The sequence below is a fragment of the Orbaceae bacterium lpD01 genome, assembly GCA_036251705.1.
Lineage (GTDB): Bacteria > Pseudomonadota > Gammaproteobacteria > Enterobacterales > Orbaceae > Utexia > Utexia brackfieldae.
Map to the genome: position 1 here is coordinate 57,672 of CP133959.1, position 57,671 is coordinate 115,342.

Sequence of the window (57,671 nt, forward strand, 5' to 3'; positions counted from 1 at the left end):
GCGCATTTTCATGACACCGGCTGAACGTGAAAAAATTGATGGTAAGCGTAAACCGCCGTTCTGGATACGTATTATGTTGATCTTATCAGCAGCCGGAGTGAGCTTCTCACATGGTGCGAATGATGGTCAAAAAGGGATTGGTCTGTTAATGCTGGTACTACTCGGTGTCGCACCGGCAGGCTTTATCGTGAATATGAATGCTTCTACTTACGAAATTACCCAAACACGTGACTCAATTAATCACATTGAAGAGTACTTTGTCACCCATCATAATGCCCTTAATCATATTATTGGTAAACAGCCCGCGATCGATCAATCCGTACCGGTGACGGATTTAAATCAGTATCATTGTGATTATACCAAATCATTTATCACGCTCAATATTGCTAAATCACTGTTTGATACGCTTCACGCTTATGATGAGCTTACCGTTGATCAGCGTACGCAAACACGTCGTATTTTACTGTGTTTATCTGATACCGTCGGGACGATTGCCAAACTCCCGGAAACACCGGCAAAAGATAAACGTTATTTAAATGAACTAAAAGACAACATCTTAGATACGGTTGAGTATGCACCACTGTGGATCATTATTGCCATTGCCACTGCGCTGGCTGTAGGGACCATGATTGGCTGGCGCCGCGTTGCTATCACGATTGGCGAAAAAATTGGTAAAAAAGGCATGACCTATGCACAAGGTTTTTCTGCCCAATTAACTACCGCATTGTCTATTGGTATTGCCAGCTATACCGGCATGCCAGTATCAACAACGCAAGTACTCTCTTCTTCGGTTGCCGGTACCATGATTGTTGATGGGAGTGGCGTACAAAGTAAGACGATTAAAAATATTGCCCTAACTTGGATACTGACCTTACCCATGGCAATTTTATTGTCTGCCTCACTGTTTTGGCTTGCACACTTTTTTATTTAGTAGTACAAAGGAATAGATAAATTTAACTTTTTAGGTTCAAAAAGGAGCGTATTATGGCTTACAAACATATTTTAGTCGCAGTCGATCTATCCCCTGAAAGTAATATTCTTGTGGAAAAAGCGGTTTCTATGGCCAAGCCATATAATGCAGAAGTTTCTCTTATCCATGTGGGTATCAATTATTCGGATCTTTATACGGGTCTGATTGATATCAATATGAATGATATGAAGGAACGCATCACTGAAGATGCACACATTGCATTAAATAAGCTAGCTGAAGAGTCTGGCTACACGATTGCACATACGCTCTCTGGTAACGGTGAATTTGGTCAGGTACTGATTGAAGCTATTCAACAATATACCGTGGATTTAGTGGTCTGTGGCCATCATCAGGATTTTTGGAGCAAGTTAATGTCTTCCGCGCGTCAGCTGATTAATACCAGTCATATCGATACGCTGATTGTACCGCTAAAAGACGATGAAGTGGATGAATAAGCCCCATAAAAAAACCAGCTGATGCTGGTTTTTTATTTAAACTGGTGAAGCACCTAAGCTACCGTTTCACTATCAACAGACAGCCCCGATCCCCTTACTCGGCCATCTTATCTCATCTCGATAATTAAGCCGTTGTTTCAAACCCGTGAGGCACATACCGCTGAGCTATGTGAGCGATTTTGCGAGACAATCGCACACTCATTGGCCAGCAGAGCAGTTATTATGCAATATATGCAATGCCGGTAAGTCTCATCGTTACTGTGAGATGATAACGATAAGACGGATCGGTTACTGTTCCGATAGTAACTGTTTCTGCAACGTCGAGGCATTTTCAATATCTTCAAATCGATTGAAAGCCGCTAACTTATCCTCAGCATCAGCGCCTTTGACAACCGAGGCGATAGAGAGGCCCTGATTTTTAATAACCAGTGATTGATAGAACGCAATCACCTGTTGCTGACTTAACTGTTTGAGTGCGACAATCATCTTTTCGCGCGTATCAAAGTTAAACGTTGATTTTAAGAAATCCGGTAAGTAGCGATCAACTTCTTCATCCATGGTTTGGGGGGGCTCTTGCAGCTCAGCAAGCAGACCATTTTTATACTGCGCAAATTCTACCGGACTTAAGGCCTTGAGTTTAGCTAACGCATGCGGATAAAAAGCCAGATAACGTTGATACAATTGGCTCGGCGTATATTGATTACTCTGCACTAAAAAGCCAATGCCTGACGCTTTCCCCATCGAAACTGGTAAACTGGTGACCACATAGCCAAGCTGCTCTTCACTGCGCAGCTGTTGATAGAACCAAGGCGTCAGTATTTTGGCTAATAAGACACTTTGCGTTTTGTCGATGATCTCATTATCTCCGGTCGCGATGTAGACCATCGTCAGTGCATTATCCGTACTGCTACTGGTTTGTTTAAGTAGCACTTGATGCGGCTGATTAATTTGCATTCGAGCCGTTGGCGTGAATTGATCGGTCAGTTTTAACGATGATTTCACTTCTTCATACAAATCAGCCAGTGTTTTGGCTGGCATATTCCCCAGCGCAAAGAGATAAGGCGCTGAATGGATCATTAATTGATCACGATAGGCCCGTAAATCATCAACAGAGATGGTAGATAATGCTTGTCGACGCTGCTCACGTTCAATATAGCGTGAACTGTTCAATGCCTGTATTGGCTGCAGCGCCAACGCATAACTGGTGACATTATCGGCTGAACTGAGTTGTTGTAAGTACCAAGACTTCGCGAGCGCCAAATCGTCCTCATTGATGGTCAAGTGTTGATATCTGTCTAACATTGCCATCATCATCTCCGGTAAATGTTGGCTAAAACCACTCGCCGTTAACATAATCCCGTCGTCGGTACCCGTATCGAGATCTATTCCAGCGACCCCAGCCTGAAAACGCAATTGTGACATAGCACGACTAGATAAGTAGTCGAGCAGACCAAACATCGTTTGCTGCTTAGCACTGTCTAAAATGGCATTTTGTCTTAGCGATAACACGATGACCGCTTTCGGCTCATTGGCAAAATAGTGGCTTGGGAAATATAAAATATTACCTTGTGGATTAAATGCCGAGGATTTCACTATCAAATCTGCTGCGTCGATAATACCAAAATTATCGGGAATAAAAGGATTCACCTCAGGTAAAGCAAAATGCCACTGGCTACCTTGCCCTTGCCAAAGGGCTTGCTGCTGTGGTGTAAATCCACTAATACGATAGGGAGCCTGAATAAAATAGGCCTGCTTATCGTAGACTTGATTTGGTGCAATCACCCAAATACGCGCACGTTCGCAAGTCAACTGATTGAGTCTAGCCAGCACGACCTCTTGATCAAATCTCTCAGCAACATAATCGGCATCTAAAATATGCGCGATTGGATAATCGAGCATTTGGCCGGTCAGCCACTGAACATAGTCCATATCACGTGAAATAGTCTGATATTTAAATTCGAGATTCATCACGCGCGCGATTTCATCATAATAAGCCTGATTAATACCTTGTGATTTCAGCAGTTTGATATAATCAAATACTGCAGCAATCACCTGATCTTTTTCAGCGAGGCCTCGCTCAGTCAAACTAATCGCAATGGTGAATAGACCGCTATTACCATAATGAGTTGGCGCACCACCGGCACTAATAGAATCAATTAAGCCCTGTTTTTGTAGAGTATCGGCTAAGGTATGTTGACTTTTATTCGCGATCATGTACCCAATATACTCATCGCTTTTACTGGCAAAATCGGCCAGATTATTGGCAATCGGGAACTGTAAATAGAGGACTCTTTTCGATTGTGCCGGCTCCATATAGATCATTTTCGCCATCTGTTTTTCAGTAATCGCTGGCGTGGTAAGTGGACTGATTTGAGCCTGATAATTCTTAATTTGACCAAAAGTCTCTACCGCTAAATTGGCTAATTCAGCTAATGATGGCTGACCATAGATAACACCCACCATGAGATTAGCCGAATAATAAGTGTCATAAAAATGGCTCAGCTCATTTTGTAACACGCTATTAGGCTTATCACTTAAGGTTTCCAGATTACCTCCGGTAAACTGGGCGGCAGGATGTGCTGGATTAATAGTTTCAGCATCGATTTGTTTGATTCTAAAGCCGTCACGCGAACGCGCTAATGTCAATTCGGCATTCACCGCATTACGCTCTTTATCAGCATAGTGCGGATCGAGCAGCGGAAATGCAATGGCATCGGATAATCGAGTTAAAGCCGGTTTTAGCGCCGCATTTTCGACCTCGAAATAGAAAGTGGTACGATTAAGCATAGTACTGGCATTATAGTTACCGGCATGTTTACTTAAAAACTCAGCAAAACCATCCGGTTCAGGGAAGTTTTTCGAGCCCATTAATACCATGTGTTCGGTATAATGCGCCAGTCCTTGTTGAGAGGACGGATCTTGCAAGGAACCCACCGAAACTGCCAGTCCGCCTAACGATTTGACCGCTTGTGGATCAGAAACCAGTAACACCTTCATATCATTGGCTAATTGAATCGCTTGATACTGCCGATCATCTCGTTGACTTTTTATAATCGTATCAGGCAGGATCTGATAACCCGCCTGATTGGCCATGACAGACGCTGAAAATATCAATAAGATATGTATCAGCAGGCGCGTTATAACACTGGAAAATGGCTTGAATGGCAAAAAATATCGATACATATAATCTATCCTTATGGCTATTATCCGATACACTTAATGATTGAAATGATCGTTATCATGATCACAACATACCTTATGAAGAGGATAGATTGCAATAGATAAAATAGTCTTACACTGACTTTGTAAACGCTTCGTTGATCAGATAGGTGAAATAGCAATGGAATGGAAACAATCAATAAACAATGATTCGCTTAGTCTACTTATCCTGCCGATAGCACCACACTGATATTGAGATAATTCACCGGCGCTGAATGAGCAGCAAGTAGTGAGAGAGAATAAAAAAAGAGACTAGATAAAAATGAACCGTCAGCGTTGCTGGCTGACGGCTCATGATTGAATACACAAAAATCACCTTAATGTTCGCGTGTTTTTCTAAAATCCACTTCCGGATAGCGCTCTTCGGTTAAATTTAAATTCACCATGCTTGGCGCAATATAAGAGAGATTATTGCCGCCATCGAGTGCTAGATTTTGTTCGCATTTTCGCTTAAACTCTTCGAATTTTTTGACGTCAGCACTTTCAACCCAGCGCGCCGTGGTGACATTGACGGTTTCATAGATCGCTTCAACGTTATATTCTGATTTTAATCTGGCGACAACCACATCAAACTGCAAAACACCCACCGCCCCCACAATCAAGTCATTATTCATCAGTGGACGAAACACCTGAACTGCGCCCTCTTCAGATAGCTGAACCAGACCTTTTAATAACTGCTTCTGCTTTAAGGGATCTTTTAAGCGGATACGACGGAAAAGCTCAGGGGCGAAGTTTGGAATACCAGTAAACTTCATCTCTTCACCTTGCGTAAAGGTATCACCAATTTGAATCGTGCCGTGATTATGTAAACCAATAATATCGCCGGCATAAGCCTCTTCAACTTGTTCACGATCACCGGCCATAAAAGTCAAGGCATCGGAAATCGTCATATCCTTACCGGTTCGCACATGACGCAATTTCATGCCCTTCTCATAACGTCCGGAAACGATGCGCATAAAGGCCACCCGATCACGATGCTTAGGATCCATATTGGCCTGAATTTTAAACACAAACCCGCTAAACTTCTCTTCTTGCGCGATCACTTCACGTTTATCGGTCATGCGCGGCTGTGGCGCTGGTGCCCACTGTACCAAACCATCAAGCATATGATCAACACCAAAATTACCTAACGCGGTACCAAAAAATACTGGCGTCAAATCGCCGGCTAAAAAGGCTTCCAGATCAAACTCATTGGCAGCGCCTTTGACTAACTCTAACTCTTCACGTAGCTGCTGAGCCAGATCTTCACCAATAGCCTGCTCTAAATCAGGATTGTTTAAGCCTTTCACCACTCTCACTTCTTGAATTGTATGACCTTTACCCGATTGATACAGATAAGTCTCATCTTTATAGAGGTGATAGACGCCTTTAAACAGCTTTCCACAACCAATCGGCCAAGTAATTGGCGCACACATAATATTAAGTTCACTCTCCACCTCATCCAGCACTTCCATTGGATCACGAATATCACGATCTAACTTATTCATAAAAGTCAAAATTGGCGTATCACGTAAACGCGTGACTTCCATTAATTTACGCGTTCTATCCTCAACCCCTTTCGCGGCATCAATCACCATCAAACAGCAGTCAACCGCGGTTAAAGTTCGATAGGTATCTTCAGAGAAATCCTCATGTCCTGGGGTATCGAGTAAATTGACTAAGCAATCGGCATAAGGAAACTGCATCACCGAGGTGGTAATTGAGATACCACGCTGCTTCTCCATCTCCATCCAGTCTGATTTAGCATGCTGAGCATTGGCGCCACGTCCTTTTACGGTACCGGCAGTTTGAATGGCATGACCAAACAGTAACACTTTTTCAGTAATGGTTGTTTTACCGGCATCCGGGTGAGAAATAATCGCAAAAGTGCGTCGAGTTGCAATGGCTTGCTGATAAGCTTGTTCAGTCATGTTATATCGTCTTTTGATTTGATAAAAATGGAGAGAATTTTAGCAGATTTCACTCAAAATGCGTAATAAATCTGAATGATTATTTTATACCCAATACACCGCCCTCACACCCAACTGAGCAAAGGTATTGCGCTTAAATTATTCGCAGCGAAACTTTTGTTTTTGTGTAAATTTTTTTCATTTTCTAGTTGCTTATCTCTTTTAATTCCTGATAAAGTAAAAAGACTAAAAAGGAATTTTAGGGATCAGTAGTAAAATACAATAGTATGATAAAAATAGTAGTACCCGGGGCTTTCCCAAAATAATAATTGATATAAGGAGATATCATGAAAAATAAATTAAGTATTAACAAAAGTAATCTTGTCAAAAGCGTTCTTCTAGGTTCAACCTTTCTTTTAGCTGCGCAATCAGCGCAAGCCGACTCTGTCTCAGGCACAATTGGTGTTACCATTACGTTAACCAGTTCTTGTGTTATTAATGGTGCAGCACCCGGCGCAGATTTAACTTATGGTACAATCAACTTTGGTACACGTACCACGTTTTTTAACTCAGTGGACTCTTCACTGCAACCAACGGGTGGCGGCAACACAACTATCCAATGCACACCAGGTACTACTGCATCGGCTAAATTGGTTAGTGGGGCAAATGACACCAATCAGATTGCGCCGCGCAAACATGTGATGGCCAATGGCACGAAATATGTTCCTTATGATTTGTATAAAGAAGCGGCTCGTACCACAGTCATTAATAATGGTGACACCGTTTTTACCGGTACAGCTGATGGCACACCTCAAACCTTCAATCTTTATGCGAGAGCATTTGGTACAGACGGTTTAACTGCCGGCACTTATAACGATACATTGACTGTTGAACTGACCTTCTAATCAAGTAAAGCATGCAAATGCAGCGGTGTATGCCAATTAAGCCAAAGAGTAGCCGTTTTGGGCTGCTCTTTGTTAGTTTATTATTGACGTTTCAGGCGGAAGCCGCAGCGACCAACAGCCAAACGAGTCTTGGTGCACAAAATTATTCTTTTTTAGTGCAAGCCACCATCTTTAATGGTTGTTTGATTACGAGCCAGTCGAGTAGTAGTTTATTGGGTACACTTGCCTTTGGCACCTATAAAGCGTTATCTGACCGAACCGTTTCTACATCGTTATCCTCCAATTCTCAGATCGTACTCAACTGTACGCCAAACACCACCATTTCAATGAATATTAATGGTGGATTACAGTATGATACCAATCGAAATATGATTCATAGTAGTGGTTCCAAAATAGTTTATACACTTTATAGTGACAGTGCATATTCACAACCTATCAGTGTGAATCAACTGGTATCGCTGAGGTTCACGCAACAAAGTGGCGCCATTACGCTGCCTATTTTTGCCCAAGCAAGAATTACCAAAGCGAATCCGCCAGGTAACTATTCTGATACTTTAACTGTGACATTATCATGGTAATTTGTAATATTTAATAAAGGTCTGACAATGAAAGAAATCCACAAGCAGCTGTTAAAACATTACCAACAAATGATATGCTTTATTTTGTTTAATATTATGTTACTCGGTAACGCCAGCGCTGCCATAGTGATCTCGCCAACCAATGTTTTTATTGAAAATAGTCAAAAGAGTAGTGCATTATGGTTAGAAAATCGCGGTGATAAGCCGCAGGTTATGCAAGTTAGAGTATTCAAATGGACACAAAACCAAGGTGAAAATAAATTAGAAGAGCAGAAGCAAGTTATTGCCAGCCCGCCAATGATCAATATCGCACCAGGAAAAATGCAGCTGGTCAGAGTGATTAATACTGCGCCTGTTGCACCCGATCAGTCGCTTTTTTATCGTATCGTTATTGATGAGATTCCTTCTCCACAAGCAACCAAAGCAATAGATTTAGGGGTTAATTTCAGATTCCGATATTCTGTTCCACTATTTGTTTACGGTCAAAATATTGACTTTAAAAAGCAATCTGGTGAAAAACTGATGCCCAATTTATCCTGGCAGACAGTTGTTGAAAAGAATAAATACTATCTGGAAATTTATAACAATAATAATGTACATGTTCATTTAGAACAGATTAACATTAATGATCAAAAAGCATCGTTGGCAACCCCCTATATACTGCCAAACAACCATGTTCGTTTACCGTTGCCCAATAATCTGAAATCGGTAGCAAAAGTAAATGTCACTCTGGACAGTAAGGATTATTTGGTTCGCAAACATTAGTTTATTAGTTTTCTATACTAATATGAAGGCAATATTCATGGTTGTTTTCTGCACTAATTATCTCAAAGAAAACCGAAAAAGACTATTTCGGCCATGTATTTTATTAACGCTATTTGGCCTATACAATTATCTGATTGTGCCAGTCACAAAAGCAAATGTGCCAGAAGCAAATTTACATATTACAGATAATGATATGCAGTTATATCTGGAACTGGTGATCAATGAGCAGCCCACTTACCAGATTGTCGCTATTGATGTGAATCATGATAACTATTATATCGCTTTATCCGATCTTGAAACGACCGGTATATCACAAACGCATTGGCAAACTGATGCAACCGAGTATCAGGGTAAAATTAATCTAAATCAGGTAAAGGGGGTAAAGCTGAGGTATGACGCAGAATCACAAATGTTATTTATTACCGTCCCGCCATCATGGTTGCCCGCTCAGATGATTAATACTGGTGAACAGCGTACATTTAATCCGCCAAAAACCAGTTTTGGCGCTCTGTTTAATTATGATATTTATGTTAATAAGCCTAAGCATGAATCAGGTAGTGCTTCTACCTGGACTGAGCTGCGCGTTTTTGGTGACTATGGGGCACTGAATAATACCGGTATTTATCGTCAGAATTTTGATAATAGCAACAATAACGATAATGGTTATACCCGTTATGATACGCGTTGGGAATATGCTGATGAAGAGCTGATGCTCACACTGGAAACGGGCGATTTTATTACCCGAACCCCTGCATGGATTGGTCCAGTTCGTCTGGGCGGTGTACAACTATCGCATAATTTTGCTATTCGTCCTGATATTATTACCTATCCAGTACCACAATTCTCCGGTGAAAATAGCTTACCGTCAACAGTCGATCTTTTCGTTGATGGCTATAAAACTCAAAGCTACAATCTTAATCCGGGTCCTTTTACCTTGAATAATATTCCGTTTATTAACGGAGCAGGTACGGCAGTACTAGTGACTAAAAACGCCTTAGGACAAACGATTTCAACCGAAGTGCCACTTTATGTGACTAATCGATTGCTGGCAAAAGGCTTAACTGATTATAGCGCTGGTGTCGGTTTCTTACGTGAAGACTATGGCACTCATAATTTTAAATATGGTGATTTTGCTTTTAATGCCAGCTTACGCTACGGCCTAACTAACTACTTAACCCTTGAATCACATGCTGAAGTAGCCAATAACATGCAAGTATTAGGCATAGGTTCAGCCTTCCGGATTGGTCAATTAGGCGTAATCAATGCCGCCTATTCTCAAAGTCATGCAGATAGTCAGGATGGCCATCTGATTAATGTTGGTTACCAATATATTAACCATAATTTTAGTATTGATCTACAGCATACTCAAAGCAGCAATAATTATCGTGATCTTGCCAACTATCAGCAAGAGGTTGCGACTCAATCCTCGACGCAAATGACTTTAGGGCTACAGTTAGGCAATCTGGGACAATTGATAGCCGGCTATTTTATCATAAAAGATCGTCAAAACTTGACCACTAAACTGATCAATATTACCTGGTCACGCTCCCTAAATCGCTTTGGTAATCTGTTTTTATCTATCAGCAAAGCCAATAATGAGAATAACTGGAGTGGTGTACTACAATGGCTAATACCATTTAGTAATAACAATAGTACCTTAACAATGTCAACGACGCGCGATACCAATAAGAAATGGGCACAACGGATTGGTTACGATAAAGCAATCGTCAATGACAGAGGTTTGAGTTATAACTTGAGCTATCAAAATAATCAAGGTCAACCTAACTATCAACAAGCCTCGATTGGGTGGCGTGATGCCCACATTGATCTTAATGCCGGCGTTTATGGGGAAAAAAATAACGAAACATTATGGAGTGAAGCCTCTGGTTCATTAATCTTCATGGAAAACCAACTATTTGCTGCTAATGCAGTGCCAAACTCGTTTGCCGTAGTCACCACTGATCATGTCCCAGATATTCCGGTTTTCTATGAAAACAGCTTAGTCGGCCATACCGATAAAAATGGTTATCTCTTAGTCACGCAGCCGCCAGCTTACTACGCTGGTCAGTATGCCATTGATACCTTATCAATAGCGAATAATCTTAAAGCGGAAACGATTGAACAAAAAGTGGCTTTAAAAGCTAAAAGCGGTTATCTGCTACGCTTCCCGATTGAGCATATTATACCGACTTATCTAACCTTAGTGGATGAACAAGGGCAATATCTGCCGATAGGCGCTCAAGCCACGCTCAACGGAAAAGAGACCACCTATATTGGCTGGGATGGCTTTGCTTATTTTGAAAATACCCAAGCCGATAATCACGTTATTGTAACATATGCTGATGATAAGACCTGCACAGCGACATTCTCGGCAAATTTAAATGATAATGATCAACAACCGCTAGCCATTAACCCACTGGTTTGTCATTAGGATGAAATGATGAAAAAAATAATTCAAAGGATAGTAATATTGACGAGTAGCGGTTCTAATCTAATAAAATTATGCTTACTATTATTACTCTATAGTATAACCAATGTTGCTTATGCGGCAACCTGTGCTGCGACCACTACCTCGGGCGGAACCCTGTCGTATGGTAGCGCTTCATCGATCAGTATCCAGACGGCGCAAAGGGCCACTTCCACAAGCAATGCTGGATTGCAATGTGGCGGTGCTTTACTCTCTCTCCTTGGTCAACAGTATGTCAGAGCAACTATCAATACAACCAATAAAGGGCTGCTTAAAAATAGCCAAGGTGATAGTATCCCCTATCAAATCTATGCGGATGCCAATTATCAAAACGAAATTGTACCCGGTACGACTTTCTATTATTTAACACCATCACTGATTGATTTATTGGGACTTTTTGGTGGCAACACGAAGAATATTCCGATGTATTTTAGAACCCAAACCGGCACCTACAATCTGCGTGCCGATACCTACACCGATACGATAAGCGTGACCTGGCAGTGGTATTTTTGTTCAATCAGTATTACCCCACTCATTTGTATCAACCCCACTTCAGGGGCTACTACCTGGACGGCGGTCCTTTCATTAACGGTGACGAATGACTGTATTATTAATGCCCCAGATATTAATTTTGGTAGCAAACCCTTAGCAACACTCTTTCCTTCGGTATCACAGTCGGTTTCTGTTTACTGCACTAAAGGCTCAACGTATAGTATTGGTCTGAATAATGGTAGTAATGCCTTGGGCCAACAAAGACGACTGGCCTTTAATGGTAATTTTCTAAACTATGAAATTTATCAGGGCAATAGTGGCACGCTGCGTTGGGGAACACTGGCCGCTGAGCGGCGCTCTTCAGCAAACGCCGATGTCAATCCTGGCAGTGGCAGTGGCGTGAGTTCATCGACGCAAGGATTTGTGTATCGGGCGATGATATTACCCAACCAGACCACGCCACCTGCTGGCACCTATACTGACACCATTATTATTGATGTCGCTTTTTAGTGACTAAAGCCGATTAAGCATTAAGCATGCCTGACATAACTTAATGCTTGCTCAACAACCTGAATATCGGCCCTCGGTTTATGGGCATGTTCACTCAAGTAGCGGCGCCACTGTTTGGCGCCTTTTTGGCCATTAAACAGGCCCAATGTGTGACGCATGATATGGTTAAGCTGGGCGCCTTGCGATAATTGCGTTTCGATATAAGGATAAAGCTGTTTAATGGCTTCAATGGGCTCAATGATAGGCTTGTCGTCACCAAAAATCTGTTGATCAATTTGCGTCAATAAAATAGGATTTTGATAGGCTTCACGACCGACCATCACACCATCAACATGCTGTAAATGCGTCTTAATGTCAGCGATGGTTTTAATGCCGCCATTAATCGCGATATCCAGATGAGGATAATCTTTTTTGAGTTGATAAACGCGCTCATAATCGAGCGGGGGAACTTCGCGATTCTCCTTCGGGCTCAATCCAGACAACCAGGCTTTGCGCGCATGGACAATAAAGGTCTGGCAATCAGACATGATCGTTTCAATAAACTGACATAAAAAATCATAGCTATCTTGTTCGTCAATACCAATACGCGTTTTAACCGTCACCGGTATATCAACCACCGCTTGCATCGCGCTGACACAGTCAGCAACTAGCTGAGCATGACCCATTAAACAAGCACCAAACATCCCGTTTTGTACGCGATCTGAAGGACAACCGACATTGAGATTGATTTCATCATAACCTCGTTGTTGTGCCAGTTTGGCGCATTGCGCTAATGCCTCAGGGTTGCTGCCGCCAAGCTGTAGGCTCACGGGGTGCTCCTGCTGATTGAAAGCCAGATAGTCACCCTTACCAAATAAAATTGCCCCGGTTGTGACCATTTCAGTATAAAGCAATGTCTGCTGAGTCAGTAAACGATGAAAATAACGACAATGTTTATCAGTCCAATCTAGCATTGGCGCGATAGAAAACTTATTTAAGGTTGATTTCATGATGATATCGATATAGTAATGCGGTTAAAAATACGCGTGAACAATGTCAATTTTGTCTATCACGCCATAGAATAGCAATATGAACGCGATAAGATTGCTGCAGATAGACAAAATCTTAAACACAATAATCGTCACTTATTTTATCACAGAAAAAGTCATTCTGGTCAGATAGCAATATATCGTTTAACTTACCCAGCCGATACCGGACGTATAATCACCTACTATTGACTTTATCTGCACCAGATTTATCTAGATTACCACTTTACTTTCAACTATAATAAATTGAATTAGCGCAGTGCCAGAGAGAAAATATTATGAAAATTTATACTTACCCTAAAAGTCGTTCACTCAGAGTACTTTGGACTTTAGAAGAGCTTGGTATCTCTTACGATACCGTTAAAGTTGATTTACTTGAACAACAACCTAATGTCGTCTCTCCTCACCCTCGTGGCAAAGTTCCCTTTATGGTTGATGGTGATATCAGTATAGAAGAAACATTGGCAATCTGTCTCTATTTATGTGAGAAATACAAAGCAACCACACTTTATTCATCTGAAATAGAAAAGAGAGCCTCAATTCATGCTGGATTGAGCTTCGCATTAACGGACTTAGAGTCACCCATTTGGAATCTCCTCAAACAATTAGTTTTTATTCCCCAAGCACAGCGCTCACTAGAAATTGTCAATTATTTTAAAACCGAGTCAAGCAAAGTGATTCGCCAGCTCCCATACGATCCACGAAATATGTGGGTCACGGGCGATAACTTTACGCTTGCAGATATTTTTATGTCACACACGCTGTTATGGGCTCAGTTATGTGGCCTTGAGCTCAACGCCGATATTAACGACTATATACATCGAGCGACCAGCCGACCAGCCTATCTTCGAGCTCAAACACGAAATAATCAATGATATTGATCGACAAAAAATTGCTTTAAACAATTGAGTATATCTCTGTTGTTATCCTCTCTACATCAGACCGACAGATCAAGTAAAACGATATGGTGGTCTATTTATTACCGTGACAAGCGTGACATCTTGACTTATTTATACAGATGCTCAATGCTGTTATTAGCTGTTAATATCATCAAACACGATGATAATCCAATGTTCTTGACGCAACAAAATCTGTACAATGTAAAATTTAGTAGTATGATACCCATACCTAATATTGATTAAATAATGCTATCAAATGAGCCACTTAAAAAGAGTGATGTTTGCTATATCATGTCAATATCTACAACGCCCTCATCACGTAGCATCCTGCTGCCTTTCATGATTCAATAACGATTCAATTCAACCACAATGTAAAATATTATGAATAATTCAAATCATCGCGTTCCCGTTGGACTAGTGGGTATTATTAGTGCTATTGGTATTGTTTATGGCGATATCGGTACATCGCCACTCTATGTACTCAAGTCAATTATTTATGGCCTTCCTAAACATCAATGGGCAAACCCAACCTATATTTTGGGTGCCGTCTCCTGTATTATTTGGACGCTAACTCTGCAGACAACACTTAAATATGTGATTATTACCTTAAGAGCGGATAATAAAGGTGAAGGTGGCATCTTATCCCTGTATGCCTTAATCAGGCGAAAATATCGCTGGAGCTTTGTCATTGCCATAATTGGTGCCGCGGCATTATTAGCCGATGGCGCGATTACGCCGGCCATTACCATTATTACCGCAGTTGAAGGGTTGAACTCACTCTATTCGAGTATTCCGATTATTCCTGTCACCTTATTGATTATCGCAGTCCTTTTCTTAATTCAGCCTTTAGGTACCGCGGCATTGGGTCGCTATTTTGGTATCGGTATGACGATTTGGTTTACCACATTGGCAATTTTAGGTCTGAATCGATTGCTGCCACATTTAGAGGTGCTCGCGGCCTTTAATCCAATGTATGCCATTAATTTTATTATTCATGCCCCACAAGCCTTAGTGATTCTCGGCGCTATCTTTATGTGTACCACCGGGGCAGAGGCCCTGTATTCCGATCTCGGTCACTGTGGGCTTAAAAATATTCGTATTTCATGGGGATTTGTTAAGGTCTGTTTACTGATAAGCTATTTAGGTCAGGCCGCCTGGATTATCAACAATCCAAGCTTGGTTAGCCCAGGAGTTAACCCATTTTATATGATGATGCCAGAATGGTTTAGATTAGTCGGTATTATTATGTCAACGGTCGCCGCGTTTATCGCCTGTCAGGCACTGATTAGTGGCGCTTTCACGATTATCAGTGAGGCTGTTTCATTAGAGCTCTGGCCGAATGTGCATATTAGGTATCCGACCCTCATTAAAGGTCAAATGTATATCCCTTCTATCAACTATATCCTATTTGCACTGTGCTGTATGATGGTACTCGGATTTGGGTCATCGGTCAATTTAGAGTCAGCCTATGGTCTGGCAATTACGCTCAGTATGTTGATGACCACGATTTTACTGTTTTTCTATTTTATGAAAAATAACAAGCCGCTCTGGTATAGCATACCGCTAACCTTCTTTTTCTTAACTGTTGAAACCGGTTTCTTTGTCGCTAACGTGCAGAAGTTCTTCCATGGTGGATATGCCTCAATTATGATTGCTGGCTTTATATTTTCAATTATGTATGCTTGGTTTAGTGGCCGCCGACTCAAACGAGATTACAATACCTTTGACCGCCTAGATAGTGAGTACTTGTCCAAAATTATCTCAGTCAGTCATGATAAAACCGTCGAAAAGATTGCTACACATCTGTTTTATTTAACCCGAGCACAGAGCCCTCACTCAATTGAAAGCAAGATCAGCTACTCGCTATTTGAGAAAAAACCAAAACGCGCTGATACATATTGGTTTGTAGCCATTAACCGAATGGATGAACCTTATCAATTTGACTATAATATTGAGATCTTAGTACCTTATAAGGTATTTAGAGTGAATATCAATTTAGGCTTTAAGGTTGATATGCACGCTGAGCAGTATATCCAGCTGATTGCAACTAAAATGGAGCAGCAAAAATTAGTCTGTTTATCTTCGCGCTATGCATCACTTAAAGATAAACGGGGTGATAGCTTATATGTCATCGTCGAGCGAACGCTTCGCAACGTAGATACCTACTTTATTCAAAAACCGTTGTTAGTCCTTTATACCTGGATTAAACGTAAATTTACCTCAGACACCGAGATGTTTGATTTAGATCCGACGTCAACCTTGATTGAGTATGTACCGATTGTCGTCAATGAGTATGAAAATGACAGTGAAACCTTAAAACAGCTGATTGAACAGTCACAGATGAGTATCACTGGTGAAATTCCCGCAATGGATGAGCAAGAAGAGGCTGACGAAGCGGCTTCCCTCGCTTGTTCTCGATAGTGTGATAGATATCCATAAGTCAGGTTTAAACTGATTAAATAATCCTACAGTGTGCCCAATCAGAGCGCGCTGTAAGATATCCTCTCATCAATTTAACTGACTCAGCCCTAAATCGATAAATATCCGCAGATATCGACTCAACGAATAGGCGCATGGCGAAAACAGTGTGATCATATTGCCATCAATAGTTCGCTTGAATGATAAACTTAAGTGAGCTTTTTATAAGAGAAAACACATTACAAATAATGTGAGCAATGGCGATGAAGCATGAATGAAAAAAGTACACAGCAAGTTACTGTGTACTTTTTAGATAGAATTATTCGGTTTCGTTTGGCATCGCTTTGATCGGATCACCAGAAGTCTTAATCTCCGTTAAACGCTCCTGATTATCAAAAGTGAGCGTATAAGTCACTTGCGAGACTTTGCCATGCGTTGGTTGTTCACGGAAAACATAATACCAGATATTATCGCCAAAAACAGATTGCAACATAGGACTGCCCATCACATAAACAACCTGCGCTTTGGTCTGGCCTACTTGTAATTTATCCACTTCTGATTGGGTAATATAGTTACCTTGATTGATATCGGGTCGATAAACGACGCGATTGAATAATGAGCAGCCGGAAAGAAGAGCCGTTGCCAACACTGCGGTTAGAACATACTTTATAAAACGCATACCATTTATCCATTTTTTATATTAAATCGTTATTGTTTATTATCGCTGATATTTGTCATCTATGCTAGCTTAAAAAATATCATTCACTAACAGTTCTTTAGCATTCGCTAAAGTATTCGCGGTAATTTTATCGCCACCCAGTAGTCTGGCAAGCTCAGCGATACGTCCAGCTTGATCTAACGGCACCATCGAGGTTTTCGTTTGCTGCTTGTCACTCTCTTTGGCGACAAAAAAGTGCTGATTGGCATTGCCGGCCACTTGTGGTAAGTGGGTGACCGTAATCACTTGGGTTGAAACGCCCAGTTCACGTAATAAGTTACCGACTTTCGCCGCCGTCGGACCACTGATGCCGACATCGATTTCATCAAAAATCAGCACGGGAGTTTCAATCTTTTTAGCGGTTAAAACTTGAATGGCTAGCGCAATACGCGAAAGCTCGCCACCGGATGCCACTTTAGCTATCGGCTGCAGTGGTTGACCTGGATTGGTGCTGACTAAAAATATAATGCTATCAGCCCCATCCTCATGTAAATGCTGCTCATTATAATTCACTTGAATATCAAACTGGCCATGTAGCATCGCCAATTCTCGCATACTTTGCGTGATAAACTTCGCCAAATTTTTAGCTGCTTTGATGCGTTTATCATGGAGCTTTTGGGCTATCATCAGCGCTTTATCATGACTATCAGCAATGGCGTGTTTTAGCTGTTGGCCACTTTCATCAAGTGTTTCATAACGATCAAGTTCTGCTAGTTTTTCTTGATGAAACTCAGCCAGCTGAGCGGGTGGAATATGATGTTTACGCGCCAGAGAAATTTGTTTAGAAAGACGCTGCTCTATTTGTACCACATACGCAGGATCAAATTCCATATTTTCAGCATAAGACTGCAATTCATGACTGGCCTCATTGATCTGAATGGTCGCTTCATCAAGCATAATAAAGATATCATTCAATTTACTATCCAGACTAACCAGATCCTGAATCGTATTTTTAGCATTATTTAATAGGCTTACGACGTTATACTCTTCATTTTCAGCCAGTAATTGTGTCGTTTGCTGGCTCAGTTTCACCAACTGCTCACTATTAGACAAACGGCGATACTCTTCATCAATACGCTCAAATTCACCTATTTCTGGCGTAAATTCATTCAGCTCTTTCAGTTGGTATTGTAACAGCTGCAAATGTGCTTCTCTTTCATTGCGCTGTTTTTCATATTGTTCATAAGCCTGACAAGCCGACTTCCAGTGTTGATACGCTATTTTCATCGAGGATAACAGCGTTTGCTCATCCATATAATGGTTTAGTAAACTTTGTTGGTGTTCCAGTTTTAGTAACAGCTGATGCTCATGTTGACCATGAATTTGGATCAATTTTTGCCCTAATTCACGCAGTTGGGCAACCGGTACGGCACGACCGTTGATAAATGCGCGTGAACGACCATCCTGACTCACCACTCGGCGTAAAATACACTCATTACCTTCATCAAGTTGATTCTCTTTTAACCAGGTGAGTGCCGTCGGTGTATCATCAAGTAAAAAATGAGCGGCAATATCCGTCCTGTCACAACCATAGCGCACAACACCAGAATCTGCCCGCATACCAAGACAGAGTCCCAGCGCATCAATGGCAATTGATTTACCCGCACCGGTCTCACCAGTAATCGCGGTCATGCCTGAATTAAAATCGATAATAAGCTGATCGACAATAGCAAAATTATTAATGGTAAGTTGGGTTATCATGTTGGCTGACCTCTATTATTTTTATTGCTGATTATAATATAAGCTGTAAATAAATACAGTATTATTTTATCTTCAACAATCTTTTTAATCATACGCAGACATTACAGTGAGAGGGCTCTATGGATAGGAGCGCCTGAGTTTGCTGGGACATTAACGATTGAAATAATCTTTAATCTTTAATAAGTCAGTCTGTTGAATGACATTGTCGTCATGCAACAGACGCCGGAGTGGCTTTAATATAATTTTTTTGACCAGCCCAATTTGGTTGATAAGTTTTGAAAATAGTCATATTCACGGCTATGAATTAAATTAAAATCATAGTCGGCACGTTTAATAACCACTTCGTCATTGGCTTTCACTGAGAGTAATATCTGGCTGTCACAGGCAACTTGTAAATTTTTATTCGCGGTTGGAAAACGCAGTCGTATCACATCTTTACTTTTTATCACTAGTGGCCTGACCGATAATGAATGCGGAAACATGGGCGTAATGACAAGCGCATCTAGACCTGGCGCAATAATAGGCCCACCCGCTGAAAGTGAATAAGCAGTCGAACCTGTCGGTGTAGCAATAATTAATCCATCTGCGCGCTGCGCAAATGCATTACGCTCGTTAATATAAGCTTCGTAATCAACCATGTGTGCTACCTTGGTTGGGTGTACAACGACTTCGTTAACAGCTATACCGCTACTTATTTTTTTATTCTGTGAGTGAACACTCACCTCGAGTAACATTCTCGGATCTTCATCAAAATTACCCATTAACACTTCTGTGAGTTGTTCAATAGCGAGTTCAGGTACAATATCGGTTAAAAAACCAAGGTTACCGCGATTTACACCTATCGCTTTGATATTATGGTGGGAAAGTGATCTTGCTGCGCGCAACATATTACCATCGCCACCAATAATAATCGCCAGATCGGCTTGTTTACCTATTTCATCTAAAGCAACAAAAAGTGATTTATCAATTGATAAATATTTGGCCAGACTCTCCTCAACCAAAACGCGGTATCCTTGCTCAGTAAGCCATTTAAATAATAGCCGATGCGTTTCAATTGCTTCTTGATGACGAGGAATTCCGACTAATCCTATACATTGAAAAAGACGCGGCATAAAATGATATCCTTGTTATTATTTCTGCCTATTATACGCTAATTATGACTAAACTCACTACGCCGATTTTTTATCTGTGTAATCTTACGCTAAGTTAGCCGTTAGTGAGCATTTACATAAACTTATTTGCCTCCTCAAAAACATCAATTCAGACGAATTATTATCGAGACAAAACTTGAAATTGAATTTTTAATCCCCATAATAAATGCCATAAACGTTATTTTATTTAATCAGGGGAATTTTATGACTGAGCAAGAAAAAAATCAGACTGATATTGCTAAAGAGCAAGCAGTATCTGAGGACACAGCACCATCAACAGAATCGGAAACTGAACTGCTTGAGCGAAAAGTGCAGGAACAGCAAGTCCAGATTAAGCAGCTAGAGAGTGAGCTACAAGTCGCCAAGAAAAATGAAAGCGAAGCGATGATCCGTGCTCGTGCTGAAGTGGATAATATCCGACGTCGTGTTGAACAAGATGTTGAAAAAGCCCATAAATTTGCGCTAGAAAAATTTTCCAATGAACTGTTACCCGTTATCGATAATCTAGAACGCGCGTTAGAAGCAACGGATAGAAATAATCCAGAATTACAGTCAACCATTGAAGGTTTAGAATTAACCTTAAAATCATTTTTAGATACGGTCAAAAAATTTGGTATTGAGCAAGTGAAACCAGAAAATGAACAGCTCAATCCAGATTTACATCAAGCTATCACCATGGTTGAGTCACCAGATCATCAATCAGGTTATGTCATTAATGCCATTCAAAAAGGCTATACCTTAAATGGCCGTTTATTAAGACCGGCGATGGTTGTCGTGGCGAAATAACCATAAGATTGCTATCAAACCAATAAAAAAAGCGGCATTATGCCGCTTTTTTTATCACGATTAAGCGCAATTAACCCAAAATTTTGCCGAGCTCTTTAGTTACCGCTTCAACCGCTTGGGTACCATCGATTTTGAAGTATTGCGTATTCCCCGCATTTGCCTGTGCTTGATAATAACCAATCAATGGCTTAGTCAGTTGGTGATATTCCACTAAACGCTTACGCACAATTGACTCTTCATCATCTTTTCGGATAGTCAGTGGCTCTTGCGTTACATCGTCTAAGCCTTCTTGCTTAGGTGGATTGTGTTTTATATGATAAACACGCCCTGATGGCGCATGAATACGACGACCGCTCATTCGATCAATGATCATGGCGTCAGGTACATCAAACTCAAGCACATAATCAATGCTAATGCCAGCATCTTTCATTGCATCGGCTTGCGGCACCGTACGTGGAAAACCGTCGAGCAAAAATCCATTTTCACAATCGCTTTGCGCAATACGCTCTTTGACTAGGGCAATCACCAGTTCATCGGTGACCAGTTTTCCAGCATCCATTAAGGCTTTTGCCTGCACCCCTAGCGCAGAACCTGATTTGACAGCGGCTCTTAACATATCACCTGTTGAGATTTGTGGAATCCCATATTTTTGCATAATAAATTGAGCTTGCGTGCCCTTTCCTGCGCCTGGCGCACCCAATAAAATAATTCGCATAACGACCTCTAATAATATTTTTATTCAATAGGTAAATATTGATATTCAATCTTACTTTTTGAGACTAATCCGTCTTTTCTACATAAATAGTTGATTGCACCACAACCGATTATGCATTCAACGAAATCATGACATTTTGGACAAAGAACTTTTTCAACAAAGTGTTGTTTGCAATGAGGACAATAGCGGCGATCTGGTTTCTCTACCACTAAATCCCCTAAGCAAATAGGACAGCTATTCTCATGACATGCTATCGTCGTCATATAGCTTATTTACGTCCTCTTACATGCTGCATTAAACGCTTACGTTTACGTATCTGTGTTGGCGTTAAGGTATTTTTTCGACCTTCGAATGGATTATTACCTTCTTTGAACTGGATTCGAATCGGGGTACCCATAATTTTTAACGAACGACGGAAATAATTCATCAAATAACGTTTATAACCATCTGGCAGGTCTTTTACCTGATTACCGTGAATCACAACAATCGGAGGATTATACCCGCCAGCATGGGCATATTTCAATTTAACCCGGCGACCACGTACTAATGGCGGTTGGTGGTCATCCTGCGCCATTTGCATGATTTTGGTTAATAATGCGGTATTGACCCGGCGCGTTGCACAGTCATAAGCTTCACTAATCGATTCGAATAAATTACCTACGCCACTGCCATGCAGCGCTGAAATAAAGTGAATACGGGCAAAATCGACAAAGCCAAGACGTTCGTCGAGCACTGACTTCACATTCTCTCTCACATCACTGGATAAGCCATCCCATTTATTCACGACAATCACTAAAGAACGACCACTATTAATGATGAAGCCAAGCAGGGAAAGATCCTGATCAGAAAGCCCTTCTCTGGCATCAATCACTAATAGTACAACATTGGCATCTTCGATAGCCTGTAAGGTTTTAATGACTGAGAACTTTTCAACCGTTTCGGTAATTTTACCACGCTTACGAACACCTGCCGTATCAATTAAAACGTATTCACGTTCGTCACGTTCCATCGGAATATAGATACTGTCGCGAGTCGTTCCTGGCATATCGTAAACCACTACCCGGTCTTCACCTAGGATACGATTAATCAGGGTCGATTTACCCACATTTGGCCGGCCGACAATGGCAATTTTAATCGGTAAATCTGCTAACGCAATCTGTTCTTGCTCAAGCTCTTCATCACTCATTTGAGCTAAAGCTTGACCAGCAAACTCGTCGTCTTCATCCTCATCGTCCACTTCTTGATCCAGACCAAATATCGGCGTCAAGACATGTTCAATTAAAGAAGTTACTCCTCGACCATGACTGGCCGCTATTGCATAAACATCATCCACACCCAGCGCAAAGAACTCCGCAGTGACTGAATCAGCATCTAAACCATCGGTTTTATTAGCGACCAGGAATGTCGGTTTTTGACGTGCACGAAGATGCTTAGCTATCGCATAATCAGCGGGCATAAGACCTGCACGCGCATCAACCATAAATAACACAATATCTGCTTCTTCTATGGCCAATAAAGATTGCTCAGCCATATGATGTTCAATACCCTCTTCAGAGCCATCAATACCCCCCGTATCAACGACAATATATTCATGGCCTTGAATATGCGCTTTTCCATATTTACGATCACGGGTTAATCCTGGAAAATCGGCAACAAGCGCATCACGCGTTTTAGTTAATCGATTAAAAAGTGTTGATTTCCCCACATTTGGACGACCAACTAAAGCTATAACAGGTATCATTTATCTGAATTATCCTTTCTTAGCGCTCAAACGCATAAACATCACCATTACGCGCTTGAACAATCAGTTTATTATCGACCACAATTGGGCTAGCTAATAAACCACTACTACTGACATTTATTTTATATGCAAAATCGCCTGTTTTGGGATCAAGCAAATATAAATAACCTTCAAAATCACCGACAGCGATGTAGCCTTGATACCATACTGGATCAGTTAAACGACGATTAGTTAAATCTGGCTGTTTCCAGACCATACTACCACCGTCTGTGGTAAATGACTGAATCACATCATGTTGATCAACTAAATAGATATGTTTATCTTGGACAACTAAGTTGTGTGTTGAACCCACATTGCGTTTCCATAGTGTTTGACCTGAATGGAGTTCAAGCGCAGTTAGAGCGCCATTATAACCAATAGTATAAATTATCCCATTATCAACCACTGGTGTTGCATCAACATCACTCAATCTGGCAATCTCTGTTGAACCGCTCGGTTGTGAGATTCGTTGTTGCCAAATTAACAGACCATTGTCGATGAGCAGTGCATTGACACGACCATTACTATCGCCAACAATGACAGCACCATTAGCTACCACTGGCGTGGCTTGCAAACGTAAGGAAAGTGGCGGAACTTCTAAATTAACTCGCCAGACTTCTTCACCAGTATCTGTTTTCAATGCTTGCAAAAAGCCATTTGACGTATTGACTAAAAGCAGTCCATCACTAGAAAGCGGTTTAGCTAATACTTCACCTGCCATCTCTTTTTGCCAGACAACCTTGCCATTAGTTCGATCTAAAGCAAACATCTGTGCTCTTTCACTACCAATGTATACATGCTGCTCATCAGCGCTCACCCCACCCGAAAGAAGTGCCGATTGACGACGAAAGAATGAACTGGTTGAAACATCGGTTTTCCATAACGGTGAACCTTTATTGGCATCAATCGCTTTAATATCACCACTGCGTCCAGCGATATACACGACATCGCCATAGCTTGTTGGCCCTAGTAACGAATAGATCTGTTTGTTGCCACTGGTACTGTTTTTCCAGACCTGTGACATAGTAAACTGATTGGTAACTACCGGTGAAGGTGAAATCGTAATATTATCTTTTTCACCACTAAAAAGTGAACATCCACTCACCATTAATACCGATGATAGTACCAATAAACTGGACAAACTTCGTTTTAGTAAATTCATGTATATTCCTAAATCCATTATAGATATTATTCAATAAAAACCATTCAAGTCATGATTTCTTTTAATTAGCTGGCGCGGGTGCTGCTGAATTATCCGCCTGACTTACATTAGCTTGTTTTTGCTGTTGGTATAAAGCATCATTAAGTTTCATTTGGACATTACTAGCCAACTCAGTGGCGGGTTTCTCCTCAAGCGCGGCTTGATAAGCCGCAATGGCCTCATCATAATGGCCTTGTTTAACAAAGATATCACCACGAATATCATTTACCGCTGGCAACCAGCCTTCACCTTTAATTTTATCCAGCGTTTGTAAGCTTTGATCATTTAAGCCCTGTTGATATTGTAAGCGAGCAATTCGGGTATAAATAACGCCTAACACCGCATTATCTTTTGTCTTCTTGGCGGCGTTTTCAAGTAATGCTTGTGCACCAGGATAATCTTTGAGATCTTCGACATAAAATTGTGCCGCTTTTAAAGATGCTAATATACCATACACATTATTCTCACTATCAGAAAAAGCGACTAACTCTTTGACTGAATCAGGATTTTTAGCGTCTAATTTCACCACCAGCGCCTCAAAAGTCTCAGAAGACTGTGCAAGTTTAGCGCTATGGTGTGACTGCCAATATCGCCATCCCCATACGGCGGCAAGCGCAATAATCAAAATAATCACAATCAGCTGCCAATACTTTTTAATAAAACCTTTTAGTTCATTGATTTGTTGTTCTTCTACGTCAGAATGATGACTCATCATTATTCTCCCTTGATTTTAGCTAAAATAGTTAAACAGCTTGCAGCAATTTCTTGCTGTGTGATTTCAATTTGTTCACCGGTTTGCAAATTTTTAATGATTGCTTTATCGGCAGAGGCCTCATTTTCGCCAATCACGATAGCTATTTTAGCTTGCCATTTATCAGCACGAGAAAATTGCTTCTTAAAGTTACCGCCGCCATAATTAGTCATGATACGCAGATCAGATAATTGATCACGTAACTGCTCAGCTAAACGCTGCGCAACAGCAACAACACTGGTGCCATCACTTAATTGACCTGAAGCTATCATATAAATATCAATTTCGTTATCCGCTTTAAAGTCAGGATTAACCGTCTGCACAAGTAAGACTAAGCGTTCAACGCCAATCGCAAAGCCAACGCCAGGCGTCGTTTGCCCACCCAGTTGAGCCACTAAGCCATCATAACGCCCCCCACCACAGACTGTTCCTTGTGCGCCAAGACTGCTGGTGACCCATTCAAACACTGTACGATTATAGTAATCAAGACCACGCACTAAACGTTGGTTGATGCGATACTTAATACCAGCAAAATCAAGTAATTGACATAAACCGTCAAAATGCACTTTTGATTCATCGTCAATATAATCAAATAGTTTAGGTGCATCATTCAATAACGCTTGTACTTGTGGATTCTTAGAATCTAATACGCGCAGCGGATTGGTATACATACGACGTAAACAATCTTCATCCAGTTTATCTTTATGCTGCTCAAGAAATGCCACTAAAGCGTTGCGATAGTCAGCTCTGGCTTGTAAAGAACCAATCGAATTGAGCTCTAAGCTAACATGCTGATCAATTCCGAGTGCTCGCCAAAATCTCGCCGTTAATAAAATTAACTCTGCATCAATATCGGGTCCTTGTAAACCAAAGACCTCAACACCTAACTGATGAAACTGGCGATAACGTCCTTTTTGTGGTTTTTCATAACGAAATGCTGGGCCAAGATACCATAAACGCTGTTCTTGATTATATAATAAACCATGCTCAATACCGGCACGAACACAGCCGGCAGTGATTTCCGGACGCAGTGTTAAACTCTCTTTATCCGAATCATTACGGGCATGAAAAGTGTACATCTCTTTTTCAACAATATCCGTCACTTCACCAACAGCACGCTGGAATAATCCGGTTGACTCCACTATCGGAGTCCGAATTTCACTATAACCATAACTAGTTAAAGTCTGTTTCAAAAGACCTTCAATCTTTTGCCATACGACGCTTTCCGCAGGGAGTAAATCATTCATACCACGGATAGCCTGAATCTTTTTGCCTTTATTTTGCTCTGCCATTTTATTCACACAATTTCTTTAGCTGTAATTCTATTTGCCAGTAATTGAGCTTTAGCGCGAATTTTCGCCTCCAGCTCCTGAATCATTTTATCATTATCAATTCGACCGACCCGTTCACCATCTTCATAAAAACCACTTTTTTGACTGCCGCCAGCAACCCCGAGTGTTGAGGCCAAGGCTTCACCAGGACCATTCACGACACAACCGATGATAGAAACATCCATCGGCGTGATAATATCCTCAAGTCTTTGCTCTAAGGCATTGACCGTACTAATCACATCAAACTCTTGCCTGGAACAGGTTGGACAAGCGATAAAATTAATGCCTCGAGCTCTGATACGTAACGACTGTAAAATATCAAAACCGACTTTTACTTCTTCTGTTGGATCAGCGGCTAATGATACCCGTAAAGTATCACCAATCCCCTCGGCAAGTAACATGCCTAATCCTATAGCAGATTTAACCGCCCCTGAGCGTGCACCACCGGCTTCAGTAATGCCAAGATGAAGCGGTTGTTTAATCTGTTTGGCTAATAGACGATAAGCCTCAACGGCGGTAAATACATCAGAGGCTTTTACACTCACTTTAAACTGATCAAAATTGAGCTTATCCAAAATATCAACGTGCCGTAAAGCCGACTCGACAATCGCCTGAGGTGTCGGTTCACCATATTTTTCTTGAATATCTTTTTCCAAAGAACCGGCATTAACACCAATGCGAATAGGAATATTGCGATCTCTGGCACAATCGACCACCGCACGAATTCGATCTGCTTTACCAATATTACCCGGATTGATACGTAAACAGTCAACGCCATATTCAGCCACTTTTAAGGCAATTCGGTAATCGAAATGAATATCCGCAATAAGGGGCACTGAGACTTGCTGTTTAATCAACTTAAATGCTTGAGCAGCGTCCATCGTCGGTACCGAGACACGGACAAGATCAACACCTACGCGTTCTAATGCTTTTATTTGATTAACTGTTTTTTCTACATCGGTTGTACGGGTGTTTGTCATGGATTGAACCGCAATCGGCGCACCGTCGCCAATAGGAATATGACCAACATAAATTCGAGTTGATTGTCGACGCACAATTTTAGGCTGTTGATTACTACTCATACACGGCTCATTAAACAATTGATAAAAAAGATTGAATTGCTCATCTTATCAAGATTTGATAAAAATGTCTGTAATACAAATGGAAAGAGTAATGGATATTTTTACTCTATGAAACTTTTTGATTTTCATCCAGTTTTCTGAAAATCCACCCTTCTAACTATCCGTCAGCAAGCTCCTGCATAATACGCTGTGAAGGTTTATAATGCGTCACGCTAGTTTGTGAATCATGATAATCTTGCCATAAAAAAGCACCGGTAATAACAATAATGATAGAGAAAATAATCAAACACCAAAACAAGATATGCTTACCATGTTTTTTCTGCTGCTCTTTAAGCGCATAATTCTTGATCAGCGCGGGATTAGGTCGTGACGTGCCGATCATCTGTAAATATCCCTGTAACTCCTCGTCAGGTAGCTGAACAATCGCCGCATAAGATTTCACATAACCACGCAAGAAGACAAGCGGGATCATCTCTATCGAACCCGATTCGATATCATCAACGATAGCACGACGAATCCGTAATTTACTGGCCATATTGTCCACTGACAGATCGGCAGCTTGTCGCAACTCAGCTAATCTTGAACCAAACATCGCTTTCATTTCAGGGTTACTTTCACCCATAATATATTCCCTTATATCATGATTGCTCAATTGCAATTTCTTAATTAATTTTTTCGGCTTTGAACCAAAGCGTAGGTTTTGCGATTTCGTCTTGGGCTGCAACTATTTGTAGTTCATACTGATCACGTTTAAGCGTCTCATTGATGACAGCATAAACCGCCGACGTAGTATGTTCGAAAGACTCAACGAGTGACTTATCTAATAATTGATTGGCGAGAAACAGACCACTGGTTAAATCACCCACACCAACTGGCTGACGTACCCCAAAATCAACTAATGGACGATGAATATGCCAAGCTTCATCTTTCGTGACTAACAACATCTCAAAACGATCATTGCGATAACCAGCACGGCTTAAATGCTTCACTAATACAACTTTTGGACCTTTTTTGCATAATGCACGACTGGCTAAAATCGCCTCTTCTACATTATTGACACGCTGTTTACCATTAAGTTCCTCAAGCTCTAATAAATTTGGGGCAATCATATCACTTAATGGTAGAGCAACATCACATAAAAACTCCGCTACACCCGGCGCAACAAAGCATCCTTTCTCAGGATGCCCCATCACCGGATCGCAAAAATAGATTGCCTGAGGATTGGCGGCTTTCACTTTTTTGACTATCTCAATAATGGCATGACCTTGTTCTGGCGATCCCATATAACCACTTAATATCGCATCACAATGTTTTAACTCATCAATATCAGCAACACCGTCGGCGATTTCAACTAAATGAGTAGCTGGCATCACCATACCTTTCCATTGACGGTATTGTGTATGATTAGAGAACTGAACCGTATTCAATGGCCAGACATTAACACCCAGACGACGAATTGGAAATTCAGCAGCGCCATTACCCGCATGACCAAATACAACATGAGATTGAATTGCTAAAATATTCTTCATTTTCGATACCTTTATTTCAATTTGATCTCAATACATTATTTCCAAATTAACAGGCTGTAATGTTTTTTACCACGACGAAGTAAACCATATTGTCCAAACATTTTGTCTTCTTTTATAAATTTATAATCCGCTGACGACTGTTTGGCCCCATTAATCGCAATCGCATTTGATTCAATTAACGTTCTCGCTTGGCCACGAGACGGCGCCAGACCTGCATTGACTAACGCCTGCTGTAAATCCGCCTCGGCATCTAACTCAACTGTCGGCATACCATCTTGCGCTAACTGGATAAAGTCGTCCTGAGTTAATTCATTTAAATTACCTGAGAATAGACTTTGGGTGATACGCTTAGCAGCCGCTAAACCAATATCACCATGAACTAAACGCGTCACTTCTTCAGCTAAAACATATTGGGCTCTTGGTGCAACACCACTATTTCTATCCTCTTCTTCCAACGCATTAATATCCGCTAATGGCATAAAAGTGAAGAATTTGAGGAAACGATAGACATCCGTATCAGCGGTATTAATCCAAAATTGATAAAATTTATACGGACTGGTTTTCTTCGCATCTAACCAGACAGCACCACTTTCAGTTTTACCAAATTTAGTCCCGTCCGATTTAGTGATTAAAGGGACGGTCATACCATAGACTTGTTTTTGATGAAGACGACGCGTTAAATCAATCCCTGAGGTGATATTACCCCATTGATCAGAACCGCCAATTTGTAATTCAACTTGATGTGCTTTATTGAGCGAAGCAAAATCATAAGACTGCAATAAATTATAAGAAAACTCAGTATAAGAAATACCCACATCATCACGACTAATTCTTTGCTTAACCGCTTCTTTGTTGATCATCGCATTAACAGAAAAGTATTTACCAATATCCCGTAAAAAAGTTAATACATTCATGCCACCAAACCAATCATAGTTATTCACTATAATCGCTGAATTATCACCACAATCAAAATCAAGGAACGGCGACGCTTGGGCTTTGATTTTATTGGCCCAATCAACCACGATATCTTCAGTATTGAGTTTACGTTCAGCCGCTTTAAAGCTCGGATCACCAATAAGTCCTGTCGCCCCCCCCACTAGCGCAACCGGTTTGTGACCAGCTAACTGAAAACGTTTCAAACATAGTAGTGGTACTAAGTGTCCTAAATGTAAGCTATCGGCAGTGGGATCAAAACCACAATACAATGCAACCTGCCCTTGTGCTAAACGTTCTTCTAATCCTTGCTCATCTGTCAACTGAGCAATTAGGCCTCTTTCTTGTAATTGTTTGATCACATTGATTGTCATAGTCACACCTGTTTCTTTTCGAATCTTAAAATAAATTTAAAATCAATATTTTAAGCTTTATTATGAAATAAATCATTCGCTTTATTAAATTGTTTTACAATATCACCAGCAGGTTTTTTATCAAGTAAACTAACCACAATAATCGCCACTGATGAGAAAATAAAACCTGGAATTAAAGAGTATAAATTAAACCAGTTATAAAATATCCAGACAAGTACCGTCAGCGCCCCTACCACCATACCGAGTAAGGCACCCATTCGCGTCATTCTATGCCAAAATACGGAGAAGATTATCACTGGACCAAAGGCAGCACCAAATCCAGCCCAGGCATGAGCAACCAGTCCTAAAACACTACTTTCCGGATTTAACGCTAATAAAAAGGCAATGATTGAAACTAACAATACCATCGCGCGGCCGACCCAGACTAACTCTTTCTGAGAGGCTTTTGGTCTGAAAAAAGCACGATATAAATCTTCGGTTATCGCACTAGAACTCACTAATAACTGACAACTTAACGTACTCATGACAGCGGCTAAAATCGCTGCCAATAAAATACCTGCCATCCATGGATTGAACAAAAGTTTAGAAAGCTCAATAAAAATACGTTCTTGCTTACCTTGATCGACTAAATACATCATTTCAGGATGTCCAGCAAAATAAGCAATCCCAAAGAATCCAACCGCAATCGCACCACCTAAGCATAAAATCATCCAGGTCATGCTAATGCGACGCGCTTTTTTCATCACTTTGTGAGAATCGGCCGCCATAAAACGAGCTAAAATATGTGGTTGACCAAAATAACCCAGACCCCAGCCTAACAATGAGATGATGGCAATCCAGTCCATATGCGTAAAGATATCTAAATAGGAGGCTGATTTAGCTTGAATCATCATCATGGCATCATCAAAACCACCAGCATGAATAATCACCATAATAGGCGTAATAATGAGTGCAAACATCATCAGGCTTGCCTGTATCGTATCTGTCCAGCTCACCGCTAAAAAACCACCAATCAGGGTGTAAATCAGCGTTGCGCTCATACCTGCAATCATTGCCATGGGATAACTCATACCAAATGTACTTTCAAATAATTTCGCGCCAGCCACAATACCAGACGCGCAGTAAATGGTAAAAAAGACCAAAATGACAACCGCTGAGAATAGTCTTAAAATACGGCTATCATCTGCAAATCGATAGGAAAAATAATCGGGTAATGTGAGGGCATTATGATTGACCTCAGTAAAAACTCTTAACCGCCCTGCAATTAATAACCAGTTAAGATAGGCACCAATAACCAAGCCAATGGCAATCCAGCTTTGAGAAATACCAAATAAAAATACTGCGCCAGGTAATCCCATTAATAGCCAGCCACTCATATCTGATGCACCAGCAGATAAGGCAGTCACAAAGCCGCCAATTTTTCTACCACCTAAAATATAATCACCAAAATTACGGGTTGCTTTAAATGCAATTAAACCAATAATGATCATTCCGCTAATATAGACTAAGAATGTCACAAGTAATGGCAAAGTCATTGGATTCCTCTTTATTATTGTTTGGCTGTTTTTAGATAGATCAGCCGAGGAGAATAACATAAAAATATCGGGCTATAAAGCTATCCCCCTATTTTGTCTGTTTATTGATAAAAACAATATATAAAATCATACTGTCGATAGCGATAACCAGCATAAAATACTTCTACTACATTCCATCAAGTACAAGAGACGATGAAATTTCCTATTTTTCATAATCTTGGTATACTCTCTTCATTCGAATAAAAGTAAACTAACAAAAGCATTGATACGGTTTGTCAATAAGGTTTAATCGTGAATAAGTTAAAAAGAGTGGCAATATTAAAACGTTTGCAAGCGCATATCAAAGATCCAACAACAGAGCTCATCTATCAAACACCTTTTGAGTTATTAATCGCAGTCATCTTGTCTGCGCAAGCAACTGATGTGAGCGTCAATAAAGCAACCAAGCCACTCTATCAAATTGCCAATACACCGCAGGCTATTTTTTCTCTTGGTGTTGATAAGTTAAAAACTTATATCCGAACCATCGGTTTATATAATAGTAAAGCCGAAAATATTATTAAAACTTGTCAAATATTGATAGAACAACATCATGGTGAAGTGCCGGAAGATTTTAATGCGCTCGTCGCTTTACCTGGCGTTGGACGTAAAACGGCTAATGTTGTTCTCAATACGGCATTTGGCTGGCCAACTATTGCAGTCGATACACATATTTTTCGTGTCTGTAATCGTACCCATTTTGCGCCAGGCAAAACCGTTGAAGCCGTAGAAGATAAGTTACTCAATGTTGTCCCTGATGAATATAAGCTTGATTGTCACCACTGGTTTATTTTACATGGACGCTATACCTGTATTGCACGTAAACCACGCTGCGGTTCATGCGTGATTGAAGATCTTTGTGAATTTAAAGAAAAAGTTTATCCGGAATAATATATGCCCATGAAGAATAACGCGACAAAAGAAGATTTGGCTTTATTTAAAGTTTCGATTGGTCAAGTACAAACTTTAAAACAAGATACCGTTGTCCATCAACCACAAAAACTACCGAGAAAACAGAAACAAGAGCAGAAATTACAACAACAAGTCATCGACACCCGATTCTATTTTTCAGATGAGTATCAGCCGTTAATACAAGATGATCCGATTCGTTACGTGCGAGAGAATGCGGATCCTAACGAGATAAAAAAGCTCCGTCGAGGCTTCTATGAACCAGAGTTTTTCCTTGATTTACATGGTTTAACCCAACAAGAAGCAAAACAAGAAATTGCGGCCTTAATTAATGTTTGTTTAAATGAGCGGGCTTACTGTAGCTGTATTATGTATGGCCATGGTAAAAATATTTTGAAAAAACAAACGCCAATGTGGCTGGCACAGCACCCGGCTATACTGGGTTTTCATCAAGCACCAAAAGAGTATGGTGGTAGTGCAGCACTGCTATTTTTAGTCGATATTGATCATCTCGACAAAAGCCAAAAATAGCCTAATAACCATACCGCTACAACCAAACCTGCAAAATAGATAATTGCTATCCAATAAAAAACGACCATTAAGGTCGTTTTTTATTTCATCATGTTTTAATCAACAACAATGATTATAATACATCAATCGCATTTAGCTCTTTAAACGCTAATTCAAGACGTTGAATCAGTGATAATTCACCTTCACGTAACCAAACACGTGGATCGTAGTATTTCTTATTCGGTTGATCAGCACCTTGAGGGTTACCTAATTGACCTTGTAAGTAATCTTCATTTTTCTTGTAATAATTTAAGATACCTTCCCAGTTAGCCCACTGAGTATCAGTATCAATATTCATTTTTACCACACCATAGCTCACTGCTTCAGCAATCTCTTCTTGCGTAGAGCCTGAACCGCCATGGAAAACGAAGTTAATTGATTTTTCAGGTAAATCAAACTTTTCAGAAACATATTTTTGAGAGTTATCCAAAATTTTTGGCGTTAACTTAACGTTGCCTGGTTTATATACACCATGAACGTTACCAAAAGAAGCCGCAATCGTGAAACGAGGACTAATTGCACTTAATTTTTCATAGGCATAAGCAACATCTTCAGGCTGAGTATAAAGTGCTGAACTGTCCATATGGCTGTTGTCAACACCATCTTCTTCACCACCCGTACAACCTAACTCAAGTTCCAATGTCATACCCATTGTTGACATTCTAGCTAAATATTGACAGCAAATATCAATATTTTCTTCTAGCGACTCTTCTGATAAATCGATCATATGAGAAGAGAACAGTGGTTTACCCGTTTTTGCGAAATGGGCTTCACCCGCGGTCAATAGCCCGTCAATCCAAGGTAATAATTTTTTAGCACAATGGTCAGTATGTAATAACACAGGTACGCCATATTTTTGTGCAACAAGATGAACATGATGTGCACCGGCAATCGCACCGATCACTGCACTTTCTTGACCTTCAAGTTTTAAGCCTTTACCTGCCATAAATTGTGCGCCGCCGTTAGAAAACTGAACAATAACCGGTGAACGTACTTTGGCTGCAGATTCAATAACTGCATTAATCGTGTCAGAGTTCACACAGTTAACCGCTGGTAACGCAAACTTGTTTTCTCTAGCAACTTGAAAGACTTTTTGAACGTCATCACCAGTAACAACGCCTGGTTTTACAACATCGAGGATTTTAGACATAGTTTATACCTATTTGTATGGTTCGAAAACAGAAGGACTGACTGATGCCAATCCTTCTTAATAGTAAAGGAAGAACTTATGCTTTAGCGCGTGCTTCTAACATAGAGACCGCAGGTAGCTCTTTACCTTCAACAAATTCAAGGAAAGCTCCGCCACCCGTTGAGATATAAGAGACTTTATCTTCAATATTGAACAGATCAATCGCGGCTAAGGTATCACCACCACCTGCAATAGAAAAACCAGCGCTCTCAGCGATCGCTTTAGACACAACTTCTGTACCATGACGGAAATTAGGGAACTCAAATACACCAACTGGACCATTCCATAAAATGGTTTTAGCATTTTTGATAATATCCGCAAGCACTTGGGCTGAATCATCACCTAAATCAAGAATTTGTTCATTATCCTGCACATCTTTAACTGATTTTAATGTTGCTGGCGCAGTTTCACTAAACTCAGTGGCAACACGGACATCGGTTGGGACTGGAATATGACACTTTTCCATTAAACGTTTTGCTTCAGGAATCAGATCAGCTTCATAAAGTGATTTACCGACGTTATAGCCCGCAGCCGCAATAAACGTATTTGCAATGCCACCACCAACAACAAGTTGATCAGCAATTTTTGACAGCGAATCTAGTACAGTTAATTTAGTTGATACTTTAGATCCACCAACAATTGCGATCATCGGTCTTGCTGGATTACTTAGCGCCTTACCTAAAGCCTCTAATTCTGCTGATAATAATGGGCCCGCACATGCTACAGGTGCAAATTTACCCACACCATGTGTTGAGGCTTGAGCACGATGCGCAGTACCAAAGGCATCCATCACATAAATATCACATAATGCTGCATATTTTTTAGATAGTGCTTCATCGTCTTTCTTTTCGCCTTTATTGAAACGCACATTTTCCAGCACAACCAGCTCACCATCTTTGACATCAACACCATCAATATAGTCTTTAACTAAACGAACTGGGAAGCTCACGTGTGCTTTTAAATAGTCTACAACAGGTTGTAGTGAAAAAGCTTCATCATATTCACCTTCAGTCGGACGACCCAGATGAGAAGTGACCATAACTTTCGCACCCTGCTTAATCGCAAGTTCAATTGTCGGTAGTGAAGCACGGATACGTGCATCTGATGTAACCTTACCATCTTTAACTGGAACATTCAGATCTGAACGAATAAATATACGCTTGCCTTTAAGATCAAGATCGGCCATTTTAATGATTGCCATGGAACTTCCTCATTTTCATATTAAAATTCAAAAACTACTTAATATTCTATCATAAAAAGATTTCAGTAGTGAACGCTTATCATAAATTTCCTATTTGAATTCACAGACATTAAACGCTAAAATGTTGAGTAATCCATTTCCTATCAAAACAAAAGTTATCATATTAGTCATGACAAGTGACAGCTTGATTTATCCTGGTTAGGCGATGAGAGAGAAAAGTTCATTGACAAATGAATGTAAATGGGGTATATTTCCCCGCCTTGTAAAAGTCATTATTTTAATTCGGGAGTTGACCTTGGCTAATATCAAATCAGCTAAGAAACGTGCTGTCCAATCAGAGAAGCGTCGTAAGCATAATGCAAGCCGTCGCTCCATGATGCGTACTTATATCAAAAAAGTATACGCAGCGGTTGCAGCAGGTGATAAAGAAACAGCATTAGCAGCATTTAAAGACATGCAAGTCGTTGTTGACCGTCAGGCAGCACGTGGTTTAGTTCATAAGAACAAAGCAGCACGTCATAAATCTAATTTAACAAAACAAATTAATGCATTAGCTTAATCGATTACGTTTAATTTGTTTTACCAAATCAAAAGCGGTTATTTAAACCGCTTTTTTTATGCAAAAAAGAAGATAAATACTAGCTAAAACGCCAGGACTTCAGTAACATAACATTTTATTCAGTGCGCCTATTTAGAGAGAAATAACAATGGCTCAGCGTGATTATGTGAGAAAAAAGAAAGGAAGCTCTAAGCAAAACCACTCCCGTGTTATTCCTAAATTGATGATGGTAATTGGCATCATTCTGATTGTGCTTTTTGTCGCAATATTATACGTCATCTCTAAAAATAGATCAGACAGTAAACCAGTTACGAACGTTCAAAAACCGGTATCTAAACCCGAAGTCTTATTGCCGGAAAAACCACAAGAGCGATGGGCTTATCTAAAACAGCTAGAGAATCCAGACGGCGAGAAAGATATTCGTCCGCAAAATCAAACCACCGCCAGCGAACGAGAACAAATTTTAAATTCATTTCGAAATGAAGCCTCATCATCAAATTCAGTAAAACCAGCTGGAAATAAGACAGCCCAAGTTTCTGCACCGTCAAAAACAGTTGAAACGACACCACCGAAATCATCAACAAACACAAAATGGGCGATTCAGTGTGGCGCCTTCAAAGATAAAAGTAATGCCGAGTCACAACGGGCTCGAATTGCCATGTCAGGGATAGAAAGTAAGGTGCAATCAGCTTCACTCTATCGAGTCATCGTGGGTTCAGAGTATGGCAGTAAAGCCCAGGCAGAAACGATTGTCGCTCAGCTCAAGCATAACGGTATAAATAACTGTATTATTAGTAATAAATAACAAAAACCAATAAAATTTTAGCTATCTGAGAATGGAATCATGAATAATTTGTTAATTGCATCTGATAAAATTAAGCGTTTTTTGATTTTACTGTGGCAGCGCATGAATGAAAATAGGCTAACGACTAATGCCGCAAGTCTTGCCTACACCACGATTCTTGCTTTAGTGCCGCTGATTGCCGTTATCTTCTTCCTATTATCCGCATTTCCGATGTTTAGCGAAGTGACTGAAACAATAAAAGAATTTGTTTTTGATAACTTAGTACCCGCTACCAAAGAGACCGTACAGCCCTATCTGGAGCAGTTTGTCGCTAATTCTAATAGAATGACGGTCATTGGCGTATGTGGACTTATCGTCACGTCATTATTATTAATTAACTCTATTTATAGCACTTTGAACTCAATCTGGCGTACCACTCGCAAACGCTCTTTTTTCTATAGCTTAACCATCTACTGGACAATTTTAACACTGGGTCCCATTTTGGTCGGTACTAGTCTGGTTATCAGCTCTTATGTATTTTCATTACAATTTTTCTCTGATATTGATGCTATTAATCTATTACTGAGAATGCTGCCTTTTGTGCTCTCTATCATCAGTTTCTGGCTGCTGTATAGTATCGTGCCAACAGAACCGGTGCCTGTTTTAGAATCAGTGATTGGTGCCATTATCGCGGCTTCACTATTTGAACTAGGTAAGAAAGCGTTTACCCTTTATGTGACCTCTTTTCCAACTTATCAACTTATCTACGGTGTGCTTGCGTCATTACCGTTACTCTTGATTTGGATTTATATATCTTGGTGTATCGTCTTATTTGGCGCTGAATTTGCCGCGACACTAACGGCATTTAGAAAAAACCGCCAACGCAACAGTGACCATCAAGAGCTGACAAAATGATTGCTTTAATACAACGCGTTAAGCAAGCCAGTGTTCAAGTGGACAACCAAATTATCGGCGCAATCAACTATGGTTTACTCGTTTTTCTCGGTGTGGAAAAAGAAGATAATGAAGAAAAATCAGCACGTCTGTGTGAACGGGTTATGGGTTATCGGATATTTAATGATCTTGACGGAAAAATGAATCTGAATGTGCAGCAGGTCGGCGGTAGCGTATTGGTTGTTTCACAATTTACTCTGGCGGCTGATACCCAAAAAGGGATGCGACCCAGTTTTTCGCGAGGCGCTGCACCAGATGAGGCTGAGCGACTATACCAGCATTTTATCCACCAATGTATCCAGAAAGATATACTGACACAAACAGGCCAATTTGCTGCCGATATGCAAATCTCGTTAATCAATGATGGTCCCGTGACGTTTTGGTTACAGGTATAACGCTTAAGAGTTTGGCTTGATTTTGCCAACGTAAGCGGTTAACTCGCAAATTCATACTCATACAGATCACTAATTGTGATCGCGATTTTTACTTGTAGCACTTCATTAAATTGATTACGCGTAATCTCAGTCATTTTCAATACGGCAGAATCTTTAGCTACATTAAGAAAAATAGCACTCTCCATATCACAAGCGATAGCCTTTATTCGATAGTATTTTTGAGCTAAATGAAAACCACGTTCATTCCAGTATTCATGAAGTGCACCATCAAAAATCTCAGGATTAGATAAAAATTTGAGTGGCGCATAAATATATTCTAAGCTGATTGGTTGACCATTAGCTAAACGCAGTAACTTTAAATAGGCAATCTCGCTATTTTGTGGTTGCTCGATATATTTAGCGATTTCATCACTGGCTTTCATTCGCTGCCTTAATAACCACTCAATAGTGGTTACCTCATCCAGACTGGTCAACGAAGAGTTAAATCCTCGATAACGAAGGGGATTGTTCTGTTCAAATAAGATTCTCGTCCCTAATCCCTGCTTACGACTAATCAGTTTTTTATTTTCTAAAATAGATAAAGATTTACTGACCGTTACGCGAGAAATAGCCAAATTTTTCGCCAAGTCGCGTTCAACAGGTAAAAAATGATTAGGAAAAGACTTCGTTTTGATGGCTTTTTCTAAAAGAAAGGCTAACTGAATATAAAGAGGACAAGCGGTTTCTGCATGTAATTGTTGCTTCATCTCTTGAAAACTGATATTCCCTGTCATATTTGACGCTTTAATCATATGTACTATATCATCCTATAATAATTATGCTGGTAAATAATTGGTTTCATTTAATTAAAATTGTAATACTGTCTATAAGATATGCGATTCAGATTGACTTGGAAACTGTTTAATAGTGAAGAGATGGCCTCAAACCACGCTTTTTTTATCTGGTAAAGCTAATTTGAGATAATCTTTAATTTATTGATTTTATTGAAATAGATAGCTTGTTTTATCTACTTTGAAGAGAAATAATGATTGCTATTCTGTGGTAAGTAAGCTATCCTCTGCCACCAAATTAACCAGACAATCGCTGCTTTGTTTACAAAGGGGAGGAAAGTCCGGGCTCCATAGGGCAGAGTGCCAGGTAACGCCTGGGGAGTTTTGGCGAGAGCTAAAATTCACGACCAGTGCAACAGAGAGTAAACCGCCGATGGCATATTGATTTATCAATTTGTACAGGTAAGGGTGAAAGGGTGTGGTAAGAGCACACCGCACAACTGGTAACAGTTTGTGGCACGGTAAACTCCACTCGGAGCAAGGTCAAATAGGGATCCACTGGCGCGGCCCGCGTTGGATCCGGGTAGACTGCTTGAGCTGATGCGCGAGTATCAGCCTAGATGAATGATTGTCCACGACAGAACCCGGCTTATCGGTTAATTTCAAATAAGAATGGCTAGAATTATCTAGCCATTTTTTCTTTCTGCTTTAATGTTACAACAATCGTCATCTTTAATGTTTATCTTGTTTAGCAGCAGCTCTCTTCGTTATCGCCCAACGTCTCAAAACAACCCACAATGATGCAATCAGACCTAATACTAATAAGAAAACAGGAATTAACATAAATAGCGTCATAAACTGTTTCTCATAAGCTTTAAATAGCGGAGACAGACCAAATAAATACCCGGCGGTTGTGATCAGAAAAATCCACAAAGTGGCACTAAGCCAATTGAAAATATGAAAACGAATATTTTTTAAACCTGATAAACCCGCCAACATCGGTAACAGTGTACGAACAAAAGGAATAAAACGACCGATAAACAGTGCCGCTAAGCCGTATTTATGAAAAAGTACCTCAGCGCGTTGATGATATTTAGTCGGTAAGTGCCCCATCCAATTTTGTACCATTTTGGTTTTTCCTAGCCATCGACCTTGAATATAGCCGAGCCATGTACCACAAGCCCCACCGGCAATCAACACCACATTGATTAAACCAAAATGAAATATATCTAAACTAATTAAAATACCGGTAATAAATAACAAGCTATCGCCGGGTAAGAAGGCTGCGGGTAATACACCATTCTCAAGAAAAAGAATGACAAATAACATACTATAAAGGATCCAAAGCACCGAGGGATCGGATAACGTAGTGTAATCGAGTGATTTGAATGCTTCATATAACGATAAAATTGTATCCATTATGATCTATATCTCAACTGACTAGAATAAAAATTATTTGGCACTCAAGGTACCGCCAACCGTAAGGCTATCAACTTTGACTGTTGGTTGTCCGACCCCAACAGGTACACTTTGTCCATCTTTACCACAAACGCCAACACCTTTATCGAAAGCGAGATTATTACCCACCATGGAAATACCTTGCATTGCTTCAATCCCTGAGCCAATTAAGGTTGCACCTTTGACTGGTTGCGTAATCTTTCCTTTTTCAATCAAATAAGCTTCTGATGTTGAAAATACAAACTTACCCGAGGTAATATCAACCTGACCACCCGAAAAATTAGGGGCATAAATACCGTAATCAACACTACTCACAATATCATCAAAAGTGGATTCACCCGCCAGCATATAGGTATTGGTCATACGCGGGATTGGCAGCGATGAATAACTTTCACGTCGGCCATTACCAGTAGAGCAGGTGCCAAATAATTTAGCATTAAGCTTATCAAACATATAGTTCTTCAAAACGCCATTTTCAATGAGCGTAGTTGATTGACTTGGTACGCCTTCATCGTCAACAGAGATAGAGCCACGCAAACCTTGTAAAGTTCCATCATCTATAATCGTACATAAAGGTGATGTCACCTGCTGGCCAATTTTACCACTAAAGACAGAGGAACCTTTGCGATTAAAGTCGCCCTCTAATCCATGTCCGACCGCTTCATGTAATAGTACTGCTGGCCAACCAGCACCTAATACGACTGGCATACTACCGGCTGGTGCCGGCATTGCAAACAAATTGGTTAATGCTAAATGTACCGCATTACGTGTATAAGTTTCGTATAACGACTCACCGGTCAATGGATTTTTTTCAGTAAATGTTTGGTATTTAAAACGACCGCCACCGCCACAACTACCGCTTTCTCGCTGGTTATCATGCTCAACAAGAACGGTCACCGATAAACGAACTAACGGTCTAATATCCGTGGCTAAAGTACCATCTGTTGCCGCAATTAAGACCTCTTCGTAATCACCAGTTAAACTAGCTCGCACATCCTTAACGCGAGAATCTAATGAACGGGCTAAAGTATCTACTGCATGCAATAAAGTAATTTTATCCTGCTGTGCGTAAAGTGATAAAGGGTTGATCGCCGGATATATAGATGAATATTGCACCGCATTAAGGGGCGGCGCAATACAGATGCCATCGGCATCAGAAATGCTTCTTGCGGCAACAGCACACTCAATCAACCGATTTAAATCAAGTTGACCACTATAAGCAAATCCGGTTTTCTCTTCCAGAATAGCTCGAATACCAACGCCCTGCTCATTATGATAGGCAGCATTTTTGATCATGCCATCTTCTAGTGACCAGAATTCATTATAGGTTGACTGGAAATAGATATCGCCGTAATCAATACGGCGTTGATATATCGTATCAAGTAAATTACCCAAATCCTCAGTACGTATATTATTAGCAGCTAATAAGTGTTCAGATACTTTCGCAAACGTCATATATGCTCTTTTGTTAAATAGTAATCATACTGATGACTACATTAAAACCACATCAAATTGTTCCTGAATATAAAGCGGCTCAACTTTTACCACAACCCGTTTACCAACAAAGACTTCAACTTCAGCTAACGCATGAGACTCATGTGTGGATAGGGTATTTGCAACAGCGGTTGACGCATAAACTAAAAAGTATTCCGAATGATGCGCTTTGTGGACGCGAACAATTTCACGCAAAATTTCAAAACAGACCGTTTCAACAGATTTAACCCGGCCTCGACCTTTACAACTAGGACACTCTTCACACAAGATATGCTCAAGACTCTCTCTTGTTCGTTTGCGTGTCATCTCGACTAAACCAAGTGTCGAAAAGTGGTTAATCGTCGTTTTTGCTCTATCTTTTTGTAACGCCTCATTTAATGACTGTAATACGCGTTCTCGATGCAATTCTTCTTGCATATCGATAAAGTCAATAATAATAATGCCGCCTAAATTTCGCAGACGTAGCTGCCTTGCAATTGCAATCGTTGCTTCAATATTCGTGTTAAAGATCGTCTCTTCTAAGTTACGATGTCCAACAAACGCACCGGTATTGATATCAATGGTTGTCATCGCTTCTGTTTGATCAATAATTAAATAGCCGCCTGATTTTAATTTTACTTTTCGCTCAAGCGCACGCTGCACCTCATTTTCAGTATCATACAGATCAAAAATAGGCAGACTACCCCGATAAAGTTCTAACTTATTGGCGACTTCAGGCATAAATTCAGCAATAAATTCGTTAAGCAAATCATAGGTTAAGCGAGAATCAACTAATATACGATCAATCGGCGCACCAACAAAATCGCGCAGCACTCGTTGTGCTAAAGCCAGTTCACCATAAATTAGACATTTACTACCAGGTCGGGCAACACGTTCCTGAATTTTACGCCATAATCGTTTTAATAAGATGGCATCTTGCTCTAGTTCTTGTGAATTAGCACATTCAGCTGCGGTTCGGACAATAAAGCCACCCAGCTCATCACAATAGCTATCAACAATAGATTTCAGACGCTCACGCTCCTGCTCACTATCAATCCGTTGTGAAGTCCCAACATGAGAAGCGCCCGGCATAAAAACAAGATAGCGAGATGGTAAAGTAATATCGGTTGTGAGTCTTGCGCCTTTTGTGCCAATGGGATCTTTAACAACTTGCACCATGATATCTTGGCCTTGACGAACCAACTCAGAAATATCTTTAACCTGAAACTGCTTCTGTTCAGCATCCGCCACACATTCCGTATGTGGCATGATATCCGAGGCATGCAAAAACGCAGCTTTATCTAATCCAATATCGACAAAAGCTGCTTGCATCCCTGGCAAAATTCGAATAATTTTACCTTTATAAATATTACCCACAATACCACGTTTAGATTCGCGATCGACGTGTATCTCTTTTAATATACCATCTTCAATATAAGCTACACGAGTTTCCGATGGGGTCACATTCATTAATAGTTCTATTGACATAGTACTCTCTTAACTAATCCAAAAACGTTTTCTGATCATTCTCATAAATAAAAAGTTTAACGGCCACAATACACCATTCACAATGCAAGAAACCAGTGATATCGGCGAAATCATAATCGAATGATTAATCAGAATTTCAATAATAAAAAGACAGAATTCATAACAAATCGATAATAAAATAATCACAATTAACTGCTGCCATAACGCTAAATTTCGAATCAACTGAAAATTAAATAGCGATAAGTAAGCCACAACCGAGAACGCAAAAGTGTGTATGCCTAATACTGAGCCAGATAAAAGATCAAGAATAAGACCGATAATAAAGGCCGTACCAATACCAAAACGGTGTGGCAAAGCAATATGCCAATAGACTAAGATTAATAACAACCAATTAGGCTCAATACCATAAATAGAGGAGGTCCATGGCATGAGTTGTAATAATATGCCAATTAATAGTAACAGCCAAACAAGCCATCGATTATGGGCCGGTCGATTATTCATTTGTCTTTATCTCTGTGGTGGTATCAGCGTGCGCGTCATGTTGGACTTGCATCTGGTTATCCGATGAAGGTAATCGGTCTTTAGTCCAAAGTAATAAAAGGTAACGTAAACGTTTTAAATCTGCTGTAGGTGTTGCCTGAACAACTAAGTTAGCGCTATGGGGGTCGACATTAACAGAAGCAACCTTCGCAACAGGATATCCCTCAGGAAAACGGCCATCTAAACCAGAAGAGACTAACTCATCGCCAACTTTGATATCGACATTATTGGGAAGAAAATCTAAGATTAAATTATTACTACAACCATTCCCCACAGCAACCATTGACATATCATTACGCAATATTTTAACTGGAATGGCGTGTTGATAGTCACAAATTAAAATCGCTCTACTAGTAGTTTCGGAAGTTGAAAAAACCTGTCCAACAATACCTTGTTCATCCAGTACCGGCTGTCCCGTATAAACACCATTTTTATCACCTTTGTTTAACACAATTTGATAAGAATAGGGATTGCTGTTAGCGAGTAGAACTTGCGCAACCATCTTGTACTCATCACGACGCAGCGGTGAAACGAGTAATTTACGTAATTCATCATTTTCACGTTTAAGTTGCTCAAGAAGCTGTAAATCGCTGTTTTTGGTTCGCAGCGTATTACGTAAGGTGATATTCTCATCAATCAATGATACCCGCGTCTTAGACATTTCACGCATAGCATCAAATGCGGCCAGTGGACTATTTGACACATAGTACAAAGGACTCACAGCCGTATCGAGATAATAACGAACATAACGGAAAGAGTGATAGTGAAGATCTAGCACCATCAAGGCAATAGAGATAAATAATGCAAGAAATAGCTGAACACCAGGTGGTGCTCCTTTAGAAAAAAGGAGTTTCATTTTTCAAGCCACCTAATTATATGCAATAATAAACAGTGGCTGAAAAAATGATGGCATGTGCATTCAGACTTTTAATCTTCACTAAACAAATCACCGCCGTGCATATCTATCATTTCGAGTGCTTTACCACCACCACGCGCCACACAGGTTAACGGATCATCAGCAATCACAACATGGATACCGGTTTCAACCGCCAATAATTTATCTAAATTACGTAATAAGGCACCACCACCAGTAAGCACCATGCCATGTTCAGAAATATCAGAGGCCAATTCTGGCGGACATTGCTCTAAAGCAACTTTCACAGCACTCACAATACCACTTAATGGTTCTTGCAATGCTTCCAAAATCTCATTTGAATTTAAAGTGAAGCTTCTTGGTACACCTTCAGCTAAATTGCGACCGCGCACTTCAATCTCTAATACTTCATCACCAGGATAAGCGGAACCAATCGCATGTTTGATACGTTCAGCGGTTGCTTCACCGATTAATGCGCCGTAATTACGACGAACATAGTTAATAATAGCTTCATCAAAACGATCACCACCAATACGCGCAGAGGCTGAATAGACTACACCGTTAAGAGAGATAACAGCTACTTCTGTTGTACCACCACCAATATCGACCACCATTGACCCACTTGGCTCTGAAACCGGTAAATCAGCACCAATAGCTGCTGCCATCGGTTCTTCAATCAGATAAACCTCTCTGGCTCCCGCGCCCAATGCTGATTCACGAATAGCGCGTCGTTCAACCTGCGTTGCCCCAACAGGCACACAGACTAATACGCGTGGACTTGGTCTTAAAAAACTGTGACTATGAACTTGACGAATAAAATACTGTAACATTTTTTCAGTAACGGAAAAATCGGCTATCACACCATCTTTCATTGGACGAATCGCGGCAATATTACCCGGCGTTCGACCTAACATCTGCTTTGCAGCTTGACCCACAGCGGCAACACTTTTAGGCGTTCCAGAACGATCTTGTCTAATCGCAACAACTGAAGGTTCATTTAATACAATTCCCTGACCTTTTACATAAATAAGCGTATTCGCAGTACCCAGGTCGATAGATAAATCGTTTGAGAATAGACCTCGAATTTTTTTTAACATAATGAAATTATTTCCTGAAACTTTAAATGTGTATGATATTTTATTATAAAGGCAATATATAAATATAAGTTGTTAATCTGAATATTGCTATCACTTAATCTAAAAAGATTGCAATATTGTATATCAATTCTCCATATACGCCTAGTTCTAGGCTGAAAAAATTGCAACCAATTTTTCGATGAAAAGGAAGCTTTTTTCTATCCAGATAAAGAGATATTTTTTTTGAAAAAAATCACGAATTAAACATCTAGTCAGTGACAAAATTATTTTATCAGTGTATCCTTGCCGGTTATTTACTAAATATTTATTAAAATAGACCTAATTTAGCGTAACTTACTAGCTAAATTAATCGAATTGAGTTTCTTTCGAGGTGAAAACCAGCATTAATTTCGGTTATCTCTCAAGAAAGAGAAAAAACTAAAAATTTAAGATTTTATTGTCCTTAAACAAAACATACGGTGTTATTCATGGATATTCGTAAGATAAAAAAATTAATAGAGTTAGTCGAGGAATCAGGAATCTCTGAGTTAGAGATTTCAGAAGGTGAAGAGTCAGTACGAATTAGTCGTAATATCAATGTGGTACCCGCACCAACATTCCCTGTACAAACAATTAATGTTGCACAACCAGCTCAAGCAGCGACTTCACTACCAGAAGTAGAAACGGCTGCTAGCTGTGCCATGACCGGTCATGCAGTAAAATCGCCAATGGTTGGATCTTTCTATCGTACACCTAGCCCAGATTCAAAACCTTTTGTTGAAGTTGGTCAGACTGTTGCTGTGGGTGATGTACTTTGCATCGTTGAAGCGATGAAAATGATGAATCAAATCGAATCAGATAAATCGGGTGTCGTGAAAGCAATTTTGGTTGAAAATGGTCAACCAGTTGAATTTGATCAAACACTATTCATCATTGAATAAGTAAACCAACGAGGTTTAACATGCTTGATAAAATTGTTATTGCCAATCGGGGCGAAATTGCTTTACGTATTCTTCGTGCCTGTAAAGAACTTGGCATCAAAACTGTTGCAGTACACTCAGTTGCAGATAAAGATCTGAAACATGTGTTACTTGCTGATGAAACGGTCTGTATTGGTCCGGCTCCATCAGCTAAAAGTTATCTTAATATTCCCGCACTCATCTCTGCTGCAGAAATTACTGGCGCATCAGCGATTCATCCAGGTTACGGATTCCTCTCAGAAAATGCTGATTTTGCTGAACAAGTTGAGCGTTCAGGATTTATTTTCATTGGTCCAAAAGCAGAAACCATTCGTTTAATGGGTGATAAAGTTTCAGCGATTGAAGCCATGAAAAAAGCCGGTGTTCCTTGTGTGCCAGGTTCGGATGGATCATTAGGTAATGATATCAATAAAAACAAAGAGATTGCTTTAAAAATTGGTTATCCGGTTATTATCAAAGCTTCTGGCGGTGGTGGTGGTCGTGGTATGCGTATCGTACGTCAGGAAAAAGATCTCGAGCAAGCGATCAAAACCACAAAATTAGAGGCTAAAACAGCATTCAATAATGATATGGTTTATATGGAGAAATTCCTGGAAAACCCTCGTCATATTGAAATCCAAGTTTTAGCTGATGGCCAAGGTAACGCTATCTATCTGGGTGAACGTGACTGTTCAATGCAGCGCCGTCATCAAAAAGTCGTTGAAGAGGCACCTGCAGTTGGTATTACCGCTAAAATGCGTAAATTCATTGGTGAACGCTGCGCGAACGCTTGTGTGGAAATCGGTTATCGCGGCGCAGGGACATTCGAGTTCTTATTTGAGAATAATGAATTTTATTTCATTGAAATGAATACCCGTATTCAAGTTGAACATCCGGTTACTGAAATGATTACCGGTATCGACTTAATTAAAGAACAAATTCGTATCGCCTCTGGTATGCCTCTCTCGATTAAACAGAGTGATATTCATATTACCGGACATGCAATTGAATGCCGAATTAATGCCGAAGATGCTAAAACATTTATGCCATCGCCAGGTAAAATAACGCGCTTTCATGCGCCTGGTGGTTTTGGTATTCGCTGGGAGTCACATATTTACGCGGGTTATACTGTACCGCCGCATTATGATTCAATGATAGGTAAATTGATTGCCTACGGTGAAAGTCGTGATATTGCTATTGCAAGAATGAAAAATGCCTTAGCTGAATTAGTGATTGATGGTATCAAAACAAATATTGATCTACATATTGAAATCATGAACGATACCAACTTTAATAAAGGTGGCACTAACATTCACTATTTAGAGAAAAAGCTCGGTATTTACGAATAAGATTTTAATTCTGCAAATATCGGCAAAGCCTGAGATAAAAAAACCCATCGCTATTTTATAACGATGGGTTTTTTATCTCATCAAATCCATAATCATTCATCAGAATCTGTCAAATATTCAAAAACACGATTGAGCCGTCTTAAACGGCTAATCGCGTTATTGACTTAAAGTCTAGGCTGATTTTTTATCTTTCTCGAGTGGAAAAATAAAGTTTAAGATTATCGCCGTAAGGCCTCCTGCTGCAATCCCAGACGAAAATAGGGACTTAGTCCATTCCGGCATAAAATTGAAAATTTGTGGCTGCTGAGAAACGCCAAGCCCAATGCCTAAGGATAAAGCAATAATCATCATCGCTCGACGATTCAGCGCTTCACGAGAGACAATGCGAACACCAGAGGCAGCAATCGTACCAAACATCACCAAGGTCGCACCGCCTAAAACAGGCTCTGGAATATGCTGTACAAATCCGCTTACGGCAGGAAATAGTCCCAATAAAATCAACATACCGGCCACAAAATAACCCACATATCGACTTGCTACGCCGGTTAACTGTATCACACCATTATTTTGACCAAAACAAGAGTTAGGAAACGTGTTAAATACAGCCGAAACAAAGGAGTTAAAGCCATTTGCCAAGACACCGCCTTTTAATCGCTTAATATAGATCGGTCCTGCAACTGGCTGTTCGGAAACATCTGAGGTTGCCGTAATATCACCAATAGTTTCAAGTGAAGTAATCAGAAAAACAAGCACTAAGGGTAGCAACAAGCCCCAGTCAATTTTTAGCCCATAATAGAGCGGCTGCGGAATCATAAACCAACCTGAATCGACTGGTGTCGCCTCCGGTAACAGATTGAGCATCCAAGCTAAACCATAACCAATTGCCATGGCGATGACTAATGAAGAGACACGCAAATAAGGGTTTTTCTGTATATTAAGCACAATAATAACGACTAACACCGTACCGGCTAACAAGAGATTCATCGGTTGACCAAATGTACCAGCTTGCATAGCAGAAAAACCGCCCCCCACCGAGGTTAAACCGACCTGAATCAGCGATAAACCAATGATCATCACCACAATACCTGAAACAAGTGGGGTAATAATCCGCTGCGCCAGGTGTAAAATACGCGATAGAATCATTTCAGTGAATGAACCCAGCATTAACGTACCAAACAGCGTCGCCATCATCGTTTGAACATCAAATCCACCATTTTTTAATGTCAGTCCGCCAGCAATCAAAGGGGCAACAAAGTTGAAACTAGTGCCTTGAATAGAGAGCAGTCCAGAACCAATCGGTCCCCAAGTTTTAATCTGCAGCAAAGAGGCGACACCAGAGGCAAACAGGGACATACTGATAATGTGCTGGGTATCCACCTGAGGCAATGCTAATGCCTGGCAAATCAGTAATGCTGGTGTTATCACCGCAACAAACATGGCTAATAGATGTTGTAAAGCAGCAAAAATCGTTTGTGGTAAAGGCGGTCTATCTTCTAAACCATAAATCAATTCAGCGTTGATATGATGAGTCATAATATTCAATAAAAGAGTGGAAAGGTGGCGCGCATTATAGGCAATAACCGATAAAAATTCAAAAGTAATTGGCAAACAACATTTTTTTGAAGCGTGGAGCCAACACCTATACTCCGTTTTTTTTATTAATCAGTCGCTATTCTCTCAGGCCAGCCATATTCAAAGTATATGTAATCATACAATAATATTTTTCACTCAGCAGTGGTAGTAAACTTATGTTTACACTTGATTACGAAAAAATATAATATAAATCAATAAATTAAATAAAAATGATAATGACCATTATTTCATGTAAAAAAAATATTGCATTTCACGATAAAAGTGCATACGATACGGCTAATCACACGGTTTTATTATTCTCTGCATAAAATAAAATTTACTATCAAAAAAAAGAAGATTGAGTTTTCAAGGATATCAAGATGAGTAATACCATATTTTTAGTCGGTGCTCGTGCTGCGGGTAAAACAACAATGGGAAAATTGTTAGCCAATCAGCTCAACTACTCTTTTGTTGATACAGATATTTATTTGCTTGAAACCACACAAAAAACAGTCGCTGAAATTGTTGAAAAAGAGGGCTGGGAAGGCTTTAGAGCAAGAGAAAGTCAGGTGCTCCGTGCAGTAGTAGAACCTAAGCGTGTCATTGCAACAGGCGGTGGTATGGTGCTTGCCGATAGTAATCGTGATTTTATGAAATCACAAGGTACTGTATTTTATCTATCAGCCCCAGCAAGAGTACTTGCCGAGCGCCTTGCTGCAGATCCTAATGTGGCACAGCGCCCTTCGCTAACCGGTCTATCGATTATCGATGAAATGGAAAAAGTATTACTAGATCGACAACCGCTCTATCATGATGCAGCTCACCATATTCTCGATGCGGCAATCAAACAAGACGAGGTCTTACAACAAATGTTACAAGCATTACAAAAATAGTCGCGGCTAAAGTGAGAGACCAAACCAGGGCCAAAGGCCCTTTTTTATTGACTTCTTTTCCCTTTTGCCGACAAAAGACGTAAATATAGCGATCTTAATGTCATTGTCACTAACGCTGAAATGCCCCCAATCAATGTTGCCAGAATACGATCCAACGCTAATTGAGTTTCTGGTACACCAGAAATCGAAAACATTAACACAACAGATAGTGTCATAAATGTGGTTAAAACAGCATATGCATGATTAAACAGCGCGTAACATAGATATAAAGATAAGATAATCTCAATCACGATAATCACATTTGAAGAGGTTGCTATTGATAAAGCGGTGGCCAGTACGATACCTAAAAAGGTCCCCAATAATCGCTGGCTGGTTCTAAGCAACGTATTTTTAAAATCCGGTTTTAAAATCACCAGAACCGTAATTGCAGCCCAATAGTTATAAGGGATATAAAAAATATGGGTCAATCCAAAACAGAGTAATATAGCCAATGCCCCATAGATACTCGCGGCATTAAAGCGAATTTTTTTATCAAAATCATGATGAATTCGTAACATCATACAACGTATATCGTGTAATTTAATCGTATTGCGCTCAAAATTAGTTTTTTGTAGTAGTAGCATAATGCACACAGCTTGAAATAGTCCGCCAAGCAGTATCAGTGAAGCGCGCTGCGTTGCCACTGAAAAACTATCAGCATAATAACCCGCAACAAAAAAGCCAATCGCCCACTGCACAATAATCCACCAAGCGCTTGCGTCCACCAGACCAACTAATGAGCATAAAGCGCCCATCAGCATACCAACAATCACTAAAGCCAAATAATAGTGGCCGAGCACTGAGCCCAAAAATGTCGTTATCGACATCCCGATAATGGCAATAAACATCGGCGCAAAAGGGAGATCAACCAACTTTTTGTTCGCCCCATAGCCAACCGTCACGGCTCCACTTGCTGCAATACTGGTCGGTAAAAGGCCCAAGTAATTAAGTCCAATAATATAGATAAGGATAATCCCCGGTAGACAGTAGAGCGCCATGATCAGATCTGTTTTGGTGCTTTCTTTCAAATGAAAAGACATATATGCTGATGATTTAAATAAGAATAGTAATAGGTATCATACCATAAATCAGATTATCTTCAGAAAAGAACTCATGGGATATTTAAGAATTGAGCTGATAAAAAAAGCAGCCAACGCTGCTTTTTAAATATAGGTAAAAATGTAAACTATCGAGATATCCTACGCGTCAACTCTATAACTCGCAATTTCGCAAGTGCTTTAGAGAGCTCGGCTGAAGCCTGAGCAAAATTGATATCATCCGTTGGATTATTAATGCGCGCCTCGGCCATACGAACAGACTCTTTTGCTCTCGCCTCATCAAGATCTTCACCTCGAATTGCCGTATCAGCAAGAATCGTTACATAAGTTGGCTGCACCTCTAAAATTCCACCAGAAAGATAGATAAACTCTTCATCGCCATTATCTTTAACCAGACCAACCATACCCGGTTTGATCATCGTTAATAGCGGCGTATGACCAGGATAGATACCCAGTTCACCTTCAATACCCGTGACTCTTATTCGCTGAACAGCACCTGAAAACAGGTGAGATTCAGCACTAACAACTTCAAGTTGATAGGAGGTTAGTGCCATAATACTCTCTCCGTTGCGTTATTCAACTAGATTGATTTCGCTTTCTCAATCACTTCGTCAATAGAACCAACCATATAGAAAGCTTGTTCCGGTAAATGATCGTAGTCACCATTCATAATACCGTTAAATCCAGAAATGGTATCTTTCAATGATACATATTTACCTGGACTACCAGTAAAGACTTCTGCCACAAAGAATGGTTGTGATAGGAAACGTTGAATCTTACGCGCACGCGCAACAACTAACTTATCATCTTCAGACAGCTCATCCATACCTAAGATCGCAATAATATCTTTGAGTTCTTGATAACGTTGAAGAATTGATTGAACACCACGCGCACAATCATAATGCTCCTGACCAACCACTAATGGATCTAGCTGACGGCTAGTTGAATCGAGAGGATCAACCGCTGGATAGATCCCTAAAGAGGCAATTTGACGGCTCAAAACAACGGTTGCATCTAAGTGAGCAAACGTCGTTGCTGGCGATGGATCGGTCAAGTCATCCGCAGGAACATAAACTGCCTGAATAGAGGTGATCGAACCTGTTTTAGTTGAAGTAATTCGTTCTTGAAGCACGCCCATCTCTTCAGCCAATGTCGGTTGATAACCTACCGCAGATGGCATACGACCTAACAGCGCTGAAACTTCGGTACCGGCTAAGGTATAACGATAAATATTATCGATGAACAATAATACATCACGACCTTCATCACGGAACTTCTCAGCCATTGTTAATCCTGTTAATGCAACGCGTAAACGGTTTCCTGGTGGCTCATTCATTTGGCCATAAACCAACGATACTTTATCGAGAACGTTCGAGTCTTTCATTTCATGATAGAAGTCATTACCTTCACGCGTACGTTCACCTACACCAGTAAATACTGAATAACCAGAGTGCTCGATCGCAATATTACGGATAAGTTCCATCATGTTAACGGTTTTACCTACACCGGCACCACCAAAGAGACCGACCTTACCCCCTTTGGCAAATGGACAGATCAAATCAATGACTTTGATACCCGTTTCAAGCAATTCAGTTGAACTCGATAAGTCTTCATAATTTGGTGCTTCACGGTGAATGCCCCAACGCTCTTCTTCGCCGATCGGACCTGCGTTATCTACCGGATTGCCTAAGACGTCCATAATACGACCTAGCGTTGCAGTACCCACCGGCACTTCAATCGCGTGTCCGGTATTGGTCACGTTCAGATTGCGTTTTAAGCCATCGGTTGTACCCATTGCGATACAACGCACAACACCACCACCAAGTTGCTGCTGCACTTCTAATACTAATTTGTTGGCACCGGTTTCTACTTCTACAGCATCATATACTTTAGGAACAGAATCCTGAGGGAACTCGACATCGACCACTGCGCCGATAATCTGGATAATTTTTCCAGTAGCCATTTTTTATCCTCTACTATAGTGACCTTAAATGCAGCGTTAAAAACAATGATTTATGTTCAAAACGCCGCCTTAATTTATATTTTTTAACCCGAAACTGCCGAAGCACCCGCGACAATGTCAATAAGCTCATTAGTAATCGCTCCCTGACGCGCTTTATTATAGACAATCTGTAAATCCTTAATCAGATTTGCACCATTGTCGGTTGCCGCTTTCATGGCAACCATACGCGCAGCTTGCTCACTCGCTAAATTTTCAACCACAGCTTGATAAACTTGTGATTCAATATAACGACGCAACATAATATCCAATAATGCTTTTGCATCAGGCTCGTAGATATAATCCCAAGACTTCGTTTTTAGTTCCTCATCCTCTGCCGGAGGTAGTGGTATTAATTGCTGAATTTGCGGCTCTTGAGACATGGTATTGATAAACTTATTGTTCACAATGAAAAGACGATCAATCTTCCCTTGGTCATAAGCTTTCAACATTGTCTTCACAGGACCGATCAAATCAGAGACGGTTGGATGGTCACCCATACCAGTAACTTGCGTTACCACATTACCGCCAATAGAATTGAAGAAAGAGACGCCTCTGGAACCAATTACAGCGAGTTCAGCATCAACATTCTGATCTTTCCAGCGTTTCATATCAGCAATTATAGCTTTAAATAAATTAATATTTAAACCGCCACATAAGCCACGGTCAGTGGAGATAACTAAATAGCCCACTCTCTTCACATCACGCTCTTCAAGATACGGATGCTTAAAATCAAGGTGAGCTAATGCAAGATGTCCGATCACCTGACGAATTGTCTCAGCATACGGACGACTTGCGCTCATTCTATCTTGCGTTTTACGCATTTTAGAAGTCGCGACCATCTCCATTGCTTTGGTGATTTTCTGTGTACTTTGTACACTGGCAATCTTGCTTCGTATCTCTTTAGCATTAGCCATTGCTGCTTACTCCTTAAAATAAGCTGTTCAATGAAAACCAAACTACCATGATTGAGTCGCTTTGAAAGTATCTAAAATCGCTTTCAGCTGATTTTCAATCTGATCGTTATAATCGCCTTTCTCATTGATCTGCTTTAAAAACTCAGCATGTTCACGATGTGCATACTCAATTAACGCAGCTTCAAAAGGGAGTACTTTAGTCAGGTCAATATCTTCTAAATAACCGCGTTCTACTGCGTATAAAACCAAAGATTGATCTGAAACAGACATCGGTAAATATTGTTTCTGTTTTAATAATTCCGTCACTTTCTCACCGTGAGATAGCTGTTTACGCGTTGCTTCATCAAGATCTGATGCAAACTGAGAGAACGCCGCTAATTCACGATATTGTGCTAAAGCTGTACGAATACCACCAGACAATTTTTTCATAATCTTGGTTTGTGCCGCACCACCAACACGAGAAACAGAGATACCTGGGTTTACTGCAGGTCTGATACCTGAGTTAAATAAATTAGACTCAAGGAAAATCTGTCCATCGGTAATCGAGATAACGTTAGTTGGTACGAATGCAGAGACGTCACCGGCTTGCGTTTCAATAATCGGTAATGCCGTTAATGAACCGGTTTTACCTTTTACTTCACCTTTAGTAAAGGCTTCGACATATTCAACATTGACACGTGCAGCACGCTCTAATAAACGAGAATGTAGATAGAACACATCACCCGGATAAGCTTCACGTCCAGGTGGACGACGAAGTAACAGTGAAATTTGACGGTAAGCAACCGCTTGTTTAGAAAGATCATCATAAATGATTAATGCATCTTCACCACGATCACGGAAATATTCGCCCATCGCACAACCCGCATATGGCGCTAAATATTGCAATGCTGCTGATTCGGATGCAGAAGCCACCACCACAATAGTATTTTCTAACGCACTGTGCTCTTCTAATTTACGTACAACGTTAGCAATCGTTGAGGCTTTCTGACCAATCGCCACATAAATACATTTAATCCCTGAATCACGCTGATTAATAATCGCATCAATTGCCAGCGCTGTTTTACCGGTTTGACGGTCACCGATGATAAGCTCACGCTGACCACGGCCGATTGGAATCATTGAGTCAACCGCTTTATACCCCGTTTGCACTGGTTGATCAACCGATTGACGTTCAATAACGCCCGGCGCAACAACCTCAACCGGAGAGAAGCCATCGTTAACGATCGCGCCTTTACCATCAATTGGCGCGCCAAGTGTATTGACAACACGACCCAATAGACCGCGTCCAACAGGGACTTCAAGGACGCGACCCGTACATTTTACTTTTTCGCCTTCAGACAAATCAGCATACGGCCCCATTACAACCGCACCGACAGAGTCACGCTCTAAGTTTAAAGCGATGGCAAAGCGATTTCCTGGTAACGCAATCATTTCGCCTTGCATTACATCCGTTAAGCCATGAATACGTAGAATTCCATCACTGACGGAAATAATTGTACCTTCGTTGTGAGCCTCACTCACAACCTTGAACTGAGCAATACGCTCTTTAATTAGTTCACTTATTTCAGTTGAATTTAGCTGCATTATCAGTCCCCTTAAGACTGTAAGACGTCAGTTAATCGCTCTAAACGCCCCTTGATACTACTATCAATAACCATATCACCCGCACGAACGATAAAACCAGAAATAATCGATTTATCAATTGTACACTTAAGTTTCACTTTTCGTGATAAACGTTGTTCGACTGCTGCGGCTATTTTCTCTTTTTGTGCTTCGGTTAATTCAGTCGCCGATACAACCACAACGTCAGCAATAGCCTCTTTTTGTGCACAAAAACCGACAAACAGCTCAAGTACTTGCGGAAGTATACCTAAACGTCCATTTTCAGCCATAATCTTAATAAAATTTTGACCATACTGATCCAGGACATCGCCACAAACCGAAATGAAAAGTTGAGCGATAGCTTCAGATTTCATGTCAGCGGTCAGTAAATTAGACACGTCTTGATTACGACTCACTTGCGCGGCGAACGTTAACATCTGCTGCCAACGCTCAATATCATTTTGTTCTATAGCAAAATCGAACGCAGCCTTAGCATAGGGCCGTGCAACGGTAACGAATTCAGACATCAGCCCCGTCCTCCCTATAACTCAGCGACTAATTTATCGATAATGTCGCGATTAGCGGCCTCATCAACAGAACGTTCAATAATTCGTTCAGCACCCGCAATTGCTAGTATTGCAACTTTTTGGCGTAACTCTTCAGTCGTACGTTTACGCTCAGCTTCAAGTTCTGCAAGCCCTTGTGAAACGATTTTTTCTCTTTCTCGAATCGCTTCTTGTTTAGCTTCATCAAGAATGGCGGCTTTTCGCTTGTTTGCTTGCTCAACGATAACAGATGCCTCGGCTTTAGCCTCTTGCATTATGT

General features: G+C 40.5%; 52 protein-coding genes and 1 other RNA gene (2 of these 53 cut by a window edge). 20 read left to right on the forward strand and 33 right to left on the reverse strand.

Translation table 11 applies throughout. The features are described from left to right. Together pitA and uspA are read left to right on the forward strand one after the other, a co-directional pair. Positions 1–931, forward strand: the 3' portion of a protein-coding gene (gene pitA / locus RHO15_00250) for an inorganic phosphate transporter PitA (GenBank protein ID WVD63981.1). The gene continues 563 nt to the left of window position 1, outside the view; the window shows 931 of its 1,494 coding nt (coding positions 564–1,494); its start codon lies off the left edge, out of view; it ends in the stop codon at positions 929–931. 53 nt (positions 932–984) lie between these two features. Continuing rightward, a complete protein-coding gene (uspA, locus tag RHO15_00255) occupies positions 985–1,425 on the forward strand; it encodes a universal stress protein UspA (protein WVD63982.1) in 441 nt (146 codons plus the stop codon). A gap of 288 nt (positions 1,426–1,713) precedes the next feature. Here the strand turns inward: uspA and ptrA are convergent, their stop codons facing one another. Further along, on the reverse strand, positions 1,714–4,608 hold the full coding sequence (gene ptrA, locus RHO15_00260; GenBank protein WVD63983.1) for a pitrilysin: 2,895 nt from the start codon (positions 4,606–4,608) through the stop codon (positions 1,714–1,716). Positions 4,609–4,961: 353 nt separating this feature from the next. Further along, positions 4,962–6,554 carry a peptide chain release factor 3 gene (prfC, locus tag RHO15_00265; GenBank protein WVD63984.1) on the reverse strand — a complete coding sequence of 531 codons (1,593 nt, stop codon included), beginning with the start codon at positions 6,552–6,554 and terminating at the stop codon, positions 4,962–4,964. Positions 6,555–6,880: 326 nt separating this feature from the next. Between prfC and RHO15_00270 the strand changes: the two genes are divergently transcribed. From RHO15_00270 to RHO15_00290, 5 genes are read left to right on the forward strand one after another with little or no spacing between them, the layout of a single operon-like run. Beyond that, positions 6,881–7,438, forward strand: a complete 558-nt coding sequence (locus RHO15_00270; GenBank protein WVD63985.1) for a spore coat U domain-containing protein — start codon at positions 6,881–6,883, stop codon at positions 7,436–7,438. Between the two features lie 29 nt (positions 7,439–7,467). Beyond that, entirely contained in the window at positions 7,468–8,016 is a 549-nt protein-coding gene (locus RHO15_00275) for a spore coat U domain-containing protein (protein WVD63986.1), read from the forward strand. Positions 8,017–8,043: 27 nt separating this feature from the next. Then, positions 8,044–8,781 (forward strand): molecular chaperone, encoded by a 738-nt coding sequence (locus tag RHO15_00280; GenBank protein WVD63987.1) that lies wholly within the window; start codon positions 8,044–8,046, stop codon positions 8,779–8,781. 37 nt (positions 8,782–8,818) lie between these two features. Next, positions 8,819–11,212 carry a fimbria/pilus outer membrane usher protein gene (locus RHO15_00285; protein ID WVD63988.1) on the forward strand — a complete coding sequence of 798 codons (2,394 nt, stop codon included), beginning with the start codon at positions 8,819–8,821 and terminating at the stop codon, positions 11,210–11,212. 9 nt (positions 11,213–11,221) lie between these two features. Continuing rightward, positions 11,222–12,250: a spore coat U domain-containing protein gene (locus tag RHO15_00290; protein ID WVD63989.1), complete on the forward strand. Its 1,029-nt coding sequence runs from the start codon at positions 11,222–11,224 to the stop codon at positions 12,248–12,250. Between the two features lie 20 nt (positions 12,251–12,270). Here the strand turns inward: RHO15_00290 and dusA are convergent, their stop codons facing one another. Continuing rightward, complete coding sequence (dusA, locus tag RHO15_00295; protein WVD63990.1) at positions 12,271–13,239, reverse strand: tRNA dihydrouridine(20/20a) synthase DusA; 969 nt, start codon at positions 13,237–13,239, stop codon at positions 12,271–12,273. 314 nt (positions 13,240–13,553) lie between these two features. On the opposite strand from dusA, the gene RHO15_00300 reads away from it, so the two are divergent. Together RHO15_00300 and RHO15_00305 are read left to right on the forward strand one after the other, a co-directional pair. After that, the gene (locus RHO15_00300) at positions 13,554–14,150 is read left to right on the forward strand and encodes a glutathione S-transferase family protein (GenBank protein WVD63991.1); all 597 of its coding nucleotides are present in this window, start codon (positions 13,554–13,556) and stop codon (positions 14,148–14,150) included. Between the two features lie 405 nt (positions 14,151–14,555). Continuing rightward, entirely contained in the window at positions 14,556–16,595 is a 2,040-nt protein-coding gene (locus tag RHO15_00305) for a KUP/HAK/KT family potassium transporter (protein ID WVD63992.1), read from the forward strand. A 316-nt stretch (positions 16,596–16,911) separates the two neighbouring features. Here RHO15_00305 and bamE read toward each other — a convergent pair whose 3' ends face one another. The 3 genes from bamE to nadK form a co-directional block, all read right to left on the reverse strand. After that, positions 16,912–17,271 carry an outer membrane protein assembly factor BamE gene (gene bamE / locus RHO15_00310; GenBank protein WVD63993.1) on the reverse strand — a complete coding sequence of 120 codons (360 nt, stop codon included), beginning with the start codon at positions 17,269–17,271 and terminating at the stop codon, positions 16,912–16,914. Positions 17,272–17,340: 69 nt separating this feature from the next. Beyond that, on the reverse strand, positions 17,341–19,011 hold the full coding sequence (gene recN / locus RHO15_00315; GenBank protein ID WVD63994.1) for a DNA repair protein RecN: 1,671 nt from the start codon (positions 19,009–19,011) through the stop codon (positions 17,341–17,343). 233 nt (positions 19,012–19,244) lie between these two features. Further along, the gene (nadK, locus tag RHO15_00320; protein ID WVD63995.1) at positions 19,245–20,123 is read right to left on the reverse strand and encodes an NAD(+) kinase; all 879 of its coding nucleotides are present in this window, start codon (positions 20,121–20,123) and stop codon (positions 19,245–19,247) included. 243 nt (positions 20,124–20,366) lie between these two features. Here nadK and grpE point away from each other — a divergent pair, with 243 nt between their 5' ends. Further along, the gene (gene grpE / locus RHO15_00325; GenBank protein ID WVD63996.1) at positions 20,367–20,948 is read left to right on the forward strand and encodes a nucleotide exchange factor GrpE; all 582 of its coding nucleotides are present in this window, start codon (positions 20,367–20,369) and stop codon (positions 20,946–20,948) included. A 70-nt stretch (positions 20,949–21,018) separates the two neighbouring features. Here grpE and adk read toward each other — a convergent pair whose 3' ends face one another. The 10 genes from adk to putP all read right to left on the reverse strand — a co-directional run bounded on the left by adk (position 21,019) and on the right by putP (position 32,179). Then, complete coding sequence (adk, locus tag RHO15_00330; GenBank protein WVD63997.1) at positions 21,019–21,663, reverse strand: adenylate kinase; 645 nt, start codon at positions 21,661–21,663, stop codon at positions 21,019–21,021. Between the two features lie 268 nt (positions 21,664–21,931). Next, the gene (gene der / locus RHO15_00335) at positions 21,932–23,404 is read right to left on the reverse strand and encodes a ribosome biogenesis GTPase Der (GenBank protein WVD63998.1); all 1,473 of its coding nucleotides are present in this window, start codon (positions 23,402–23,404) and stop codon (positions 21,932–21,934) included. Between the two features lie 19 nt (positions 23,405–23,423). Beyond that, the gene (bamB, locus tag RHO15_00340) at positions 23,424–24,605 is read right to left on the reverse strand and encodes an outer membrane protein assembly factor BamB (protein ID WVD63999.1); all 1,182 of its coding nucleotides are present in this window, start codon (positions 24,603–24,605) and stop codon (positions 23,424–23,426) included. A gap of 61 nt (positions 24,606–24,666) precedes the next feature. Further along, positions 24,667–25,359: a tetratricopeptide repeat protein gene (locus tag RHO15_00345; protein ID WVD64000.1), complete on the reverse strand. Its 693-nt coding sequence runs from the start codon at positions 25,357–25,359 to the stop codon at positions 24,667–24,669. Beyond that, positions 25,359–26,687 carry a histidine--tRNA ligase gene (gene hisS / locus RHO15_00350; GenBank protein ID WVD64947.1) on the reverse strand — a complete coding sequence of 443 codons (1,329 nt, stop codon included), beginning with the start codon at positions 26,685–26,687 and terminating at the stop codon, positions 25,359–25,361. The genes RHO15_00345 and hisS overlap by 1 nt, the downstream gene beginning before the upstream one ends. Positions 26,688–26,692: 5 nt before the next feature. Beyond that, the gene (gene ispG, locus RHO15_00355) at positions 26,693–27,808 is read right to left on the reverse strand and encodes a flavodoxin-dependent (E)-4-hydroxy-3-methylbut-2-enyl-diphosphate synthase (GenBank protein ID WVD64001.1); all 1,116 of its coding nucleotides are present in this window, start codon (positions 27,806–27,808) and stop codon (positions 26,693–26,695) included. Between the two features lie 157 nt (positions 27,809–27,965). Then, positions 27,966–28,430, reverse strand: a complete 465-nt coding sequence (locus tag RHO15_00360) for a helix-turn-helix domain-containing protein (GenBank protein ID WVD64002.1) — start codon at positions 28,428–28,430, stop codon at positions 27,966–27,968. Between the two features lie 40 nt (positions 28,431–28,470). After that, on the reverse strand, positions 28,471–29,337 hold the full coding sequence (pdxY, locus tag RHO15_00365; protein WVD64003.1) for a pyridoxal kinase PdxY: 867 nt from the start codon (positions 29,335–29,337) through the stop codon (positions 28,471–28,473). 35 nt (positions 29,338–29,372) lie between these two features. Further along, positions 29,373–30,644, reverse strand: a complete 1,272-nt coding sequence (tyrS, locus tag RHO15_00370; GenBank protein WVD64004.1) for a tyrosine--tRNA ligase — start codon at positions 30,642–30,644, stop codon at positions 29,373–29,375. Between the two features lie 50 nt (positions 30,645–30,694). Further along, positions 30,695–32,179: a sodium/proline symporter PutP gene (gene putP, locus RHO15_00375; protein WVD64005.1), complete on the reverse strand. Its 1,485-nt coding sequence runs from the start codon at positions 32,177–32,179 to the stop codon at positions 30,695–30,697. Between the two features lie 291 nt (positions 32,180–32,470). Here putP and nth point away from each other — a divergent pair, with 291 nt between their 5' ends. Continuing rightward, a complete protein-coding gene (gene nth, locus RHO15_00380) occupies positions 32,471–33,109 on the forward strand; it encodes an endonuclease III (protein ID WVD64006.1) in 639 nt (212 codons plus the stop codon). Between the two features lie 3 nt (positions 33,110–33,112). Beyond that, positions 33,113–33,658, forward strand: a complete 546-nt coding sequence (gene smrB, locus RHO15_00385) for an endonuclease SmrB (protein ID WVD64007.1) — start codon at positions 33,113–33,115, stop codon at positions 33,656–33,658. Positions 33,659–33,770: 112 nt separating this feature from the next. Here the strand turns inward: smrB and fbaA are convergent, their stop codons facing one another. Then, entirely contained in the window at positions 33,771–34,847 is a 1,077-nt protein-coding gene (fbaA, locus tag RHO15_00390; protein ID WVD64008.1) for a class II fructose-bisphosphate aldolase, read from the reverse strand. A 76-nt stretch (positions 34,848–34,923) separates the two neighbouring features. Further along, on the reverse strand, positions 34,924–36,087 hold the full coding sequence (pgk, locus tag RHO15_00395) for a phosphoglycerate kinase (GenBank protein WVD64009.1): 1,164 nt from the start codon (positions 36,085–36,087) through the stop codon (positions 34,924–34,926). Positions 36,088–36,382: 295 nt separating this feature from the next. On the opposite strand from pgk, the gene rpsT reads away from it, so the two are divergent. The 4 genes from rpsT to dtd all read left to right on the forward strand — a co-directional run bounded on the left by rpsT (position 36,383) and on the right by dtd (position 38,779). Next, positions 36,383–36,646 (forward strand): 30S ribosomal protein S20, encoded by a 264-nt coding sequence (gene rpsT / locus RHO15_00400; protein ID WVD64948.1) that lies wholly within the window; start codon positions 36,383–36,385, stop codon positions 36,644–36,646. A gap of 148 nt (positions 36,647–36,794) precedes the next feature. Further along, positions 36,795–37,451, forward strand: coding sequence for an SPOR domain-containing protein (locus tag RHO15_00405; GenBank protein ID WVD64010.1), 657 nt, complete (start codon positions 36,795–36,797; stop codon positions 37,449–37,451). Between the two features lie 39 nt (positions 37,452–37,490). Further along, complete coding sequence (locus RHO15_00410) at positions 37,491–38,345, forward strand: virulence factor BrkB family protein (GenBank protein ID WVD64011.1); 855 nt, start codon at positions 37,491–37,493, stop codon at positions 38,343–38,345. Beyond that, positions 38,342–38,779, forward strand: a complete 438-nt coding sequence (dtd, locus tag RHO15_00415; GenBank protein ID WVD64012.1) for a D-aminoacyl-tRNA deacylase — start codon at positions 38,342–38,344, stop codon at positions 38,777–38,779. Before RHO15_00410 ends, dtd begins: the two co-directional genes overlap by 4 nt. A gap of 38 nt (positions 38,780–38,817) precedes the next feature. Here the strand turns inward: dtd and RHO15_00420 are convergent, their stop codons facing one another. Then, positions 38,818–39,570 carry a GntR family transcriptional regulator gene (locus tag RHO15_00420; GenBank protein WVD64013.1) on the reverse strand — a complete coding sequence of 251 codons (753 nt, stop codon included), beginning with the start codon at positions 39,568–39,570 and terminating at the stop codon, positions 38,818–38,820. Between the two features lie 273 nt (positions 39,571–39,843). Here RHO15_00420 and rnpB point away from each other — a divergent pair. After that, positions 39,844–40,217: RNase P RNA component class A (rnpB, locus tag RHO15_00425), an RNA gene on the forward strand. A gap of 64 nt (positions 40,218–40,281) precedes the next feature. Here rnpB and RHO15_00430 read toward each other — a convergent pair. The 6 genes from RHO15_00430 to RHO15_00455 form a co-directional block, all read right to left on the reverse strand. Then, positions 40,282–40,968 carry a DedA family protein gene (locus tag RHO15_00430; GenBank protein WVD64014.1) on the reverse strand — a complete coding sequence of 229 codons (687 nt, stop codon included), beginning with the start codon at positions 40,966–40,968 and terminating at the stop codon, positions 40,282–40,284. Positions 40,969–41,001: 33 nt separating this feature from the next. Then, a complete protein-coding gene (tldD, locus tag RHO15_00435; protein ID WVD64015.1) occupies positions 41,002–42,462 on the reverse strand; it encodes a metalloprotease TldD in 1,461 nt (486 codons plus the stop codon). Positions 42,463–42,498: 36 nt separating this feature from the next. Further along, positions 42,499–43,968: a ribonuclease G gene (rng, locus tag RHO15_00440; GenBank protein ID WVD64016.1), complete on the reverse strand. Its 1,470-nt coding sequence runs from the start codon at positions 43,966–43,968 to the stop codon at positions 42,499–42,501. Between the two features lie 9 nt (positions 43,969–43,977). Beyond that, positions 43,978–44,469, reverse strand: coding sequence for a rod shape-determining protein MreD (gene mreD / locus RHO15_00445; protein WVD64017.1), 492 nt, complete (start codon positions 44,467–44,469; stop codon positions 43,978–43,980). Beyond that, positions 44,462–45,364 carry a rod shape-determining protein MreC gene (gene mreC / locus RHO15_00450; protein ID WVD64018.1) on the reverse strand — a complete coding sequence of 301 codons (903 nt, stop codon included), beginning with the start codon at positions 45,362–45,364 and terminating at the stop codon, positions 44,462–44,464. Before mreC ends, mreD begins: the two co-directional genes overlap by 8 nt. A 71-nt stretch (positions 45,365–45,435) precedes the next feature. Beyond that, positions 45,436–46,479 (reverse strand): rod shape-determining protein, encoded by a 1,044-nt coding sequence (locus RHO15_00455; protein WVD64019.1) that lies wholly within the window; start codon positions 46,477–46,479, stop codon positions 45,436–45,438. A gap of 467 nt (positions 46,480–46,946) precedes the next feature. Here RHO15_00455 and accB point away from each other — a divergent pair, with 467 nt between their 5' ends. Then, the gene (gene accB / locus RHO15_00460) at positions 46,947–47,399 is read left to right on the forward strand and encodes an acetyl-CoA carboxylase biotin carboxyl carrier protein (protein WVD64020.1); all 453 of its coding nucleotides are present in this window, start codon (positions 46,947–46,949) and stop codon (positions 47,397–47,399) included. Between the two features lie 20 nt (positions 47,400–47,419). Further along, on the forward strand, positions 47,420–48,766 hold the full coding sequence (gene accC / locus RHO15_00465; GenBank protein ID WVD64021.1) for an acetyl-CoA carboxylase biotin carboxylase subunit: 1,347 nt from the start codon (positions 47,420–47,422) through the stop codon (positions 48,764–48,766). A 171-nt stretch (positions 48,767–48,937) separates the two neighbouring features. On the opposite strand, the gene RHO15_00470 is transcribed toward accC, so the two are convergent. Beyond that, the gene (locus RHO15_00470) at positions 48,938–50,299 is read right to left on the reverse strand and encodes a uracil-xanthine permease family protein (GenBank protein WVD64022.1); all 1,362 of its coding nucleotides are present in this window, start codon (positions 50,297–50,299) and stop codon (positions 48,938–48,940) included. A 419-nt stretch (positions 50,300–50,718) separates the two neighbouring features. Between RHO15_00470 and aroL the strand changes: the two genes are divergently transcribed. Beyond that, positions 50,719–51,231 (forward strand): shikimate kinase AroL, encoded by a 513-nt coding sequence (aroL, locus tag RHO15_00475; protein WVD64023.1) that lies wholly within the window; start codon positions 50,719–50,721, stop codon positions 51,229–51,231. Between the two features lie 44 nt (positions 51,232–51,275). On the opposite strand, the gene RHO15_00480 is transcribed toward aroL, so the two are convergent. The 7 genes from RHO15_00480 to atpF all read right to left on the reverse strand — a co-directional run. Next, the gene (locus RHO15_00480) at positions 51,276–52,310 is read right to left on the reverse strand and encodes an FUSC family protein (protein WVD64024.1); all 1,035 of its coding nucleotides are present in this window, start codon (positions 52,308–52,310) and stop codon (positions 51,276–51,278) included. Positions 52,311–52,456: 146 nt separating this feature from the next. Further along, the gene (locus tag RHO15_00485) at positions 52,457–52,882 is read right to left on the reverse strand and encodes a F0F1 ATP synthase subunit epsilon (protein WVD64025.1); all 426 of its coding nucleotides are present in this window, start codon (positions 52,880–52,882) and stop codon (positions 52,457–52,459) included. A gap of 26 nt (positions 52,883–52,908) precedes the next feature. Then, on the reverse strand, positions 52,909–54,291 hold the full coding sequence (gene atpD / locus RHO15_00490) for a F0F1 ATP synthase subunit beta (protein ID WVD64026.1): 1,383 nt from the start codon (positions 54,289–54,291) through the stop codon (positions 52,909–52,911). 83 nt (positions 54,292–54,374) lie between these two features. Next, complete coding sequence (gene atpG / locus RHO15_00495; GenBank protein WVD64027.1) at positions 54,375–55,244, reverse strand: F0F1 ATP synthase subunit gamma; 870 nt, start codon at positions 55,242–55,244, stop codon at positions 54,375–54,377. 42 nt (positions 55,245–55,286) lie between these two features. Continuing rightward, a complete protein-coding gene (gene atpA, locus RHO15_00500) occupies positions 55,287–56,831 on the reverse strand; it encodes a F0F1 ATP synthase subunit alpha (protein WVD64949.1) in 1,545 nt (514 codons plus the stop codon). An 8-nt stretch (positions 56,832–56,839) separates the two neighbouring features. Then, positions 56,840–57,373 (reverse strand): F0F1 ATP synthase subunit delta, encoded by a 534-nt coding sequence (atpH, locus tag RHO15_00505; GenBank protein WVD64028.1) that lies wholly within the window; start codon positions 57,371–57,373, stop codon positions 56,840–56,842. A 14-nt stretch (positions 57,374–57,387) separates the two neighbouring features. Continuing rightward, positions 57,388–57,671, reverse strand: partial view of a F0F1 ATP synthase subunit B gene (gene atpF / locus RHO15_00510; protein ID WVD64029.1) — the 3' portion only. It continues 187 nt past the right edge of the window; the window shows 284 of its 471 coding nt (coding positions 188–471); its start codon lies beyond the right edge, outside the window; it ends in the stop codon at positions 57,388–57,390.

What these genes read in the sequence shown, in the direction of transcription:
- accC (WVD64021.1), top strand. Translation starts at nt 47,420, where the DNA reads ATGCTTGATAAAATTGTTATTGCCAATCGGGGCGAAATTGCTTTACGT.
- pgk (WVD64009.1), bottom strand. Translation starts at nt 36,087, where the DNA reads ATGGCAATCATTAAAATGGCCGATCTTGATCTTAAAGGCAAGCGTATA.
- RHO15_00345 (WVD64000.1), bottom strand. Translation starts at nt 25,359, where the DNA reads ATGATGAGTCATCATTCTGACGTAGAAGAACAACAAATCAATGAACTA.
- grpE (WVD63996.1), top strand. Translation starts at nt 20,367, where the DNA reads ATGACTGAGCAAGAAAAAAATCAGACTGATATTGCTAAAGAGCAAGCA.
- dtd (WVD64012.1), top strand. Translation starts at nt 38,342, where the DNA reads ATGATTGCTTTAATACAACGCGTTAAGCAAGCCAGTGTTCAAGTGGAC.
- putP (WVD64005.1), bottom strand. Translation starts at nt 32,179, where the DNA reads ATGACTTTGCCATTACTTGTGACATTCTTAGTCTATATTAGCGGAATG.
- RHO15_00300 (WVD63991.1), top strand. Translation starts at nt 13,554, where the DNA reads ATGAAAATTTATACTTACCCTAAAAGTCGTTCACTCAGAGTACTTTGG.
- mreC (WVD64018.1), bottom strand. Translation starts at nt 45,364, where the DNA reads ATGAAACTCCTTTTTTCTAAAGGAGCACCACCTGGTGTTCAGCTATTT.
- aroL (WVD64023.1), top strand. Translation starts at nt 50,719, where the DNA reads ATGAGTAATACCATATTTTTAGTCGGTGCTCGTGCTGCGGGTAAAACA.
- RHO15_00480 (WVD64024.1), bottom strand. Translation starts at nt 52,310, where the DNA reads ATGTCTTTTCATTTGAAAGAAAGCACCAAAACAGATCTGATCATGGCG.
- recN (WVD63994.1), bottom strand. Translation starts at nt 19,011, where the DNA reads ATGATAACCCAACTTACCATTAATAATTTTGCTATTGTCGATCAGCTT.
- RHO15_00305 (WVD63992.1), top strand. Translation starts at nt 14,556, where the DNA reads ATGAATAATTCAAATCATCGCGTTCCCGTTGGACTAGTGGGTATTATT.
- tldD (WVD64015.1), bottom strand. Translation starts at nt 42,462, where the DNA reads ATGACGTTTGCGAAAGTATCTGAACACTTATTAGCTGCTAATAATATA.
- prfC (WVD63984.1), bottom strand. Translation starts at nt 6,554, where the DNA reads ATGACTGAACAAGCTTATCAGCAAGCCATTGCAACTCGACGCACTTTT.
- RHO15_00270 (WVD63985.1), top strand. Translation starts at nt 6,881, where the DNA reads ATGAAAAATAAATTAAGTATTAACAAAAGTAATCTTGTCAAAAGCGTT.
- bamB (WVD63999.1), bottom strand. Translation starts at nt 24,605, where the DNA reads ATGAATTTACTAAAACGAAGTTTGTCCAGTTTATTGGTACTATCATCG.
- RHO15_00410 (WVD64011.1), top strand. Translation starts at nt 37,491, where the DNA reads ATGAATAATTTGTTAATTGCATCTGATAAAATTAAGCGTTTTTTGATT.
- RHO15_00420 (WVD64013.1), bottom strand. Translation starts at nt 39,570, where the DNA reads ATGATTAAAGCGTCAAATATGACAGGGAATATCAGTTTTCAAGAGATG.
- bamE (WVD63993.1), bottom strand. Translation starts at nt 17,271, where the DNA reads ATGCGTTTTATAAAGTATGTTCTAACCGCAGTGTTGGCAACGGCTCTT.
- atpD (WVD64026.1), bottom strand. Translation starts at nt 54,291, where the DNA reads ATGGCTACTGGAAAAATTATCCAGATTATCGGCGCAGTGGTCGATGTC.
- accB (WVD64020.1), top strand. Translation starts at nt 46,947, where the DNA reads ATGGATATTCGTAAGATAAAAAAATTAATAGAGTTAGTCGAGGAATCA.
- ispG (WVD64001.1), bottom strand. Translation starts at nt 27,808, where the DNA reads ATGAGTAGTAATCAACAGCCTAAAATTGTGCGTCGACAATCAACTCGA.
- RHO15_00290 (WVD63989.1), top strand. Translation starts at nt 11,222, where the DNA reads ATGAAAAAAATAATTCAAAGGATAGTAATATTGACGAGTAGCGGTTCT.
- RHO15_00455 (WVD64019.1), bottom strand. Translation starts at nt 46,479, where the DNA reads ATGTTAAAAAAAATTCGAGGTCTATTCTCAAACGATTTATCTATCGAC.
- RHO15_00360 (WVD64002.1), bottom strand. Translation starts at nt 28,430, where the DNA reads ATGGGTGAAAGTAACCCTGAAATGAAAGCGATGTTTGGTTCAAGATTA.
- RHO15_00275 (WVD63986.1), top strand. Translation starts at nt 7,468, where the DNA reads ATGCCAATTAAGCCAAAGAGTAGCCGTTTTGGGCTGCTCTTTGTTAGT.
- RHO15_00285 (WVD63988.1), top strand. Translation starts at nt 8,819, where the DNA reads ATGGTTGTTTTCTGCACTAATTATCTCAAAGAAAACCGAAAAAGACTA.
- dusA (WVD63990.1), bottom strand. Translation starts at nt 13,239, where the DNA reads ATGAAATCAACCTTAAATAAGTTTTCTATCGCGCCAATGCTAGATTGG.
- fbaA (WVD64008.1), bottom strand. Translation starts at nt 34,847, where the DNA reads ATGTCTAAAATCCTCGATGTTGTAAAACCAGGCGTTGTTACTGGTGAT.
- RHO15_00485 (WVD64025.1), bottom strand. Translation starts at nt 52,882, where the DNA reads ATGGCACTAACCTCCTATCAACTTGAAGTTGTTAGTGCTGAATCTCAC.
- rng (WVD64016.1), bottom strand. Translation starts at nt 43,968, where the DNA reads ATGTCAATAGAACTATTAATGAATGTGACCCCATCGGAAACTCGTGTA.
- smrB (WVD64007.1), top strand. Translation starts at nt 33,113, where the DNA reads ATGCCCATGAAGAATAACGCGACAAAAGAAGATTTGGCTTTATTTAAA.
- atpH (WVD64028.1), bottom strand. Translation starts at nt 57,373, where the DNA reads ATGTCTGAATTCGTTACCGTTGCACGGCCCTATGCTAAGGCTGCGTTC.
- pdxY (WVD64003.1), bottom strand. Translation starts at nt 29,337, where the DNA reads ATGAAGAATATTTTAGCAATTCAATCTCATGTTGTATTTGGTCATGCG.
- RHO15_00470 (WVD64022.1), bottom strand. Translation starts at nt 50,299, where the DNA reads ATGACTCATCATATCAACGCTGAATTGATTTATGGTTTAGAAGATAGA.
- adk (WVD63997.1), bottom strand. Translation starts at nt 21,663, where the DNA reads ATGCGAATTATTTTATTGGGTGCGCCAGGCGCAGGAAAGGGCACGCAA.
- hisS (WVD64947.1), bottom strand. Translation starts at nt 26,687, where the DNA reads ATGGCAGAGCAAAATAAAGGCAAAAAGATTCAGGCTATCCGTGGTATG.
- mreD (WVD64017.1), bottom strand. Translation starts at nt 44,469, where the DNA reads ATGAATAATCGACCGGCCCATAATCGATGGCTTGTTTGGCTGTTACTA.
- uspA (WVD63982.1), top strand. Translation starts at nt 985, where the DNA reads ATGGCTTACAAACATATTTTAGTCGCAGTCGATCTATCCCCTGAAAGT.
- tyrS (WVD64004.1), bottom strand. Translation starts at nt 30,644, where the DNA reads ATGACAATCAATGTGATCAAACAATTACAAGAAAGAGGCCTAATTGCT.
- atpG (WVD64027.1), bottom strand. Translation starts at nt 55,244, where the DNA reads ATGGCTAATGCTAAAGAGATACGAAGCAAGATTGCCAGTGTACAAAGT.
- nadK (WVD63995.1), bottom strand. Translation starts at nt 20,123, where the DNA reads ATGCCGCGTCTTTTTCAATGTATAGGATTAGTCGGAATTCCTCGTCAT.
- der (WVD63998.1), bottom strand. Translation starts at nt 23,404, where the DNA reads ATGATACCTGTTATAGCTTTAGTTGGTCGTCCAAATGTGGGGAAATCA.
- RHO15_00405 (WVD64010.1), top strand. Translation starts at nt 36,795, where the DNA reads ATGGCTCAGCGTGATTATGTGAGAAAAAAGAAAGGAAGCTCTAAGCAA.
- ptrA (WVD63983.1), bottom strand. Translation starts at nt 4,608, where the DNA reads ATGTATCGATATTTTTTGCCATTCAAGCCATTTTCCAGTGTTATAACG.
- RHO15_00280 (WVD63987.1), top strand. Translation starts at nt 8,044, where the DNA reads ATGAAAGAAATCCACAAGCAGCTGTTAAAACATTACCAACAAATGATA.
- RHO15_00430 (WVD64014.1), bottom strand. Translation starts at nt 40,968, where the DNA reads ATGGATACAATTTTATCGTTATATGAAGCATTCAAATCACTCGATTAC.